Raw genomic sequence first — 56,107 nt, forward strand, 5'->3', positions numbered from 1 at the left:
GCAAGACGGGCGGCCGCGCTGATCGCCGTGGACCCATCGACCAGGACACCTGAAGAACTGTTCATATGTTCAGTGTTGCACAGATCGTCCGGCTCGCCGCTCCTCCGGCTCACGGGCCACCGGACCAGCGGACCACCGGACCACCGGACCACCGGACCACCGGACCACCGGACCACCGACATACTGATCCGATGAAGATCGATCTGGTGCTGGGATCCGGTGCGGCGAGAGGGATCGCCCATGTGGGGGTGCTCCGTGAGCTCGAGGCGCGCGGACACGAGGTGGTACGGCTCCACGGGACATCGATGGGCGCCCTCGTGGGAGCCGCCTACGCGTGCGGGACCCTCGACCTGTTCGAGGAGATCGCCCGCTCGACGGGGCTGCGCAGGGCCCTGTGGCATCTCGACGCGGCGCTCGACGGCAGCGGGATCGTGGCGGGCCGACGTGTGCGGCGGCTCCTGCGCGTGCTGTACGGGGACCGCCGCATCGAGGATCTCCCGATCCCCTTCTCCGCGACCACCGTCGACCTCACGGGATGGGAGGAGGTGGTGCTGACCGACGGCCCCCTCGCCGCCGCCGTGCACGCGTCGATCGCGATCCCCGGGCTGTTCGCGCCCGTTCGTTCCCGGCACCGGGTGCTGGTCGACGGCAGTCTGACCACGCCGCTGCCGATCCCGACCCAACGGGACCCCGCCGCGGATCTCCTGCTCAGCGTGAGCGCCCTGGGAGCTCCGGAGGAGGCGGTGCGGCTCGGACGACGCCCTCCTCGCCTCATACCCGGGATCCTTACCACGACCTTCGACATCCTGCTGCACAGCGTCGAACGGGCGGCGATCGCCAACAGGCCCGAGGGCGTCCACATCGACCTGCCCGCGAAGATCACGAACAACATGGCCTTCCATCGCAGCGGAGACGTGATCGACGCAGGGCGCCGCGTCGCCGTCGCAGCCCTGGACCGCGAGGGGCTCTGAGAGGCAGGGGGCTCTGAGAGGCGAGGGCTCTGAGAGGCAGGGGGCTCTGAGAGGCGAGGGCTCTGAGACGCGAGAACCTCAGACCCCCTGGACCTGCGGGTGGCCGGAGACCTGGAGGTCGCCGGAGACCCTCCCCTTGGACAGCTTCGTCATGACGGCGGCGATCGCGCCGTCACCCGTGACATTGGTGGCCGTGCCGAAGGAGTCGATCGCGATGTACGCCGCGATCATGAGCCCGACGGCGGCTTCACTGAACCCGAGGAGCGAGGCGAGGACCCCCGCCGCAGCCATGATGGCGCCGCCCGGAACGCCCGGAGCCGCGATCATCACCACGCCGAGCATGAACACGAAACCCACCAGGGCGCCCACGTGCAGAGGCATGCCGGTGACGATCATGATCGCCACGGCGAAGGTGGTGATCTTCAGCGTCGACCCGGCGAGGTGGATCGTGGCGCACAGCGGGACCACGAAGTCGGCGATCGCATCGGGGATCCCGTTGCGCTTGGCGCACTCGATGGTCACCGGGATGGTCGCAGCCGACGAACTGGTGCCCAGTGCCGTCATGTACGCCGGGAGCATGGTCCACAGCATCTTCAGCGGATTGCGACCCATCGCCCAGCCGGCCACGCCGTACTGCGCCAGGAGCACGACCACGGTCATGGCGAACACCAGCAGGATCACGGTGAGGAAGGTGCCGATCACGGTCCAGATCTGGCCGTTCATGGTCAGGCCCAGGAACATGCCGAAGATGTAGAGCGGCAGCAGCGGGATGATGATCGCCTCGATGATGCGCACGATGATGGTGCGCAGCTGCTCGAAGGACTCCTGGAGCGCTCCGCGCTTCACCAGGGTCAGGCCGATGCCCAGGCAGAACGAGAGGATCAGCGCGGTCATCACGTCGAACACGGGTGGGATCTCGATCTCGAAGTACGCCGCGATCGCGGAGTCCTCGGGATTGTCGAGCGAGTCGATGCTCGCGCCGCCCAGCATGCGCGGCAGCAGGAGCAGGGACAGCGCCAGGGCGAACAGCCCGCACAGGACCGTGGAGAGATACGCGATCCCGGCGGTCGCCGCCAGCATCTTCCCGGCGCCATGGCCGAGCTCGCCGATGGCGGGCGTCACCAGCCCCACGATGATCAGGGGGATCAGGAAGCCGAGGAATCCCGAGAAGAGTCCGTTGAAGGTGGTGAAGACCCGGGCGACCGCCTCGGGCATCACCAGCCCCAGCACGATGCCCAGCACGATGGCGAGCAGAATGCGCGGCAGCAGGCCGAAACGACGGCGGCGTGCGGTGCGACCGGGAGGAGCATCCGACGACGCGAGGGTGGCAGCGGTGGTGACCGCGGAGTCGGCGGGAGGAGCGGGGGTGGGCTGCTCACCGTCCGAGGAGGGGACGACGTTATCCATGGAACTTCCGGTTCATGTCTGGGGTGGGGACCGGGACAGCGTAGACGTGCGCGGGCTCGGCCAGCGACGGCATCCCGCACAGGCCGTTCCGGCGCCGGAGCGGAGCGGGGTCGGCGCGGGGCTAGCGCGAGGCCGGGGTGGGGGCGGCGCAGGGCCGACGCGAAGCCGGGACGCCGAGGAGCCCGCCACCTCTCCTCCCCACTCAAAGATATCCACAAATGTCCACAAACATCCCGAACACCCTTGCCGAACTCGAACGCACATTTTAAGATGGATGACACACGGGAACGCGCGTTCGATGCATTGCAGCATCCCACCAGATCTGTCGATCTGGTATTCAGGCGCGTTTCGTTGCATTCGACGAGGAAGGAGATGTGGTGGCTCTCGACACCCCAGAAGAACCCCTCCCCCTCGCCACGGAAGCACGAGAGCCCGGCCACGGGCACGAACGGCCGGGCACCTCGAGCACGTGCCGCCCGTCGCGGATGTCGAGCCCCTCGCGGCGAGCGCCTCGCAGGCAGGTTCAAGCACGCGTCCCGCTGACTCATGACTCGCTGGCCGCACGGGGGAAACTCCAGGCAGGCTCGCCCGATGCGGCAGCGGCTGGTCGCCTGCTGGAGATGCAGCGCGCCACCTCCCGGGCCCGAGCCACCCTGCTCTCCCAGGCCGCGGTGTTCTGGGTCGATCGCGACGATCCCGACCAGGCCGACGACCGAGCCGAAGCGGATCTCGCCGTCGCGATCGCTCTGCGCACCACGACGTCCAGGGCGACTCGCCTGCTGCACGATGCCCATCTCGCTGTCGATCACCTTCCGGAAACATTCTCCCTCCTCGCCCGCGGGGACATGCCCTCGGAATGGTTCGACAAAGTCCTTCGAGGCGCGCGAGATCTCACGCCGATCCAATGTGCCGAGTTCGACGAGATCGTGGCCTCGTGGGATATCGCCTCCATTCCCGCCGATCGCTTCGTCGACGAATTACGACTGCTGCGATCGTGGTACGACGCGGAAGGTGCCCGGACCCGCGCCGAGAACCTGCGCGACGTCGTCCTGGAGAGATCCCCCTGCGACGACGGCACCGCCACACTGCGCATCACCGGTCCGGTGCCGGAGATCCACGCGCTCGCCCAGCGTCTCGACACGGCTGCCCGGGCCATCCAGTCGCAGCAGCGTCACACCGTGGAGCGCGACCCTGCGCAGGATCCTGAGGGCGGCGTACCGATCCCGTTCGATCTCGACGGGGCGGTCGCGCGCGACGGATCCGCGATGAGCCTGGCGGAGCTGCGCTACGCGATCATCACCCGCACCGCTCTCGGCACCGACGGCGTGGAGGTCCCGCGTCCCGCGCACCGGATCAACGTGGTCGTCCCGGTCCTGACCCTGATGGGCCTGTCCGATGCTCCTGCCACCTACGACGGAGTCGTCCCCCTCCCCGCCGACATGGCACGCACCCTCGCGGCCGCCGAGCCCACCTGGCATCGCGTGCTGACCGATCCGACCAGCGGCGAGTTCCTGCCTCTCCCGGCCGATCGATACCGACCCACCGCGGAGATGGTCGAACATCTCCGTCTACGGGATCCTGTCTGCGCGGTCCCGAGCTGCACGAGATCTACCAGCAGCGACGCCGAGAACGACCACATCGAGGAATTCGATCACGTGCATCCCGAGCGGGGCGGGCCCACCAGCATCGCGAACCTCCACCGGCTGCACTGGGGACACCACGACGACAAGACCCGACGACGGATCGACCCGGAGAGCACGTCCGACGGCTCCACGACCTGGTCGATCGGCGCGACGCCGCGAGTCCGGATCAGCGTCTCCCCACGACGGGACCTGATCACGCCCATCGTGGCGAGAGCACTCGTCGACTCGTGGGACCGCTACCAGTGGACCCTCGAACTGGATGCCCTCGAGCGCACGGGATTCGCCGACCGGTTCCTGCGCGAGGGTGGGCCCGAGGATCCGTTCCTGGATGACGAAGCCCCTCCGCCACCGGGGCTCGAGGAGTACGGAGACCCGCCCTTCTGAGGGCCCCGTTCGAGCACGTCCCCGAGGACGGATGGCCGCCCCCTCTCCGCCCTCTTGTGCGTCGTCTTCTGCGTCGTCTGCCGACCGATGCTCTGCCGTCCCGCTGCGAGCTGAATTCCCTCGGCTCCACGTCTTGTGACCTGGGCCATCTGACACTAGGCTCGCGCGAGTGCCTACGTACTGGTCGATCGCCTCGGCATCCTTCCGCCAGTACTCGACCTATCGGATGGCGACTGCCGCCGGGGTCTTCACCAACACGATCTTCGGCCTCATCCGCGCCTCGATCCTTTTCGCCGCGATCACCACGGCGGGCGGCGAGCTCAGCGGCTACACGATCGCGCAGGCCGCGACGTACGTGTGGCTCGGTCAGGCACTGCTGGCCCCGATCGAGGCCTTCGGCACCCGCGAGGTGTCCCAGCGTGTCCACCAGGGCGATGTCGCCATCGATCTGCTGCGCCCCACCTCGTTCCTCGGTCTCTACTACGCGCAGAAGCTCGGCCGCTCGGCCTTCCTGCTGCTGGGCCGAGGCATCCCGCCGCTGGTGATCGGAGCGCTCGTCACGGGCCTCGCCCTTCCGGAGGACCCGCTGTCCTACCTCCTGGGCGCCGTCTCCTTGCTGGCGGCCATCACCCTGGCCTTCCTCGCCGACATGATCGTGAACCTCTCGGCCTTCTGGTTGATCGAGACGCGCGGGTTGACCGTCGTGTACACCGCGGTGATGAACCTGCTCTCGGGGTTCCTCATCCCGATCCTCTGGTTCCCGGACTGGCTGCTGGGTATCGCCCGGGCCACGCCGTTCCCCTCGATGATCCAGACCCCGATCGACACCCTGTCCGGCCGGATCACGCCCCTCGAGGCGCTCCCCCTCCTCGGGGTGCAGGCAGGATGGGTGCTGGTGCTCGCCGTGGCCGCGCACCTGATGCTCCGTCTCGGTGTGCGCAGCATGGAGGTGCAGGGTGGCTGAGAACTCCCGTCCGCGCCCGTCGGGCTCGTCGGGCTCGTCGGGCTCGTCGACCTCATCCGACCGTCCCGTCTCCACCGCCCGCATGGTCTGGACGCTGTACGCCTCGCGGATCCGTTCGCAGGCCTCGTTCCGCACCAGCTTTGTCTCCGACGCCCTGGGCCAGGTGCTCATCGTGGGCACCGAGTTCCTCGAGCTGTGGGTGATCCTCTCGCAGGTCAGCACACTGGGCGGGATGACCCTGCCGCAGGTCGCCGTGGTCTACGGTCTCGGGGCGCTCGCCTTCGGGATCGGGGACATGCTCTTCGGCGAGATCGACGGGCTCTCCACATACATCAAGTCCGGCAAGCTCGAGACCCTCCTGATCCGCCCCGTCCCCCTGCTGCTGCAGATCTCCAGCCTGGACCTGTCGCTGCGACGCATCGGCCGCATCGTGGTGGGGCTGGCGATGTATGTGACGGCGCTCGGGATCGCCGGGTTCCAGCCCGCCCCGCTGCTCCTGGTCCTGGCGGTGCTCGCACCGCTCGCCGGCGCGGTCCTGTTCGGAGCGCTGTTCACGATGGCCGGCGCCCTCCAGTTCTGGCTCGTGGACGGCCGGGAGTTCGCCAACGCCTTCACCTACGGCGGCAACTACGTCGCCACCACCCCCGGCGCAGTGTTCGCCCTGCCCCTGCGCGCCTTCTTCACCTTCGTCATCCCGGCGACGCTGATCGCCTACGCCCCCACCCTCGTGCTGCTGGACCTGCCCGGTCCGCCCCTGATCCCCTCGTGGGCCGGCTGGCTGGGACTCCCTGCCGCCGCCCTCGTCTGGATCGTGGCCGGGCTGCTCTGGCGCTCCGGGGTCCGCAGATACACAGGAGCCGGCGGATGAACACGCCCGAGCAGAACCTTCCCGCACAGGCCGTCCCTGAGACCGCCGCTGTGCCCGCCCTCGAGCTCACCGGGCTGCGACGCGACTACGTGGTGCGGGCCCCCGTGCCGGGTTCGCGCCGACGCCGCCGTCAGGTGGTGCGCGCGGTCGACGACATCAGCCTCAGCATCCGTCCCGGTGAAGCCGTCGGCTTCGTCGGCGCGAATGGGGCAGGGAAGTCCACCACGATCAAGATGATGACCGGGATCCTCACCCCGACGGGCGGATCGCTGCGGGTGCTCGGCCGGGAACCGGTCGCCGAGCGCAAGCACCTGGCCCGGGAGATCGGCGTCGTCTTCGGGCAGCGCTCCCAGCTGTGGTGGGACCTTCCGCTGCGCGACAGCTACCGGATCCTCGGCTCGATGCACCGCCTCACCGACCGGCAGCGGGAGGCCCGGCTGGAGCGTCTCGTGGAGGGCCTGGACCTCGCCCCCTTCTTGGACCGGCCCGTGCGTCAGCTGTCGCTGGGGCAGCGCATGCGCGGCGAGGTGGCCGCGGCGCTCCTCCACTCCCCGCAGCTGGTGGTGCTCGATGAGCCGACGATCGGCCTGGACATGGTCTCCAAGGAGGGATTGCGGCGCTTCCTGCGCGAGGACCGCGCCGAGCGCGGCACCACGCTGTTCCTCACCACGCACGACATGAACGACGTGGAGCGCCTGTGCGACCGGATCGTGGTCGTGAACTCCGGCACCGTCGCCTACGACGGACCGCTGGACTCCTTCCGTGCGCATCTCGGTGCGCCGCGCGAGCTGATCGTCGACCTCGCCGAGCCGACCCCTGCTCTCTCCCTGCCCGGCTCCGCCGAGGCCGCCGCGGTCGAGGCCGACGGCATTCGTCATCGGATCCGGTTCTCGGGTGCGGAGCTCACCGTCCCTGCCCTGCTCTCCGCCATCAGCGCCCAGGCCGAGGTGCGCGACCTGTCCCTGACCGAGCCCGCCATCGAGGACCTGGTGCGGGAGATCTACGGGCGCGGCGGGCTCACCTGAGCGTCCCGCCGTCGGATGCGAGAGGATGAGGGCATGGATGAGCGCAGCGACAGCACGGTGAAGCAGGGGCAGTACAAGGTCCGCGGGGGCAAGCTGGTCTCGGTCGACGTGACGGAGCAGGACGACCGGATCGCGACCGCCCATGTCTTCGGGGATTTCTTCCTCGAACCGGACGACGCCCTCGAGGACCTCAACGGCGCCCTGATCGGGATGCCGACGGACTCGAGCGCGAAGGAGCTGGCCGCATCCATCACGGCGCGCCTCGAGGCGCGACCGGATCCCGTGCAGATGATCGGCTTCGACGCCGACGCCGTCGCGATCGCGGCGCGCCGGGCTCTCGGCCACGCCACCAGCTGGGAGGACCTCACCTTCGACGTCATAGGACCGGTGGTCCTCCCTCCGGTCATGCATGTGGCCCTGGACGAAGTGCTGCCGAACGAGGTGATCGCCGGGCGCCGCAACCCCCACTTCCGGATCTGGGACTGGGACTCCCCGCTCGTGGTGATCGGCTCCTACCAGTCGCTGCGCAACGAGATCGATGCCGAGGGCGCGGCGAAGCACGACATCGGGGTGGTGCGGCGCATCACCGGCGGCGGCGCGATGTTCATGGAGCAGGGCAACTGCATCACCTACTCGCTCGTGGTGCCGACGTCGCTCGTGGAGGGCCTCAGCTTCGAGCAGGCATATGCCTATCTCGATGACTGGGTGATGGGCGCCCTCGCCGAGATCGGGGTCAAGGCGCGCTATGTGCCGCTGAACGACATCGCCTCCGAGCAGGGCAAGATCGGCGGTGCCGCCCAGCGCCGCTTCGCCGGGGGCGTGCTGCTGCACCATGTGACCATGAGCTACGACATCGACGCGGACAAGATGAGCGAGGTGCTGCGCGTGGGCAAGGAGAAGCTCTCGGACAAGGGCACCCGCAGCGCGAACAAGCGCGTGGACCCGATGCGCTCGCAGACGGGCCTGGCCCGCGAACAGATCATCGACGGGTTCCTGGACTTCTTCCGTGCCCGGTACGACACCGTCGACTCGGAGTACACGGACGACGAGCTCGCGAAGGCCCGCGCTCTGGTCGCCACGAAGTTCGGGACCGAGGAGTGGACCGCGCGCGTGCCGTGAGAGGCGGAGGAGCCCTGGTGCTCAGACCGCGGTGAGGCCGAGCTCCTCGTGGTCGCCGCGGTAGACCCCGGTCCGCAGCTCGACGGTATAGGCGTCGGTCTCGGCCCGGGGCATGCCCGACGCACGGGCCGCTGCGATCTCGGCCTCGACGTCATAGGGCACCCGCACGAACTGCACCCCGAACGGGACGGCCGCACCGCTGGTGACCTCGCCTCCGCCGCTCGCTCCGCTGCCGGAGTCACCCTCGAGGATCACGTAGGACGGCGTCGGATCATCGAGCTGGTTGCCGACGCTCCCGGCGTTCACGAGCAGCCCGTCGGTCCCTGACCGCAGGTAGGGCTCGTGGATGTCTCCGTAGACGACGACGTCGGCCCGAGGAACGTCCCCGGTGAACGGCGTGGGCTCGAACATCATCGCGAACTCCGCGTCGCTGTGATCCCGGTGCACCCGGGTGAACTCGTCGATCGGTGAGGCATGCAGCAGGCGCACCCGTCGGCCGGAGAGCTCCAGGTCGACGCTGCCGGGGACGGCGATCAGCCACTGCCGGTCCTGCGCGGTCAGCTCCGTGCGCCACCAGGAGTGCGCCTCGCCGCGGATCTCGCCGTCGCCGGCGATGAACACCTCCCAGTTGCCCCGCACCGTCGCCTCGCAGCGCTCCCGGGTCAGGGCCGTGCAGGCCGAGCCGCGAGGGCCCTTGCCCACCACGTCGCCGAGGTTGATGACGCGGGAGATGCCGCGGGCGGCGATGTCGGCCAGCACCGCCTCGTAGGCGGTGAGGTTGCCGTGCACGTCGGAGACCAGGGCGATGCGGTCGAGAGCCATGCCCCCACCGTACGACCGGCCTGCGAGGAGGGGCGACGGGGCCCCGCCCGCACGCGAGGGCGCTCACACTGCCGACGCCTGCGTTGCACTGGTGCGCAGACCTGGAACAATGGCCCCATGACCGATACTGCACCGCGCCCCGACACCGGCACCTCCATCCCCGATCGCCCCTCCCTCGAGGGTCTCGAGGACAAGTGGGACGGCGTATGGAGCGAGCAGCAGCTCTACGCGTTCGACCCCGACACCACCCGTGACCAGGTCTTCAGCGTCGACACCCCGCCGCCGACGGCCTCGGGCTCGCTGCACGTGGGCCACGTGTTCGGCTACTCGCAGGCGGACATGATCGTGCGCTACCAGCGCATGCGCGGCAAGAACGTGTTCTACCCGCTGGGCTGGGACGACAACGGCCTGCCCACCGAGCGCCGGGTGCAGAACTACTTCGGCGTGCGCTGCGACCCCTCGCTGCCCTATGACGCCGACTTCACGCCCCCGCAGGAGGGCGGCGACAACAAGTCGTCCAAGGCCGCGAACCAGCTGCCGGTCTCGCGCCGCAACTTCATCGAGCTGTGCGAGCGCCTCACCGAGATCGACGAGAAGTCCTTCGAGGAGGTCTTCCGCACCCTCGGCCTCTCGGTGGACTGGAACTACAGCTACCAGACCATCAACGCCCACTCGCGGGCCACCTCGCAGCGCGCCTTCCTCGAGAACCTCGAGGCCGGCCAGGCGTACCAGTCCGAGGCCCCCACCATGTGGGACGTCACCTACCGCACCGCGGTGGCGCAGGCCGAGCAGGAGGACCGCGACCGCGACGGCGCCTACCACCGGCTCGGTTTCACGAAGACCGACGGATCCGGCGAGAAGGTCGTCATCGCGACCACCCGCCCCGAGCTGCTCCCGGCCTGCGTGGCCCTCGTGGCCCACCCCGACGACGAGCGCTACCAGGAGCTGTTCGGCAGCACCGTCACCTCTCCCCTGTTCGGGGTCGAGGTGCCCGTGCTGGCGCACCCCCTCGCGCAGCCCGACAAGGGCGCCGGCATCGCGATGATCTGCACCTTCGGTGATGCGAACGACGTCACCTGGTGGCGCGAGCTCGAGCTGCCCACCCGCTCCGTGATCGGGCGCGACGGCCGCTTCCTGCCGGAGGCGCCGTGGATCTCCACGGCCGAGGGCCAGGCCCACTACTCCGAGCTGGCCGGTCTGACCGTGTTCAGCGCGCAGAAGCGCGTGGTGGAGATGGCGACCGAGTCCGGGGACCTCACCGGCGAGATCGAGAAGATCTCCCACCCGGTGAAGTTCTACGAGAACGGCGACAAGCCGCTGGAGTTCGTGACCTCCCGCCAGTGGTACCTCACCAACGGCGGCCGGGATCAGTCCGAGGGCGGCCTGCGCGACGACCTGATCGCCCGCGGCAAAGAGCTGACCTGGCATCCCGCGTACATGGAATCTCGCTACCGCAACTGGGTCGAGGGCCTCGCCGGTGACTGGCTGATCTCCCGCCAGCGCTTCTTCGGCGTGCCCTTCCCGATCTGGTACGCGGTCGGCGCCGACGGCGAGACCGATTACGACACCGTGCTCACCCCGCCGGTGGAGTCCCTGCCGATCGATCCCACGATCGATGTGCCCGCAGGCTACGAGGAGTCCCAGCGCAGTGTGCCGGGAGGATTCGTCGCCGACCCCGACATCCTCGACACCTGGGGCACCTCCTCGCTGACCCCGCAGCTCGCGGGCGGCTGGAACTCCGACCCGGAGCTGTTCTCGAAGGTCTACCCGATGGACCTGCGCCCCCAGGGCCACGACATCATCCGCACCTGGCTGTTCTCCACGATCGTGCGCTCTCACCTGCAGCAGGACTCGCTGCCGTGGACCCACGCCTCGATCAACGGCTGGATCCTCGATCCGGACCGCAAGAAGATGTCGAAGTCCAAGGGCAACGTGGTCACCCCCATCGGCCTGCTCGAGCAGCACGGCTCCGACGGGGTCCGCTACTGGGCCGGCCGTGCCCGCCAGGGCGTGGACACCGCGTTCGACGAGGGCCAGATGAAGATCGGCCGACGCCTCGCGATCAAGATCCTCAACGCCAGCAAGTTCGCCCTCGGCTTCGGGGACGCACCGGCCGATCCTGCCGGCCGCCTGGCCGCGGATCCTGCCGTGGTCACCGATCCTCTGGACCGTGCTCTGCTCGCCCAGCTCGGGAAGGTCGTCGAGCAGGCGACCGTGGCCTTCGACGACATGGACTACGCCCGCGCCCTCGAGGTCACCGAGCCCTTCTTCTGGGCGTTCTGCGACGACTACATCGAGCTGGTCAAGGAGCGCGCCCACGGCAACTCGGTCTCCGGCGAGGCCGGAGCGGCCTCTGCCCGGGCCGCGCTCGCGATCGCGCTGGAGGTGCAGCTGCGGCTGTTCGCACCGGTGGTCGTGTTCTCGACCGAGGAGGTCTGGTCGTGGTGGCGCGGCGGCAGCGTGCACACCCAGGCCTGGCCGGTCGCCGAGCCGCTGTTCGCCGCCGCCGCCGGGCAGGACGCCTCGCTGCTGGACTCCGTGGCCCAGGCCGCGATCTCGGTGCGCCGCATCAAGTCCGACGCGAAGGTCTCGCAGAAGACCCCGGTCCTCCGCGTGCGCCTCGTCGCGTCTCAGACCACCCTGGCGCACCTCGAGGCCGCCTCGGCGGATCTCACCGCGCTCGGTCGGATCGAGTCCCTCGAGCTGGTCGCCGGTGGCACCGACGATATCGTCACCGAGGACATCGAGCTGGGCGAGCCGCCCGTGAAGGCGCCCCGGAACAAGGGCTGAGGCCTCAGCGCACGATCTCCCGATGCCCGGCATCGAGACGGCGGGTCCAGCCGCGGGCGTCGAGGTGCTCGAGCAGCGGGATGACGATGCGTCGTGTGGTCTCGAGCGCCCGGCGGGCCTGGCTCGCGGTGAACGGCTGGGGCAGCCGGGCGAGCTCGCGCATGGCGAGCGCCGGGGCGCTCGGCAGCAGGATCACGTCGTCCGGCAGTCGGAGCAGCCGTCCCTGCCGGGCGGCGGCGGCCAGCTCCCGCGGACCGAGCCCGAGGTCCGTGAGGTCATCGGCCTCCGGGGCCCGGAACGGCATGGTGCGCAGCCGTTCCTCGAGCTGGACCACCGCACGCTCGGCGTCGCCCAGCCCTGCGGCCGCCGCAGCATCACGCACCCGGCCGCCGACCTGCTCGAGCGCGGCCGCGGCCACCACGGCGTCCAGCAGTGCGGGATCGGGCAGGGAGAGCGCGTCGACGGCTGCTTTCCGCGGGAGGCCCGCCGTCAGGGCGTCCGCCCGCCGGTCGGCCTCGACGAGCTCCCGCAGCTGCGTGATCCAGCTGCTCTCGGCGGCGGTGTCGACGAGCCAGTCCCCACGTCGCCGCACCGTCGGCGGAAGCTGCGGGGGCAGCGCGATCCCGAACCGTGCCAGCAGACCCTCACGGACGGCCCGGCGACGTGCGACCTCGACGGCGACGTCCCCGGCCGGCGGCATCGCGGCGAGTGCTGCTCCTCGGCGTGACCCGTCGCCGCGGCGTTCCAGCAGCGGCGGGTCGACGTCGAGCACTTGCACCCCGCCCTGGATCGAGCTGGCGCCGCTCCCTCGCAGCACCAGGCGGTCGCCGACGCCCAGGGGCAGCGGCCGGCTGAGGGTGAGGCGAGCGTGGTCGGGGCCGAACGGCCTGATCCGTGCCGTGACCGCGGCGGTCCCGATATGGGCCTGGAGCTCGGAGGGTGCGTCGGTGAGCTCGGCGCCGGTCAGGCGGCGCACGTCGACCGTGGTGGTGGTCTCCCAGGCGTCGGGTGTGAGCAGGGCGTCGCCGCGTCCGATCTCGTCGGCGCCCAGGCCGCGGACGTTCACGGCGACGCGTGTGAACGGCCCGGTGGTCGGCACCTGACCGCCGTGGCTCTGCAGGCCGCGCACCACCGCCTGGCCACCGCGCTCCTGGCCGCACAGCTCCAGAGAGTCCTCGCAGGTGATCGTCCCGGCGCCGAGCGTTCCGGTCACGACGGTCCCGGCACCGGTGACGCTGAAGGAGCGATCGATCCAGAGCCGCACCCGTTCGCGCGGGGAGGGTTCGCGGGCCGTCGTGGCGAGGTGATCGAGAGCCTCGCGCAGTGCGGGCATCCCCTCCCCGGTGACGGCGGAGACGCTGAGCGCGGGCGCGTCGGCGAGACCGGTACCGCCCAGCTCGCGGCGTGCCTCGGCGATGACCGTGCCGACCCGGTCAGGAGCGAGGTCGCTCCGGGTGACGACGAGGAGCCCCTGGTCGATGCCCAGCGCCGCGAGCGCATCGCGGTGGTCGCTGGACTGCGCGCTCCATCCCGAGTCCGCGGCGACCACGAAGCACACCAGCGGCGCCGGTCCGAGGCCCGCGAGCATGTTGCCGAGGAACCGTTCATGCCCGGGGACGTCGACGAAGGACACCTCCTGGCCCGAGGGCAGGGTGGTCCACGCGAAGCCGAGGTCGATGGTCAGACCACGGCGATGCTCCTCGGCCAGCCGGTCCGGCTCGATCCCGGTGAGGGCGCGCACCAGGGTGGACTTGCCGTGGTCGACATGCCCGGCGGTCGCGACGACCTGCCTCATCGGCGAAGGCCCCGGGCGGCGTGGACGGCGGCGGCGAGGTGTTCGTCCTCGCTCGCGGGGATGCACCGCAGATCCAGCAGGCAGTCGCCGTCGCGCACGGTGGTGACGATCGCCGGGTCCCCCTGGCGCAGCGGAGCGGCGAGGTCGCTCTCGAGCGCGACAGCCCACCCGGGCAGCGGGACCTCGGCGCCTCCCCCGCCCCCGACGCGGCCGTCGTGAGCGACGGTGCGGCCTCCCACGCGCTCGGCCAGACGATCGGTGCGCTCGCGCAGCTCCTCCGGATCCTGCCGCAGCGCCTCGAGCACGGGCGGGACAGGGCCGGTGAGGGTCGCCTCGAGCGCGGCCAGGGCCAGCTTGTCGGCGCGCACGGCGCGCGCCAGCGGGTGACGCGCCAGGCGGGCGATGACGTCGGCCCGGCCCAGCAGGATCCCAGCCTGCGGGCCGCCGAGCAGCTTGTCGCCGCTGGCGATGACCACATCGGCACCGTCCCGCAGTGCGGCGGCGACGTCGGGCTCCTGGGGCAGCAGCGGTTCCGGGCCGAGCAGCCCGCTGCCGAGATCCACGACGAGAGGCACTCCCGCCGCGCGGCACGGGCCGGTCAGCTCGGCGACCTCGACCTCGCTGGTGAATCCGATGACGCGGTAGTTGCTGGTGTGGATGCGCAGCACGCAGCCGGTGGCCGCACCGAGCGCGGAGGTGTAGTCGGCCAGGTGGGTGCGGTTGGTGGTGCCGACCTCATGGAGGCGGGCACCGGTGGAGGCGATGAGGTCCGGGAGGCGGAAGCCGGCCCCGATCTCGATGAGCTCGCCGCGGCTGATGACCACCTCGCCGGTGCCGGCCAGCGCGGTGGTGGCGAGCAGGAGGGCCGCGGCGCCGTTGTTGACCACGAGGGCGTCCTCCGCCTCGGGGCAGGCCGCGAGCAGGGCCGCACGGGCTCCGGCTCCGCGCCGCGCTCGGGCTCCCGTGGCCAGGTCGAACTCGACGTCGGTGTATCCGGACGCGGCCTGCACGGCGTCGCGCGCCGCCTCGGACAGCGGCGCCCGACCGAGGTTGGTGTGCACGATGATCCCGGTGGCGTTGAGCACCGGTCGCAGCGAGGCGGCGGGCCGGTCTCCGATCGCGGAGAGCACCTCCTCGAGCACGTCCTCGGGAGGGATCTCCCCGCGTCGCGCACGGTCCTGCGCAGCCCGGACGATGTCCCCCACCACGCGCTCGCTCAGGCTCGCGCTCGCGCCCTGGACCTTCGCGTGGGCGAGCAGCAGATCGGTGCGCGGGATGCGGCGGCGCGGGTCGGCCGAGGGGACAGGTCGCGCCGGGGGGTCAAGTCGCACCGCGGAGTCAGGTCGCGCCGCGGGGTCAGGTCGCTCCGGGGGCTGGGACACAGGAACCTCCTCGGGCGGTGCCGACGACGGTGCAGGGCCCGCCCGGTACGGGCGGCACGGTGCAGGAACGGCAGAGTGGCGGAGGCGGACGGGAATCGAACCCGCCAGACCGAGATGCTCGGTCTCACTGGTTTTGAAGACCAGGGCGCCCACCAGGACACGGACGCCTCCACGAGCCAAACTATCACCGTCCCGCCCGGTTCCCCGGCCTCACCAGGTGTCCGAGACCTCCCGGCACCCGGCCGCCACGGGTGCGCCGTGGGTAGGCTCCGGGTATGAGCGAGTCACCGATCGTCCCTGTCCAGGCCGCCCCGTCGATCCGGCTGACGACCATGGCCCACGGCGGGGGCTGCGCCTCGAAGATCCCGCCGGGCGAGCTCGAGGAGGTCGTCTCCGCCCTGTCGGGTCAGGAGTACGACTCCGTGATCGTGGGGCTCGAGGACGGGGACGACGCCGCCGCGGTGCGGATCGCCGATGGCACCGCCGTGCTCTCCACCGCCGACTTCTTCACCCCCGTGGTCGACGACCCCTTCGACTGGGGCCGCATCGCCGCCGCGAACGCCCTGTCGGACATCTACGCCATGGGCGGCGCTCCCGTGGTGGCGATCAACCTGGTGGGATGGCCGCGCGGGGTGCTGCCCTACGAGCTGCTGCGCGAGGTCCTCGCCGGGGGCCTCGCCATCGCGAAGGAGGCGGGAGTTCCCGTCATCGGCGGTCATTCGGTGGACGATCCGGAGCCGAAGTACGGCATGGCCGTCACCGGCACCGCCCATCCGGACCGCCTGCTGCGCAACGACGCCGCGACGGCCGGGCTGCCGATCACGCTCACGAAGCCGCTCGGCGTGGGACTGCTGAACAACCGGATGAAGTCCACCGGCGAGGCCTCCGCCGCCGCGATCGCGACCATGACCACCCTGAACCGGGACGCCGCGCAGGCCGCCCTGGCCGCCGGGGCCCGGGCCGCGACCGATGTGACCGGCTTCGGCCTGCTGGGCCACCTGTTCAAGATGGGCCGCGCCTCCGGCGTCGGCGCGATCATCGATCATTCGGCCGTGCCGCTGATCGACGGGGCGGCCGACGCGCTGCGCGACGGCTTCGTCTCCGGCGGCACCCGCCGCAACCTCGACTGGGTGCGGGAGGATGTGCGCGCCGGTGCAGGCATCACCGAGGACGACCTACTGCTGCTGGCTGATGCCCAGACCTCGGGCGGGCTGCTGGTGATCGGCGAGGTCCCCGGCTACCCGATCATCGGGGAGACCGTCGCGGGATCCGGCATCGACGTGCGCTGACGTCGACGCCGCAGTGCAGAGACGCAGAAGAGCAGAGGCGCAGGATCGCGAGGTCAGCCGACGGTCGTGATCGAATCGTCGGTGATGCCGGCGTCCCGCCTCGCGGCGAGCCGCGCCTTCTGCGGCTCGATCACGCGTCGCGGGTCCTTCACGGACTCCAAGCCGGCCTCGAGCACCCCGAAGCGGGTCAGCGCCGAGGCGGCCAGCAGCGCCGCACCGCTCGCCGCGGCGACAGCGCGGTGGCGCCCGCCCAGCACTGTCCCGAGGGCCCCGGCGACGGCGAGCCGTTCCGCCCAGCGCAGCATCGTCCCGGGGCGGCCGGTCTCCAGGGGCTCCGCTTCCAGGGGATGCATCGATGCCTTCATCGCGCGGAGGGAGACGACGTCGCCGGCGACCCCGGCCACGGCGAGCAGGCGCGCCGGCCGGGTCTCGGACACCGGCGCGGTGAGCATCGCAGCCCCGCCCGTGGCGAGCGTGGCCGAGCTGACGAACAGAGCGGAGAGGTGCTTGCGGCCGGCGGCCCAGGTGGGCACCGCGGTGTCCCCGAGCAGCGCACCGGTGTACGAGGCCAGGAGCGGGCCGAGGGCGGCCTGCGCGAGGGCGGCCGGGGTCTCGGTGCCGTGCACGAGGGGGCGCAGCGGTCCCAGGGGGATCCGCTCCCCCGTCATCCGGTCGACCTCGATCGCCCCGAGGACGCCGGAGACCACGCCGAAGCTCCCCAGGATCCAGCTGCCCACGCTCATCGGCGAGCTGATCTTCAGCGTGCGCATCATGTTCAGGAACCGCTCGGGGCGGCCGAGGTCCTCGATCAGCGCGACGGTGCCCGCGCCGAGGGCGCCCAGCGCCGTCAGCCGCGCGGTGCGGCGCAGCACCGGGCGCTGGGTGAGCTGGGCACCCGTGGCCAGGATCCCGGAGCCGCCGGCGAGCCCGCCGAGGAAGAGGTACACCGCGATCGGTGCCCGCCACGGCGGCGCCTTCACGACGGGACGCCCGTAGTACGAGTCGTACGGGTCGACCTCGACATCCTCGACGACGGCCTGCTCGCGGCCGCCGTCGGTGCTGCCGAGCTGGTCGATCGAGCGGCGGCGCCTGCCGGTGCGGCCGGGGCCGGGCCGGCGTCGACGCCGCGGACCCTCGGGAGGGCGGTCGGCATCCAGCGGGGTGATGCTCATCGACGGCCTCCCAGGAAGGCGAGGGCCGTGGCGGCGAGCATGCCGGCGGCGGCGATCCCCACCCGGGCATACATCTGGGGCAGCTCCTTGGTCGGCACCTGCGGGTCCGGCGGGAGTCCATAGACCTCGGGCTCGTCCAGCAGCAGGAACACCGAGCCGGTGCCGCCCACGCCGTCCTTCGGGTTGGCACCGTACAGGCGGGCCTCGGTCATGCCCTGCTCGTGGAGGGCCCGCACCCTGTCCTCGGCGCTGTCCACGAGCTCGTCGTGCTCCCCGAAGCGGATGGACTGGGTGGGGCAGGTCGCGGAGCAGGCGGGCTCCTCCCCCACGACGAGCCGGTCGTAGCAGAGGGTGCACTTGTTGGCGGTCCCGGCGTGGGGCACGTCCCCGTCACGCTCGACCTTCGCGGAGACGGTGCCGTCGTCGCGTCGTTCGATGACCCCGAAGGGGCAGGCCGCCACACAGGTGCCGCAGCCGTTGCAGACGTCGCTCTGGACCACGACGGAGCCGAACTCGGAGCGGAAGATGGCACCGGTGGGGCAGACGTCCAGGCAGCCCGCGTTCGTGCAGTGCTTGCAGACGTCCGAGGACATCAGCCAGCGGAACTCCTGGGTGTTCGGAGGGGTGCGGTCGGTCCCGCTGAGGTCCCCGTCGGGCGCCTGACCGCGGGGCGGCCGCGGGCCGACCGTGGGCATGCCGAGGCCGACGAGCTTGCGCCCGGACTCCCGGGCGGCCTCGATGCGCTCGGTGCCCTGCTCGACGAAGGCGACGTGCCTCCACGTGTTCGCCCCCAGCGCACCGGTGTTGTCATAGCTGGAGCCGAGGATCTCGAGATCGCCGTCGACCGGGTTCCGGTTCCACTCCTTGCACGCGACCTCGCACGCCTTGCAGCCGATGCAGATCGAGGTGTCGGTGAAGAATCCGACCCGTTGCTGGTCCCCGCCCCACCCGGAGGCGGCAGCGGGTCCGGCAGGTCCGGCGAGCAGGCTCATCGGTTCCTCATCTCCTTCATCGACGATTCCCCCGTGGGCACCGCGGTGGCCTCTTCGGGACCACGCATGGAGTGCGGCGAGTACTCGTGGCCGGGCCCTGGTCCGGGGGCTCCGAGCGCCCCGTCGACCTGTGCCTCGTCCTCGGGGATCAGCCCGGCCCGTCGACGATACTCGTCCACGAGCGTCAGCAGCTCCGGGCCGCGCGGACGGCGACCGGGGATGATCGCGCAGTCGTTGTTCTTGCTGTTCTGGATCTGCGTATTGGCGTCGAGCATCATGCCGATCAGGTCGTTCGCCCCGTCGCCCTCGACGATCGCGGCGCTGCCGCGGCCGAAGTGGAACGGCATCCCGATCTGGTGGACCGTGCGGTCCCCGATCTTCAACGGCGTCATCCGCTCGGTGACCAGCACCTTCGCCTCGATGGCGGATCGTGCCGAGATGACCGTCGCCCACCCGTACGGCTCGAGACCGACCTCCTCGGCGAGCTGCGGGGAGACCTCCACATACATCTCCGGCTGGAGCTCGGAGAGGTAGGGCAGGAAGCGGCTCATGCCTCCTGCCGTGTGGTGCTCGGTGATGCGATAGGTGGTGAACACGTACGGGTAGGTCTCGCCCTTGGCCGAGTGCGCCCCCGGGGACTGCATGTTGTTGCGGTCCTGGAAGGTGACCCGGGTGGGGTTGTTCTGCACCGCGTACAGCGGGTTGGGCACAGTGGACTCGGGTGCCTCGTAGTGCGTGGGCAGCGGCCCGTCGACGAGACCGCTGGGGGCGAACAGCCAGCCGCGCCCGTCGGACTGCATGATGAACGCGTCGGTGCCGGACAGCGCGCCGGCCCCACCCTTCGCAGGGTCTCCGGGGTCGTCGGGGCGCTTGGTGGCCGGGAAATCCGGGACGTCATGGCCGGTCCAGCGCCCTGCCTCCTCGTCCCACCACACGAGCTTCTTGCGCTCGCTCCAGGGCTTGCCCTCCGCATCGGCCGAGGCCCGGTTGTACAGGATGCGCCGGTTGGCGGGCCAGGCCCAGCCCCACTCGGCGGCCGTCTCGTCCTGCTGCTGGCCGGGGGTGCGCCGACGGGCCTGGTTCACGCCGTCCGCATACACGCCGGAGTAGATCCAGCAGCCGCCGCTGGTCGAGCCGTCCGCCGCCATCTCCGCGAAGCCCGAGAGCGGCTGGCCGGCCTTCTCCCCGGTGAGATGACGGCCGTTGATCTCGGCGAGCACGGACTCGGCGTCCGGCTCCCCGTGCTCGTCGACGGGGTAGTCCCAGGTGAGGTCGAGGATCGGTCGGTCGCGCGGATCGGTCGAGTCCTTGAGCTTCTCCCGCACCCGGTTGCCCAGCTCGACTGCGAACTGCAGGTCGCTCTGGCAATCGCCCGGCGGTTCCACGGCCTTGTCCCGCCACTGGACCATGCGCTGGGTCTGGGTGAAGGAACCGGCCTTCTCCGTATGGTTCGCCGCGGGCAGGTAGAACATCTCGGTGGCGATGTCCTCGGTGCGCAGCTCCCCGGTCTCGATCTCCGGGCCGTCCTTCCACCAGGTGGCGGACTCGATCATGTAGAAGTCCCGCACGACCATCCACTTCAGGTGCGACATCGCCAGTCGCTGCATGCGTCCGTTGGCCGAGCCCACGGCGGGGTTCTGGCCGAACAGGAAGTAGCCGTCGACGCCGTCCTCGAGCATGCGCATCACGGTCTGGTAGGTGCCGTGGGCACCGGTGAGGCGAGGGAGGTAGTCGAAGGCGAAGTCGTTCTCCGCCGTCGCCGCGTCTCCCCACCAGGCCTTGAGCAGGTTCACGGCATAGACGTCGGCGTTCGCCCAGAAGCCCTTCTGCTCCTTCTTGCCGATCTGGCGGGCGTACTGCGCGAAGTCATCCTGGCCGGCCTTCGGCATCGGCAGGTAGCCGGGGAGGATGTGATAGAGCGTGGGGATGTCCGTGGAGCCCTGGATCGTGGCGTGCCCGCGCAGCGCCATGATGCCGCTGCCCGGTCGCCCGACGTTGCCCAGCAGCAGCTGGAGCACGCCCGCGGTGCGGATCATCTGCGCGCCGCCGACGTGCTGGGTCCAGCCCAGGGCGTAGGCGAAGCAGGTGGTGCGATCTCTGCCCGAGTTCTCGGTGATCGAGCGGGCGAGGTACTCGAAGTCGTCCTCGGAGATGCCGCAGGTGTCGCGCACCATCTCCGGGGTGTACCGCGCGTAGTGCCGCTTGAGGATCTGGAACACCGTGCGGGGATGGCGCAGCGTCTCGTCACGCTCCGGCAGCCCTTGGGCGAGGCGCTCGGGATCGCCGGCATAGGTCCACGTGCTGTTGTCGTACGTGCCCGTCTCCGGGTCGTACCCGGAGAAGAGCCCCTCGAGGTCCTCAGGATCCCCGTACTCCTCGCTCACGAGCGTCGAGGCGTTGGTGAAGAGCTTGAGGTACTCGTCGAACCACAGCTCGTTCTCGAGCACATGGCGGATCACGCCGCCGAGCAGCACGACATCCGTCCCCGCCCGGAGCGGGATGTGCCGATCCACGTTCGCCGAGGTCCGCGTGAACCTCGGGTCCACATGGATCACCCGCGCGCCGCGCTTCCTGGCCTCCATCACCCACTGGAATCCGACCGGATGCGCCTCGGCCATGTTCGAGCCCTCGATGACGATGCAGTCAGCATTCGCCATGTCCTGGAGGGATTGGGTGGCACCGCCACGTCCGAACGAGGCTCCCAGACTGGGAACCGTGGCGGAGTGTCATATGCGGGCCTGGTTCTCCATCTGGATCGCGCCGGCGGCGGTGAAGAACTTCTTGAGGAGGTAGTTCTCCTCGTTGTCGATGGTGGCCCCGCCGAGGCTCGCGATGCCCATGGCCCGACGCAGCGGGCGCCCGTGCTCATCGGTGTCCTGCCAGTGCGCGCGCCGGGCCTCGATGAAGCGGTCGGCGATCATGTCCAGCGCGGTGTCGAGCTCGAGCTCCTCCCAGTCCGTGGCGTGCGGCCGACGGTAGAGGACGGACGTCTGCCTAAGAGGGGAGTTCACGAGCTGCTCGCTGGCCGCGCCCTTGGGGCACAGACGACCACGGGAGACCGGGGAATCCGGGTCGCCCTCGATCTGGGTGACCTTGCCATCCTGATGGAAGACGCGCTGGGCGCAGCCGACGGCGCAGTACGGGCAGACGCTGTGGGCGATCCCGTCGGCCTCCGCGGTGCGCGGCGAGATGCTGCGGGTCGTCGGCGACATCACCGCGGTGCCGCGTCCGGTCGGATCCGCACCGCGCAGCTGCCGGAGGACCGGCCAATCGAGGAACAGTGGGCGAGCCATGGACGCACCCTACCAGCGTTCAGCTCGCGGCGAACACTCCGCAGGGCTCGGCAGATCGTGTCGGCACCAGGCTCTCACCTGCACAGACAGGCCATGAGCTCACGCCTCGGTGGTGCCCTCGTCGCGGATCCGCTCGTGATGACGGATCACCTCGGTGACGATGAAGCGCAGGAAGGCTTCCGCGAAGACCGGGTCCAGGCCCGCATCGTGGGCGAGGGACCGCAGCCGGTCGATCTGCGCACGCTCTCGCGACGGATCGGCGGGCGGCAGGCCGTGGGTCGCCTTCAGCACCCCCACGCGCTGGGTATGGGAGAAGCGTTCCGCGAGCAGGTGCACGAGGGCGGCATCGATGTTGTCGATGCTGCGCCGCTCCTCGACGAGGAGCTCCCGAGCGCGAGCGACCTCGTCGTGGGCAGCATCGGTCGAGGGGTTCTGGGCCATCAGGCGGACCTGTCCTGTCGTTCCTGCGGTGCCGCGTGATCGCTGTCCTTGCCGGTGACCATGAGCGGGGCACGGCCCTGCGTGATCACGCCCTCGGTGATGACCACCTTGGCGACGTCGGCGCGCGAGGGCACCTCGAACATGACCTCCTGGAGGGAGTCCTCGAGGATCGCGCGCAGGCCACGGGCACCGGTTCCGCGCTCGATCGCACGGTCGGCGACGGCCTCCAGGGCGCTGCGCTCGAAGTCCAGCTCCACACCGTCCAGGGCGAACATCTTCTGGAACTGCTTGACCAGCGCGTTGCGCGGTTCGGTGAGGATCTGGATCAGCGCCTCACGATCGAGGTTCGACACGCTCGTGATCACGGGGAGGCGCCCGATGAACTCGGGGATCAGACCGAACTTGAGGAGGTCCTCGGGGACCAGCTTCGCGTAGATCGCCTCCTGCTCGAGGGGCGTGTGCAGCTCAGCGCCGAACCCGATGCCGCGCCGGCCGATCCGCGACCCGATGATGTCCTCGATCCCGGCGAAGGCGCCGGCCACGATGAACAGCACGTTCGTGGTGTCGATCTGGATGAACTCCTGGTGCGGGTGCTTCCGCCCGCCCTGCGGCGGAACCGCGGCCACGGTCCCCTCGAGGATCTTCAGCAGCGCCTGCTGGACACCCTCGCCGGAGACGTCACGGGTGATGGACGCGTTCTCCGACTTGCGACCGATCTTGTCGATCTCATCGATGTAGATGATCCCGCGCTCGGCCTTCTGGACGTCGTAGTCCGCGGCCTGGAGGAGCTTGAGCAGGATGTTCTCGACATCCTCGCCGACATAACCGGCCTCGGTGAGCGCCGTGGCGTCCGCCATCGCGAAGGGCACGTCGAGCATCCGGGCCAGGGTCTGTGCCAGATAGGTCTTGCCACAGCCGGTGGGGCCCACGAGCATCACGTTGGACTTGGCGACCTCGATCTCGTCGCGCTCCCCCACAGCGTCCTCGGCCAGGGCGGCCGCAGCGCTCTTGGCACTGGACGGAGTCGTCTCGGCATCCTGCGCCCGCACCCGCTTGTAGTGGTTGTAGACCGCGACCGAGAGAGCCCGCTTGGCCGGGTCCTGGCCCACGACGTAATCCTGGAGGAAGGTGAAGATCTCCTGCGGGGTGGGCAGGGGCGCCTGCTCCTCGGAGCTGGGCTGCGCGGCCTGGATCTCCTCCGCGATGATCTCGTTGCACAGTTCGATGCACTCTTCACAGATGTACACCCCCGGGCCGGAGATCAGTCTCTCGACCTGCTTCTGCGACTTCCCGCAGAACGAGCATTTGAACACGTCGGCCCCGTCGCCCGTGCGTGCCATGTCCGTGTCCTTCCGTCGGCCACCATCTGTGCATTCATCAGTGCATTCGTGCGGTTCCGCAGGGTGCGGCCCGCGATCTGCAGACCCGTCCACGGTACCCCGAGGACCCGACGCGGCGCGGGAGGCGAGCCGTGCGTGCCGCCGCCGAGCGGCTGCGGTGACGGTGATCGGCCCCTGGATCACGCGAGCGTGCGGATCACGTGCGGATTACGGGATCACGCGGGCGTGCGGATCACGCGGGCTCCTGGATCACATGGACCACTGGATCTCGCGGGCACGCCCGGGGGCCGACGGACGAACAGCGGGCTCCGTGGCCGGGCGGCAGTTCTGCCGTCCGGCCACGGCGGGGATCACGAGGTGATCGCGGCGCGGGGAACCTTCCGGGTCTCCAGGACCTGGTCGACGAGCCCGTACTCGAGGGCATCCTTCGCGGTGAGGATCTTGTCGCGCTCGATGTCCCTGCTGACCTGCTCCTTGGAGCGGCCGGAGTGGTCCGCGAGGGTCTGCTCGAGCCAGTCGCGCATGCGCATGATCTCGTTGGCCTGGATTTCGAGGTCGGAGGCCTGGCCGCCGCCGCCCTCGCCGCCCATGGCCGGCTGGTGGATCAGGATGCGGGCGTTCGGGAGCGCGAGACGCTTGCCCGGGGCACCCGCCGCGAGCAGCACGGCGGCGGCGGAGGCCGCCTGGCCGAGGCACACCGTGGTGACCTCGGGCTTGATGTACTGCATCGTGTCGTAGATGGCGGTCAGCGCGGTGAACGAGCCGCCGGGGCTGTTGATGTACAGCGTGATGTCACGGTCCGGATCCTGGGACTCCAGGACCAGCAGCTGGGCCATGACGTCATCGGCCGAGGCGTCATCGACCTGGACGCCGAGGAAGATGATGCGGTCCTCGAACAGCTTCGTGTACGGGTCCTGGCGCTTCATGCCGTAGGCGGTGCGCTCCTCGTACTGCGGGAGCACGTAGCGGGAGGTCGGCATGCCGCCGGCCTGGGCGACCGGCAGGGCGCCGATGGTGCGGGGATCGAAAGTCACGGGTTCTCCTTGTTCTCAGGGCGTGCGGGGGCGACGGGGCGGAGGTCAGTCGTCGGTGCCGCCGCCACCGGTGACGTCACCCGCTCCGGTGACGATCTTGTCGATGAAGCCGTACTCGAGGGCCTCGGTCGCGGTGAACCAGCGGTCGCGGTCAGAGTCCTCGGTGATCTGCTCGAGGCTCTTGCCGGTCTGCTCGGCGATCAGGCCGGCGAGCGTGCGCTTCATCGACAGGATGAGGTCGGCCTGGATCTTGATGTCGGTCGCCGTGCCGCCGAGCCCACCGAGGGGCTGGTGCATGAGCACGCGGGTGTGGGCGGTGGCGTAGCGCTTGCCCTTCGCGCCCGAGGAGAGCAGGAACTGCCCCATCGAGGCGGCCATCCCCATGCCGATCGTCACGACGTCCGGCTGCACGTACTGCATGGTGTCGTAGATGGCCATGCCCGCCGTGATCGAGCCACCGGGGCTGTTGATGTAGAGGTAGATGTCCTTGTCCGGGTCCTCGGCGGCCAGGAGCAGGATCTTGGCGCAGATCGCATTGGCGTTCTCATCGCGCACCTCGGAACCGAGCCACACGATGCGGTCGCGCAGGAGCCGCTGGTAGACGTTGTCGTCGAGGCCCATCGGGCTGTCGCCGGCCGCGTCGCGGGGCGCGGAGTTCTGAGTGCTCTGGGAGCTCACGGAGGTCACAGGGTCTCCTTCATAGCGGGAATCGTCGATGTGTCGACTCTAGGCGCTGGGTGGGACGGCACGGGTCGCTGTTCGCCGCAGGCGCACTGGGCGGCCGACCCTCCCCGGCACCGGAGAAGCGCTGTGCACGACCCGTCGCGCGTCGACGGATGTGCCGCGGACCTCCCCGGATCGTCAAGTCGCGGCGAGTTCTGGTCACGTTGACCCGAGATCAGGCAAAAACCACGCCAAGTCCCCTGCCGAGCTGTCCCAAAACCCCTTACGGGAGCTGCGGCGCACCCCTACGTTGGTCTCAACGCAGGACAGAGATCGCCCCGCTTGCGGGGGACACATCAGCCAGAAGCACCCCCGGCACCCCCGCCGGCCCGGAAGGAACGATCAGCAGAACATGGCCCAGCACAACACGCACCGCACCGCAGGACGCGCACAGACCCCCGCCTTCACCGCAGCTCGCGGCCTCGGTGGCGCCGCAGTCCTCGGCACCGTCGTCGTCGGCACCGCTTTCGCCGGTTCCGCTGCCCAGGCTGCTCCCGCCGCCCCGGCCGCGCCCGCCGCCCCTGCCGTGCAGACCGCTCCGGCAGCCCCGGTCACCACCGCGCCGTCGACCGCGCTGGACACCAGCGCGAAGCTGCGCTGGGGCTCCCGCGGCAACGCCGTGGAGAAGCTCCAGTCGGCCCTGAACGACAACGGTGCGGGCATCGCCGTGGACGGCTCCTTCGGCCCCCGCACCCACTCCGCGGTCAAGAACTACCAGTCCTCCAAGGGCCTGCAGGTCGACGGCGTCGTCGGCCCGAAGACCTTCGCTGCACTCGGCGGCTCGGCGGCCCCCTCGGGCGGCGGCACCTCCGCTCCGGCGAAGTCCTCCTCGAGCTCGAACAACAACACGATCGTGAACGCCGCGCGCTCGGCCGTCGGCAGCCCGTACAGCTGGGGCGGCTCGTCGCTCAGCGGCATGGACTGCTCCGGACTCGTGAACTACGCCTACAAGGCAGCCGGGATCAACCTTCCCCGCACGAGCGGCCAGATCGCCAACGGCGGCCGCTGGGTCTCCCAGTCCCAGGCCCAGCCCGGCGACATCGTGGCCTACTCCGGCCACGTCGCGATCTACGCCGGAAACGGCCAGATCATCGACGCCTCCGGCTCGAAGCAGCGCGTCGTCGAGCGCGCACTCTGGGGCAACCCGATCGGCTTCGTGACCTACCGCTGATCCACACAGCTCTTCACAGAGGGCCCGGTCTCCACACGGAGACCGGGCCCTCGTGCATTCGCCCTCCGGGTGCCCGGTGCTCGGGCGCCCGGTGTTCGGGCGCCCGGTGTTCGGTTGCCCGCGTACCGGGGTACTCGGGTGCCGGGGTACTCGGGTGCCGGGGTACCCGGGTGCCGGGGTACCTGAGCACCCCTCGCGATGCCGTCGGACCACCCGCGTTCCCCTCCGCGGCGGTGAGTCGGGATGGCCTCTCCGCCCCCGGCCACCCCACACCCACACCCACACCCACACCCACTGCACTGCACTGCACCGCACCGCACCGCACCGCAACGACTGGCGCCAGGTGTGCAGGGAGCCCGTAGAGAGGCGAGGCTGCACACCACACGCCACTGGATACGACGACGGGCCGCCACCCCGGGAGGGGGTGACGGCCCGTCGATGGTTCCTCGAGTGCCTCGGCCGGATCAGCCGGATCGGCTAGACCAGCCGGATCAGCCGGATCAGCCGGATCAGCCGGATCAGCCGGATCAGCCGAAGCGGAGGATCACTTCGAGGAGTCGGCGGCGTCGGTGTCCGCAGCCTTCTTCGGTGCGGCCTTCTTGGCCGGTGCCTTCTTCGCGGGGGCCTTCTTGGCCGGAGCCTTCTTGGCAGCGGCCTTCTCGGTCGTGTCCTCAGCGGCGGCCTCGGTGTCCGCCGCCTCGGTGTCCGCCGCCTCCTTGGCCGGAGCCTTCTTCGCCGGGGCCTTCTTGGCAGCAGCCTTCTTGGCCGACGCCTTCTTCGCGGGAGCCTTCTCGGCTGCCGCGGCGTCGTCGGCGCTGTCCGCGTCGGCCTTCTCCACGTCGTCAGCATCGGCCTCGGCGGCCTGGGCGGTGAGGCCCAGATCCAGCACGTCGCCGGAGGCGTTCTTCACGGTGACGTCCGCCAGGACGACCTCGAGGGCCTTGGAGCGCTGCACCTCGCCGAAGATCTGCTCGAGCTGACCCGACTGGGCGAGCATCTGCAGCAGCTGGTTCTGCTCGATGCCGTACTGCGCCGAGAGCTGGGTCATGTAGGCCATGAGGTCGTCCTGCTCGACGCTGACCTCACGGGTGCCGTTGATCTCGTCCAGCAGGAACTGGGCGCGGACGGCCTTGGCGGTGTCCTCGCGGATCTCCTCGCCATGCGGGTCGCCCGGCTCCTTGCCCTCGTTCTCGAGGTGCGCGTTGATCTCGTCCTCGACGAGCGCGTCGGGAACGGGGATCTCGAGCTCCTCCAGCAGCTTCTCGAGCAGAGCGTTGCGGGCCAGGGCCACGCGGTTGCCCTCGGCGTCGGCGTCGGCCTGCTTGCGCAGGTCGTCCTTCAGCTCGTCGATGGTGTCGAACTCGGAGGCCAGCTCGGCGAACTCGTCGTCGGCCTCGGGCAGCTCGCGGACCTTGACCGACTGCGGGACGACCTTGATCTGCGCCTCTTCGCCGGCGTGATCGCCGCCGGCGAGCTTCGAGGTGAAGGTGGTGGTCTCCTCGGCGGAGAGGCCGATGAGCGCCTCGTCCAGACCCTCGAGCATGTTGCCCTCGCCGATCTGGTAGGACGTGCCCTCGACGGACTCGATCTCCTCGTCGCCGATCGTGGCGACGAGATCGAGGGAGACGAAGTCACCGTTCTGGGCGGGACGGTCGACGCCCACGAGGGTGCCGAAGCGCTCGCGCAGCTCGGTCAGGCGCACCTCGACGGCGTCGTCGTCGACGGTGGGCTCCTCGATCTCGACCTCGTAGGTCGAGAAGTCGGGCAGCTCGATCTCGGGGCGCACGTCCTGCTCGACGACGAACACGAGGTTGCCGTCCTCGGAGCCGTCCAGGCCCGGGATCTCGCTGACCTCGACCTCGGGGCGGCCGACGGGCTTGATCGCCGCTTCGGCAGCCGCCTGCTGGTAGAAGTCGGGAAGCGCGTCGTTGACGGCCTCCTGCATGATCGCGGGGTGGCCGAAGCGCTGCTGAACGAGGCTTGCGGGGACCTTGCCCTTGCGGAAGCCGGGGATCTGCACCTGCTCGGAGATCTTCGTGGTGGCGGCCGCGACGGCCGGCTTGAGCTCGTCGAAAGGCACCTCGACGGTGAGCTTCACCCGGGTGGGGCTGAGCTTCTCGGACTCGGTCTTCACTGGTCAGGTCTCCCTGTGGATCGTCGGTCTAGTGGTCAGTTCTCACGGTGCTCCGGAGCACGCACGCGGCGGCCACCCGAAGCGGAGTCGGGGTGACAGGATTTGAACCTGCGACTTCCCGCTCCCAAAGCGGGTGCTCTACCAAGCTGAGCTACACCCCGGAGGGCAACCCATGGGATATTACCCGGTACTGCTGGGGAGCGCTCGAATCATCCCGGCGCGCTGTGAGGAGATGCATGTCGCGTCCTCGGTCCTCCGATGTGCGACCGCACCGTTCATCTGATTCAATGGTGCAGTCCAGCGGGCGTAGCTCAATGGTAGAGCCTCAGTCTTCCAAACTGATTACGCGGGTTCGATTCCCGTCGCCCGCTCCATCCGCTGCAGAGCCGCGGTCCCCTCGGGGGCCGCGGCTCTGTGCTGTCCGCGGTTCTGTGCTGTCCGCGGCGTCCTCCGCGCTGCCCGCCGCACCCGCACCACGGCCGTCTCCCCGTCGTCCGACACCTGGTGCTCCACGGCATCGAAGCACTCCTGTTCACGCGCCGCTGCGAGAAAGCTCGGCGCCTGGTCCCGATGCATCTCCAGGAGCAGCACGCCACCGGAGGCGAGCCAGTGCGGGGCCTCCCGGAGCAGTTCGCGGGCCTCGTCGAGACCATCCTCCCCCGCGACCAGGGCGGCTTCGGGTTCCTGCTCGCGGGCGTCGCGCGGCATCAGCTCCAGCTGCGCGGCAGGAACATAGGGCGGGACCGCTGCGATGACGTCGATGGTGCCGGCCAGCTGAGCGGGTAGGGCACCGAGGCCGGATCCGCGGTGCACGCCGGCGTCGGCTGGCAGGTTCGTGCGGGCATGGACGAGCGGTCGCTCGTCCCGGTCGGTGGCATGCACCCGGACTCCCGGCACCCGACGATCGACGAGGGCGGCGATGGGAGCGACTCCGCAACAGGCCTCGACCATCACGGGGTTCCTCCGCGATCGGGCCTCCAGGACGGCCGCGTCGATGAGCGCCATGGTGCGCTGGCGGGGGACGAAGCAGCCCGGCCCGACGGCCAGCACCTCGCCGCCGATCTCGACCCTGCCCACCAGGTGCTCGAGGGCTTCGCCCGCCTCCCGACGGGTGCACAGCTGCTCGAGCTCCGCCCCGGCGGACACCTCGAGGAGGATGCGGGCCTCCTGCTCGGCGAACACGCATCCGGCGCGCCGGAGCCGCTCCACCAGGACGTGGACCGGGAGCTCGGCCGCAGGAACGTGCTGGTCGGCTGCGTGGCCCGACGGCGTCGTCGTCATCGTCGCCATTCTTCCCCGTGCAGCCCCGGCGCACCAGGGGTGCGGCCGTGCCGGGCCAGACCAGACCAGACCAGACCAGACCAGACCAGACCAGACCAGACCTATCCCGACCGACCGTCCCGACCCGACCCGACCCGACCCGACCCGACCACGATGTCCGATTCCCGCTGGTGCCGCAGGCCCAGGCGCGGTTCACTGGAGCCATGACACGGACCGCGATGACCGACGACGAGCGCTATGCGGCGATCCGCGCCCGCGACACCCGGTTCGATGGCATGTTCTTCACCTGCGTGCGTTCCACCGGGATCTTCTGCCGGCCCTCGTGCCCGGCCCGCACCCCGCAGCGCGGCGGCGTCGAGTTCGCCCCGTCGGCCGCAGCCGCCGTGGCCGGCGGCTTCCGTGCCTGCAAGCGCTGCGGGCCGACGGCCCCGCCGGGCAGCCCGGACGACGATCCGATGGGGTCGCTGTCCGGGCGGGCGCTGCGACTGATCGACGACGGGGCGCTGGACGAGGAGGGCACGGTCCCCGATCTCGCACGACGGCTCGCCGTCTCCGAGCGCACCCTGCACCGCGCGCTGGTGGCGGTCACGGGGGCGGGCGCGCTCGCCCATGCGCGGATGCGCCGCGCCCGGCGGGCCCATGAGCTCGTGATCGGGTCCGAGCTGCCGCTGGCGCAGGTCGCCCACGCCTCGGGCTTCGGCAGCGAGCGCCAGTTCCACGAGACGTTCACCCAGCTCTTCGGCCACTCCCCCTCGGACATCAGGGAGCGCTCGCGCGGACGCTCGGGAGGTCCCTCCAGGGCGGGAGGTCCCTCCAGGGCGGCCGACGGGGGTTCCGTGGTGACCGCCCAGCTCGCGGTGCGCCGGCCCTTCGACGGCGCAGGCCTCGCCTCCTGGTTCGCGCATCGGGCGGTCCCCGGCGTGGAGGACATCTCGGGCTCGGTCTGGACCCGCGCGGTGCGCCTTCCGCACGGAACAGGGGTGCTGCAGGTCGACCTCGGCGCCGAGGGGTCGCTCCCGGTGCGCATGAGGCTGGCGGATCTCCGTGACCATGCGGCCGCGATCTCCCTGACCCGGCGCCTCCTGGACCTCGACGCGGATCCCGTGGGCATCGATGGTGGGCTCTCCGCGTCGGTGCCCGCTCTCGCCCCGCTGGTCGACGCCCGACCCGGGGTGCGTCTGCCGGGGACCCCGAGCCTCGCCGAGGCCCTGCTGTGGGCGATCACGGGGCAGCAGATCACCACGTCCCAGGCGCGCGATCAGATCACTCGTGCCACGGATCTGCTCACCGAGGAGCTGCCCGCTGATCTCCACCTGTCGGGAGTGCATCGCGCCCCCGTGGATCCCGGTCTCGCGGCCGCACACGCCGAGGAGTGGTTCCGCGGGCCGGCGGCCCGGCGCAGGACCTTGATCTCCGCAGTCGCTGCCGTCACCGCACAGGCCTCCACGGAGGGCGGCGACGGCAGCGACAGCGGCCAGCCGGACAACGGCGGCACAGGGGCGCTCGACGCCTCGCGGCCGGTCCACGAGCTCCGGGCCGCTCTGCTCGCGCTGCACGGCATCGGCCCCTGGACCGCCGACTACGTGCTGCTGCGCGGGGTGCGCGCCATCGACGTGGCCCCGGCGCGCGATGTCGCCCTGCTCGGTGCTGCTCGCGACATCGACCTGGCCTACGACCACGCCTCCCTCCAGCGGGAGCTGGTCGCCGCGGCTCCTTGGCGCTCCTATGCCTCGATGCACCTGTGGCATCACCAGGCCTCACTCCGTCGGGCCACAGCCCCCTCATCCCGCTCCAACTCGGAAGGACTCTCCTGATGACCGAAACCCGCCCCCTGCAGGACTCTCAGGCACCAGCACCAGCACCAGCACCAGCACCAGCACCTCACGCGCCCCGGCACCGCCGGGTGGCCACCCCGCTGGGCACCTACCTGATCGCCGCCGAGGCGGACTCTGTCACCGGGGTCTGGCGCGAGGAGCAGAGCCACTTCCCGCGCCCGGAGCGCCTCGGACCGTCGGCCGAGCGCGACGACATCCTCCTCGCCGGCGCCGAGGAGCAGCTGCTCGCCTACCTCGCCGGCGAGCGCACGAGCTTCGACCTGCCCCTCTCCCCCCGGGGCACCGAGTTCCAGCACGCCGTCTGGGACCGCCTGCAGAAGATCCCCCGGGGCACGACGACGACCTACGGAGCGGTCGCCGCGGAGCTCGGTCGGCCCCGCGCCGCGCAGGCCGTGGGCGCCGCCGTCGGCTCGAACCCGCTCTCGATCGTCGTCCCCTGCCACCGGGTCCTGGCCGGGAACGGCGCCCTCACCGGATACGCCGGCGGGATCGAGACGAAACAGGCATTGCTGGTCCTCGAGGGCGCCCTGCTCGCGTGACACGATAGGGCGATGAGCCTCCCTGCGTCCTCGAGCCGTCCTGCGCCCTCCGAGCCGTATCGCTTCCCCGTAGCCGCGCGCTATGCCGGCATGGAGTCCTCACCGCTGAAGGACATCTTCGCGCTCGCGGCCCGCACGGACGTCGTGTCCTTCGCCGGAGGCATCCCCGACCCGGAGCTGTTCGACCTCGAGGACATCGCCGCGAGCTACGAGTGGGTGCTGGCGAACCAGGGCCACCGTGCGCTGCAGTACGGCGTGAGCGAGGGCGAGGTCGAGCTGCGCGAGCAGGCCGCCCGTCGGCTCTCCCGCGACCTGCCCACGGATGCCTCCCAGATCCGGGTCACCTCGGGCTCGCAGGAGGGGCTGTTCGTCGTCGCACAGGCGATGCTCGAGCCGGGTGACGTCGTCCTCGTGGAATCCCCCACCTATCTCGCGGCCGTGCAGGCCTTCGCCGTGCACGGCGCGCGGATGATCGGGGTGGAGACCGACGACGACGGCGTGGTCCCCGAGGCGCTCGAGGAGGCGATCCGTACGCACCACCCGCGGATGGTCTACCTGATCCCGACGTTCCAGAACCCCACCGGGCGCACCATGCCCGTCGCCCGCCGCCAGGCCGTGGCCGACGTGCTGCTGCGCACGGACGTGCCCCTGATCGAGGACGACCCGTACGGCGCGCTGAGCTTCACCGGGGGCACCTGGGCGCCGATCGCCGCCCTGCCGGGGATGAGCGAGCGCACCCTGCTGCTGAACTCGATGAGCAAGCTCATGAGCCCGGGCGTGCGCATCGGCTGGATGCGCGCAGAGGGCCCGATCTTGAACACCCTCGCCGTCGCGAAGGCCGCGATCTCGATGCAGTCCTCCGTGGTCGATCAGCTCACGGTCGCCCGCTACCTGGACTCGGTCGACCTCGATGCCCACGTGGCCCGGGTCAGCGCCGTCTACCGCGAGCGCCGTGACGCGATGGCCGCCGCGATCGCACCGGTGCTGCCCGCGGGCGCGCACGTGACCCATCCCGACGGCGGCATGTTCCTGTGGGCCGCGCTCGGCGAGGGCTACGACGCCCAGGTGATGCTCGCCGGGGCCGTCGCGGCCGGGGTCGCCTACCTGCCGGGCTGGTCCTTCTTCGCCGACGACCCCGATCGGTCCACGATGCGGCTGAGCTTCGTGACCCATGCGCCTGCCGTCATCGAGGACGCCATCGGCCGCCTCGGCGAGGTCATCGCCCAGCACCCCCGGCGCTGACCTCCGCCGGCTCGCTGCCGGGCTTGCGCCAGCGCAGGGTCACACGGAAGCCTTCCCGCCGACGGATCACCGCACCGGGCAGGATCCTCGCGGCCTCCTGACGCAGCTCGTCGATCGACCACGCGGGATCCTTCACCGGGATCAGCTGCTCCTCCCCGGCCTCGCGCACCGGCCGAGGGTGCTTGACGAGGCCGATCAGCGGATTGCTGAGCGCGCTCAGCACGTCCCAGACCTGGTCGGCGGTGCTGACCGGGTCCGTGAGCGTGACGACGAGGAGCCGCCCGCCGGGGCGGAGCAGGGTCCGTGCGTCGAGGAGCGCCTCGGCGAGATCCATGTGGTGCAGCGAGGCGACCATCGTGATCGCGTCGTAGGTGCCATGGCGGTGCGGCGCAGCGGCATGTTCGGAGAGCGTGCGGCGCCCGATGTGCACGGCAGGTTCCTGCGCGAAGCGCGTCGCGGCGACATAGGCCATCACCTGGTCGGGGTCGATCCCGTCGACCCGGCCCACGACCCCGGCGAGCGTCGCGACGAGGTCCCCGCGGCCGCAGCCGACGTCGAGTGCGCGCCCGGTGCTCGGCGGCAGCGATCGCAGGATCCACGGATGGAAGTGGTGGTTGTGGCTCCACGGGTGACGGTCGTTGACCTGCGTGAGCCGCCGCCCGATCCAGCGGATCAGCGGATTCGGCGTCGTCCGGATGGTCATGGTGACGTCCCTTCTTCGATCAGGAGACGAGCGCTCGCAGCCGCATCCGGGCCATCAGCCCCATCAGCGCCGATGCCGCGGCGCCGGCGCCGATCAGCCAGAGGACTCCGGAGGAGGAGCTCGCCAGCAGGAGGGCCCCCACACCGAGAGCGAGCAGGATCGCGTCGGACAGCCAGGCGAGCATCGGCAGCACGGAGACGTCCCCCTGCGGGGTCGGCATCGGCGTGCTGAGCGAGAGCGGCATGGGTCCCTTCGCGGCATCCCGGGCCCGGCCGATGATCAGCACGGGGGCCAGGACAGCGGGCAGGAGCACCGCCAGGAGGACCGCCCCGGGCACGGCACCGGCGGCGATCCACGCGCCGAGCCCGCCGAGGGCTCCGAGCGCCGTGAGCAGGACCACCGGAGCGGTCAGGTGCAGGAGCACCTGGACGGCGGCGGACTGCCCGAACAGCTGAGGTGCACCCAGCGTGTGCACGCCGTGCCGGATGCCATCCACGAAGGTGCCGCTCGCGAGCCACAGGCCGAGCGTGCCCAGGAGCAGCACGAACCACGCCAGAGGCCCCGTGAAGAGCGTGGAGCCGGCCACCGCCGCGGCGGAGAGCAGGGAGGCGATGACGCCGACAACGGTCCGTTCCGGGCTCCGCAGCCACGCGACGAGATCGCGTCGCGCATAGAGCACGGCGAGCGGACCGGCCCCGATCGCCGGGAGGCGGCGGCCCGCTGCGGGAGCGGGCTGGAAGAAGCCCGCCGCCCCGGACAGGTCCATCGTGGTGGCGCTGATGGTGGCGGATTCCCAGCGCGCGGCCTGCTCCTGGAGCACGGCGCCCCGCAGGCGGTCCAGCAGCAGCATGACCGCACCGACCGCGAGGATCCCGGCGACGCACAGGACGACCGCCGAGAGGCCCGGTCGCTGCCCGCCCACCGGGTACGCCCCGCCGAGCCCGATCCCCCCGGGCAGCATCAGGGCGCCGACCCCGAGGAGGACGAGTGCGACGGCGAGCAGTCGGCGCCCGGCGGAGCCGAGCAGCTGACCCGCGAACCATGCCGCACACAGCAGCGATCCTGCCCCCGCGGCGGCGAGCGCGAACCAGCCCACGGCCCCCAGCTCGACATGGCCCGCAGACTCCAGGGTGGCCGCGATCAGCACCGCGGGGATCACCGCGACCAGCACCGTCACCGCCAGCGACCGCAGGAGCGGCCTCCAGAGCACGGACCGGCGCGGGATCGCGCTGGAGGCGAGGCTCGCGGTGAAGAACGGGGAGAGCAGGGCCGGGCCGCGCACCGCCCCGAGCAGCACCAGGCCAGCACCTCCGACGAGGGTGATCGCCGTGCTGGTCTGCGGCGCCCCGGAGGCGATCAGGAACGGCACGACGTCGGGCCGGGACAGGGCGGTGCCCGCCGCCCGGATGACGGGCGCCCCGAAGATCAGCACGCTCAGCGCCAGGACGTACACCAGGTACAGGACATCGCCGCGGGTGCGGGCCTGCGACCTCTGCGCCCAGACCTCCCGGACCGCCGTGAGGGATCCGGACGCCGCCGCCGGGGCCGCGCTCACCGCTGCTCCTCGAGGTGCAGCCGCACATCGGCGAGCTCCTCGAGGAGTCGGGGGCTGTGGCTCGCCAGGATCACCGCACTGCCTGCCTCTGCCCGGGCCCGGACCGCGTCGATCACCAGTCCCAGCCGGTCGGCGTCCAGACGCTGCTCGGGCTCGTCCAGCAGCAGCACCTCGCTGGGGCGGGCGAGGGTGAGCGCGAGGGCGACCAGCTGGGACTGTCCGCTGGAGAGCTCGTGCGGGAATCGGTGGCCCAGGGTGCCGATCTGCAGCTCGTCCAGCAGCTCCTCTGCCTGGACGCGGGCAGCCTTCGCCCCGGTCCCCCAGGTGGCGGCGATGAATTGGAGGTGCTCGACGATGGTGAGGTCCCGCGCGGTCTGCGGGGGCCCGATGAGGGCGGCGAGCGCGGCGCGGAAGGTCCGGTCCCGGTCATCCGGGCGCCGACCCGCGATGAGCACGGTCCCCGCGGTCGGATCGGTCAGTCCGGCCAGCACGCGCAGAAGGGTGGTCTTCCCGGAGCCGTTGGCGCCGGTGAGGGCGAGGATCTCACCGGCCCGAGCACGGCCCGTGGCGTCCAGCAGCAGCACGTTGTCGTCGGAGACGACGCCGACGCCCTCGAACCGGACCATTTCGTCGGGTCGATCACCCTGATCGGTGTGCTGCGTCGCGTCTCGTCCCATGGACTCCATGAAACAGCATCGGTCCCGGGGACCGCGTCCGACTTCGGTCTGCACTCGGGCCCGCAGCCCTCGCGGTGTGACACAACCGGAAACGTCAACCTCTGGATATCGTGTCAGATCCATGAGACCATGGGGGTGCGCTGCCGTAGGCGCCGCCACCCTGTTCCTGCAGGTCGAGCGGCGCTCGAGCTGCCTCGATGTCCCCCGTCGCACTGCCCTGACCAGGCTCTGCGCGATGACCGAGCGCGGCCGCCCGGACCTTGGCCGGTCTTCGGTACCGACGGCGCACAGGCCCACCGAGGAGGTATCCCCTTGTCCGTTGCCACTCCGCCCGTCGACACCGCTGCTCCGAAGCCCGGCGACGTGCTCACCCACCCGGTCCATGGACCGGTGCGCATCGTCTCCACCTGCACCCGCAGCGTCCGCGGGACCGACCGCGAATACGTCGACATGGAGGTCATCGGCGACGAGATGCGGATCTCCGTGCCGTCCGACGGCAAGGACGTCATCGGACTGCGCGCGCTTCTCGAGGAGAAGGAGATCGCCGAGCTCATCGATCAGCTCTCGCAGCCGATCGAGCCGCCGGAGAAGAAGGCCTCCTGGGCCCACCGGATCAAGTCGCTCACGATGCAGCTGCAGTCCGGCCGCCTCACCGACCGCATCGACGTCATCCGTGGCATCCTCGGCGATTCCGGCGGCGCCCCGTCGAGCCTCGCGGAGCGCAACCTGCTCAAGCAGGCGATCGCACCGCTCGCCGCCGAGATCGCCATCGCCCGGGAGATCCCGCGCGACGATGCGGATCAGCTGCTGCAGGAGACCGCCGCGAGCGCGGTCGCAGCAGGTGCTGACACCGCCGCCTGACACCGGCTGACTCTCCGCCGCAGTCCCACCCCCGCGCGGACAGCGCGGATCCACTGCCCCGCCTCACCTCCTCCGGGTACTCCCGGAGGGCGTGACGCGGGGCAGTGTGCGTGCCAGCCACGCTCCCCCGACCAGGCACAGCCCCCCGGTGGCCGCACCGGCGAGGGCGATCGGTGCCACCAGGGCGATGGCCGTGACCACCAGGGGCGCCGCCAGACGACCCGAACCGAGCATCGTGTTCCACCAGGCCAGGTACCGGGTGCGGTCGTGCACCGGGGACACGTCGATGCCCAGCGTCATGACGATCCCGGCCCCCATCCCGTTCCCCAGACCGATGAGCAGACTGGGCACCAGCAGAGCGACCACGGCGAGCGTGGTCCCCTGCCCGGCCAGGGTGGCCCCCAGGACCGCCAGCAGGATGAATCCGGCCCCCATGAGGAGAGCGCAGGGGACGGCGACGGCGGCGCGCCCGTAGCGGTCCATCAGCGTTCCGGCCGGGATCACCAACAGGATCTCGAGGGCCGCGCAGACCCCGAAGACGAGGGATATCCAGACCGAGTCGAGGCCGAGCGATGCGCCGAGGAGCGGCACGATCACCGGACGGTTCACACGGGCCATCATCACCGGGGCGATCCCGAGGCCGACCATCGCCATCCTGCTCAGCACGGCGCGGTCCAGCCGGGAGCGGGCGGTGCTGCGGGGGATCCGTTCACCGCGCGGACGCTTCGGGGAGGGCCGGACCTCCCCCGGCGGCAGGAAGATCGCGATCATCACGGTGCCGGCGGCAGCGGTCACCGCGAACAGGATGAACACCCCGGTGTCGGATCCCAGGGTCATCACGAGAGCGCCCAGCAGCGGGCCGATCACCTCTCCCAGACGGATCACGCCGCCGAACATGGTCATGCCGCGCGCCCGCATCGCGGGCGGCAGGGCAGTGCCCAGGTAGGCCTGCCTCCCCAGCTGCCAGACCTGTGTGCTGATCGCCATCACGAGCAGCAGCCCCAGGAAGGTGACCTGATGGCGCGGCCCGGGGTTCCCGTGGACTCCCGGGGTGAGCACCATGAAGGCGACGAGGTTGGAGAGCACCAGCAGGACCCCGGTGCTCACGAGCGCGCGGCGTGCCCCCACGCGGGAGATGAATCGACCGGCGGGGATGGGCCCGAGGAACGAGGTGAGCCCGAAGATGGTGGTGAGCGCGGCCGCCTGCCAGGCGGCGAACCCGAGGTCCAGAGCCAGCAGCGGGATCACCGGCATCAGTGCCGCGAGGCCGGAGAACTCCAGCAGGGTCGGGGCGTACACCGACGGGGCCAGCGACCACAGGACCTGCTTGGACGACTGCGCCCTGCTTCCCGAGGGGCTTCCCGGGGGGAGGCGCGCAGGGGTGGTCACCGAGGTAAGTCTGTCACCCGATCGTGAGCCTGGGCAAACAGTTCCAGAGGGCGGACGCCCGAGTCGACGCCGTCCGCTCAGGTGCCGTAGGCGGCGTTCGTCTCGATCTCGGCGCGCCGCGCCGCGTCCTCGTCGACCCCTGCCGCGATCGCCTCCGCGGCCCAGCGCACGGACCACGCCCGGATGTAGGCGGCGCCTTCCTCGCCGGCGAGCCATGCCGAGGAGGGCCGTGGGACATCGTGCAGGCAGCTCGTGCGCCAGCCATCGGTCACCGCGGCGAGCGCGAGCAGGGCGATCTCCCAGTCCACGGCGCCGAGACCGGGCCCCACCAGGTCGAACTCGTCCTGGGGGATCAAGCGGGTATGGCGCAGGCGCAGCAGGGTGGTGCCGTCGTCCTCCGGGTCCAGACGGATCGACAGCGGATCCTCGGACCCGTCGTCCTCCCAGGTCAAGGAGATCTTGTGGGGTGCCTCCACCTGGAGGACGTGTCCGCGCGCCCCGCGGGGCGCCTCGAACCGTCCGCCCTCGCGGAGGTCACCGCAGATCGGTCCGAACCAGCGGGCCAGCTGATCCGGGCGCGTCAGCAGGGGCCAGAGCTGGGCCGGCGATCGGTCGATGTTGGTGGTGAGCGTCGCCGTGGTGCGCACCTGGGTGCGTCCATCATGGATCTGCTCGTCGATCTCGAGTTCGCGTCGCACCGCGTCGACCACGGGCAGCGACTCCGTGACAGCCATCTTCTCCTCGAAAAGGGTCGGAACCGCTCCGTGCCGGCGCGATTGCGCGGGCACGGACCCTCGCAGAGTATCCGACCCTCGTGCGGCGCGCCACGGCACATCACGGCACGCCGTCCGCTTTGAGCCGATGCTCCACGAGCATGCCCCCTCAGGGCACTGCCCGTAGCATGTGCCGCGTGACTGCCGAGACTCCTTTCCGACCGTCTGATTTCACGGTCCACCTCTTCGACCTCGACGGCGTGATCACGCCGACGGCCGAGGTCCACATGAGGGCCTGGGCCCGCATGTTCAGCGACTTCCTCGCGGGGCGGGGCATCGCCGAGCCCTATACCGACGAGGACTACTTCGCCCATGTCGACGGGCGCCCCCGCTATGACGGCGTGCGGGCCTTCCTCACCGCGCGCGGCATCTCGCTGCCGGAGTGCGAGGATGCGGACCCCGTCGACCAGTCCGCGGGGGCCGAGACCGTCCGCGGGCTCGGGAACCGGAAGAACCAACTCGTCCTGAGGATGATCCGTGAGGAGGGCGTCGTCCCGTACCCGGGGACGGTCACCTATCTGGACACGCTGCCCGCAGGAGCACGCCCGGCCATCGTCTCCTCCTCGCGCAACGCCGAGGAGGTGCTGCGCGGTGCCGGTCTGCTCGAGCGCTTCGAGCACATCGTCGACGGCAACGTCGCGGCGCGCGAGGGGCTCCCGGGCAAGCCCGCCCCGGACACCTTTCTCCACGCCGCCCGCCTGATGGGCGTCGACCCTTCCGACGCCGTGGTCTACGAGGACGCCGTCTCGGGCGTCCGGGCCGGGGCCGACGGCGCCTTCGGCGCGGTCATCGGCGTGGATCGTGGAGCGGGCGCGGAGGCCCTCGCGGCCGCCGGCGCCACCCTCGTCGTCCAGGATCTGGAGGAGCTCGCATGACCCGCCTGCGCTCCGTGCCCGAGGATCCCGTCGACCGCACCCATCTGCCCCTGGACGAATGGCGGCTCGTCGAGTCCCGTCCCGGCGGGGATCTGGGGCACCTCGAGACCCTGTTCGCGACCGCCAACGGTTACCTGGGGATGCGGGGGACGCCCTCCGAGGGCCGGGACGTGGACAGTCACGGGACCTTCCTCAACGGCTTCCACGAGACCTGGCGGATCAACCACGCCGAATCGGCCTTCGGCTTCGCCCGGACCGGCCAGACCATGATCTCGGTGCCCGATTCCACCGTCATGAAGCTGTACGTGGACGACGAGCCCCTGCTCCTGTCGATCGCGGACCTCCTGGAGTACGAGCGCTGGATCGACTTCCGCGAGGGCGTGCTGCGGCGCGAGCTGATCTGGCGCACGCCGTCGGGCAAGCGGGTGAAGGTGGCCACCTCCCGCATGGTGTCCTTCACGCAGCGCCATCTCGCCCTGATGACGCTCGAGGTCACGATGCTCGACGGGGCCGCACCCGTCGCCGTGTCCTCCCAGATCATCAACCGGCAGGACATCGCCGACGACTACGGCAAGGGGGTCGACGGCGGTCCGATCACGGACAAGGACGACCCCCGGCAGACCACCGCCTTCACGCATCGCGTGCTCGAGCCGCAGCAGGACTGGCACAGCGAGCGGCGCATGCTCCTGGGATACCGCGTGGCGAGCTCGGGCATGACCCTGGCCGTCGGTGCCGATCACACCGTCGAGTGCGACGCGGAGGTCGAGCAGCTGGTCGACACCAGTGCGGATCGCGGTCGCCAGGTGGTGCGCGCCCACCTCGAGGAGGGCAACACGCTGACCGTGCGCAAGGCGGTGGCGTACCACTCCTCCCGCTCGGTCCCCCACCGGGAGCTGTTCGACCGCTGCCGCCGCACGCTGGACCGGGTCCGGGCCGAGGGCTTCGAGGCGCAGCACCAGGACCAGCGCGACTACCTCGACGACTTCTGGACGCGCTCCGATGTCGAGCTGCCGGGGCAGCCCGCCGCCCAGCAGGCCACCCGCTGGTGCCTGTTCCAGCTCGCCCAGGCCGCGGCACGCTCGGACCAGTGGGGCATCCCGGCCAAGGGCCTGACCGGGTCCGGCTACGAGGGCCATTACTTCTGGGACACCGAGGTGTACGTCGTCCCCTTCCTGACGTTCACCGAGCCCCGCTGGGCCCGCAACGCCCTGCGATTCCGCAGCAACCTGCTGCCCAAGGCCCGCGAGCGCGCCCGCGAGCTGAATCAGCGGGGGGCGCTGTTCCCCTGGCGCACCATCAACGGCGACGAGGCCTCGGCCTATTACGCCGCCGGGACCGCGCAGTACCACATCAATGCCGACGTGGCCTATGCGTTCGCGCAGTACGTGGACGTCACGGGCGACCTGGACTTCCAGCACCGCGATGGCGTGCGGGTGCTGGTCGAGACCGCCCGTATGTGGGCCGATCTCGGTTTCTGGCGCACCACCGCCGACGGGACGGCGAGCTTCCACGTCCACGGCGTGACCGGCCCCGATGAGTACACGACGGTGGTCAACAACAACATGTTCACCAACGTCATGGCCCGCTTCAACCTGCGTCGCGCCGCCCGCGCCGTGCGGGAGCTGCACGACGCCGACGACGCCGCCTACCGGACCCTGCTGGTCGAGCTCGACCTGGATGAGCTGGAGCTCGAGCAGTGGGACGAATGCGCCGACGGGATGTACGTCGCCAAGGACGAGGCCCTGGGGATCCATCTGCAGGAGGATCGCTTCCTCGAGCGCGAGGTCTGGGATCTCGCGAGCACGCCGGCCGACGCCTTCCCCCTGCTGCTGAACTTCCACCCGCTGGTGATCTATCGCTTCCAGGTGCTCAAGCAGGCCGACGTGGTGCTCGCGCTGTTCCTGCGCGGCAGCGAGTTCACCGCCGCCGAGAAGCGCGCCGATTTCGAGTACTACGACCCGATCACCACCGGCGACTCCTCGCTGTCCGCCGTCGTCCAGTCGATCATGGCGGCCGAGGTCGGGCATCAGAAGGCCGCCCTGGACTACTTCCGGGCCGGGCTGTTCGTGGATCTGGGCAACCTGCACCACAACACCGCTGACGGCGCGCACATCGCCTCCGCCGGCGGCGTCTGGAACGCTCTGGTCCACGGCTTCGGGGGGATGCGCCATGACGACGGGCGTCTCTCCTTCGATCCGCGCCTCCCGGTCGACTGGCCGGAGCTGGTCTTCCCCCTGACGATGCGGGGCTCCCGGATCCGGGTGCGGCTGCGGCGCGAGGAGATCTCCTTCACGCTCGAGACCGGCCCCGAGATCGACGTCACCGTGCGCGGGACCACCGTGACGGTGACGGCGCTCGGTACCGTCGTGCCCCTCCCCGATCAGGGCCCCGTCCTCGATGACGCCGTGCTGGCCACGCCCGTCGGCCTCGGGGACCCCCGTGCGGACGGATCGATCGTGACCTCGCACGTTCCCAAGGATCCGGACGATCCGTGGGAATACCCGATCACGACGGATCCCGACGACCTCATCGAGGAGGGCTGACCTGCCCTGAGACGGCCGAGCCGGCTCCGGTGGCATAGGCTCCAGCCGCGCCCTCCTGGGCGTCCTCCCCCTGTCCCCTCCCCCGGAGCACGAGCACACGGTGTCCGCATCCCGCCCCCGTCGGCCGAAGCCGATGGTCGAGTACGCCCGACCACGGCTGAGCGTCCTGCATGTCCTGAACCGGGTGCGGATGCGCCTGCTGGACATCCAGGTCTGGGACGTCGCGGGCACCATGACGTTCTATCTGCTGCTCTCGGTGTTCCCGGGCGCGGTCGCCGCCGTCTCGATGCTGTCCCTGATCGGGGTCGAGGCCACGACCCTCAAGGCGTTCACCTCGATGACCGCCGAGATCTTCCCGACGCTGGATCCCCGCCCCTTCCTCTCGGCGATCCGCGCGGTCTCCTCCACGAGCGGCGGGCTGCTGGGGCTGACGCTGGGCACGATCGGTTCGCTGGTCTCCGCCTCCAACGGGGTCGCGGCCTTCCATCGGGCCATGCACCGCGTCTACGACACCCGCGAGGGCCGCCCCTTCCTGTGGTTCCGCACGATCGTCTTCGGCGAGACCGTGCTGATCGTCGCCGTGGTGCTGCTCGCGATCGGCATGATCGTCGTCGGCGGCGAGGCCTCGCAGCGGATCGGCGAGTTCATCGGCATCCCGCGGATCGCCTTCCTCGCCTGGAACCTCGTGAAGTGGCCGATTCTCCTGGTCATCCTGATCATCGGGGTGTCCCTGGCCTATTACTCGTTCCCGAACGTGCGCCTCCCCCGCTACCGGCTGATGACCCTCGGCTCGACGGTCACGGTGCTGGTGCTCTTCAGTGCCGCGCTCCTCACCGGCCGCCTGCTGGTGTACGCGACGCGCTTCGCCGAGGTGCTCACGGTGCTCAACGGACTGATCGCGATCCTGCTGCTGCTGTGGCTGGCCAACATCGTGGTCGTCTCCGGTGCCGCTCTCGATGCCGAGTTCCTGCGCGCGCGGCAGATCGCGAGCGGCCTCGACGCCTGGGACAGCATCGTGCTGGATCCCCACGCCACCCACACCCTGAACTTCCTCGCTGATGACGCCGCCGGAGCCGAGGAGATCGGGCGCGCTGTCGCGGGCTCCGCTCGCACCGGGGAGCCGCTGCGCCGCGCGCGCGGGCCCTGGATCGTCGATGCCGGCAACCTGCTCGCGGTGAACCCGCCGACGAAGTACAGCGTCGTCACCCGCTCCGACAACACCGATCACACCGGTCCCGCCGAGCCATCCGACCCCGCCGAGAACACCGACCCGCCCCACTCAGGAGATACCCCCGCATGAGCGTCCGCCCGATCACGATCGTCGGCCATCGCGCACTCGAGCAGCGCACCCGTCGGGTCCGCGAGATCACCGACGACATCCGCACCCTGGTCGCGGACATGTTCGAGACGAACGACGCCGCCGACGGTGCCGGGCTCGCCGCGCCACAGGTCGGTTCGCGCTGGCGCCTGTTCGTCTATTCCTGCGCCGACGCAGACGGCACCGTGCAGCGCGGCGTGGTCCTCAACCCGCGCCTGGAACGCTTCGGCGGGATCGAGCTCGACGAGGAGACCATCGAAGGCTGCCTCTCGGTGCCCGGCGAGGGATTCCCGACCGCCCGCCACCGTGGTGCCCGCGTCACCGGCATCGACCTCGAGGGAGAGCCCGTCGTCGTCGAGGACGAGGGCGGGGTGCTGGCCCGCGCCCTGCAGCACGAGGTCGACCATCTCGACGGCTCCCTGTACCTCGACCGCCTCTCCCCCGCCCGCAAGCGCGAGGCGCTGGACGCCGTGACCGACCGCGGCTGGCGCGCCCAGGGGATCCGCACCTGGGATCCCCGGGAGCTCGAGCCCGCCGACGTCTGACCCGCTGCCCGGCCCGGCCGCGGTCCTCCGGTGGTCCGGCGCGTCACAGCGGCGGTCCCCGCATCGCCCACGCCCAGCAACGCTGGCTATCCTGAGGCCATGGAACGCCCGTGCCTCTCCCGCCGTCATGCCCTCCTGCTGCCCGCCTCCGCCGCCGCGCTCGGCGGCCTCGCCGCCTGCGGCCCCCAGGACGAAGGCTTCGGCACGGCGGCACCGGTGCGGGCCGACGACGGCGCGATCTCCCTGGACGACGTCCCGGAGAACGAGAGCACGCTGGTGAACTTCGGCGGTGAGCAGCCCTTCGTGCTGCTGGTCCGCGGTGCCGGCGACGACCTCGCCGCCTACTCGGGGTACTGCACCCACAACGGCTGCGCCCTCGCCCAGAAGGAGGCCGAGCTCGACTGCCCGTGCCACGGCTCCAAGTTCGATGCGGCCACCGGTGAGGTCCTCGTGGGCCCTGCGACCCGGCAGCTCCCCGAGGTGTCCGTGGTCGTCGAGGACGGCCTCGTCCGTCGTGCGGGCTGAGCGCGCCATGGCGTCCGAGCCGTCCGAGCCCGAGCAGCCCGAGCAGATCGATCCGGAGGAGAAGTCCCCGCGCGAGATCGTCTCCTTCGTGCGTCGTGGCGAGCGGCTGACCGCGAGCCGTCAGAGCGCCTGGGATCGCCTCTCGGACGACTACGTCCTGGATCCCTCCCGCGGCGATCGCGACACCGTCCCGGGCCCCGATGCGAACCTCGACCTCCTCGAGGTCTTCGGCCGGCGCGCCGAGCTCGTCGTCGAGGTGGGCAGCGGTCTGGGCGAGAACATCGTCGCCGCCGCCGCTGCGGATCCGGACCGTGATTTCCTCGCGGTCGAGGTGTACCGCCCCGGCCTCGCCCAGACCCTGAACCGGATCGACCGGGCGGGGCGTCCCCGGAACCTCCGTCTCCTGCCGCTCGATGCGCAGCGCAGTCTTCCCGTGCTGCTGTCCGAGGCGTCGATCCAGGAGCTCTGGGTCTATTTCGCCGATCCGTGGCCCAAGGCCCGCCACCACAAGCGCCGCCTCATCAACCCGCCGTTCCTGGACGCCGTGCTGCCGCTGCTCGCCGACGGCGCCGCGTTCCGACTGGCCACCGACTGGGCGCAGTACGCCCATCACATGCGTCACCATCTCGATGCTCGTCCCGAGCTCGAGAACCTCCATCCCGACGGTGCCCGGCCCGGGGAGGAGAGCAGCGACGCCATCTCCGAGAGCATGGCGCGCACAGGATGGGCACCTCGATTCGAGGGTCGTGTGAAGACCAGCTTCGAGAACAAGGGACGGGCCGCCGGACGCTTAGTATGGGATCTCGCGTACGTCAGGGTGCCTCGGCATTCGGGCGATGCCCCCGCCTAGACCCTCAGGACCTCCGTCGCGACCAGTGACGCCTGTTTGAGAGCGAGCCCCTATGAACGCCCCTGACGACGTCGAACTGCCCTCCGACTGGGAGGACGACGACCAGCCAGACCCTCGCCAGCGGCGCGGGCGCCGCATGGCCCTGATCGCTCTCGGACTCGTCGCCGTCCTGGTGCTCGGCGTCGGCCTCGTGGTCGCGAACTACCTGCGTGGCATCAATGACTCCTACGAGAAGCGCACGGTCGTGCAGATCACCCGCGGCGCCTCCGACGGCGAGCGCCCCGAGGCCGGAGCAGGCCGCAACTTCCTGCTGCTCGGCTCGGACAAGCGATCGGCCGAGGACGCGAAGGCGCAGGGCGTCAGCGGTCAGCGCTCGGACGTCATGATGCTGGTCCACGTCTCCGATGACAACAAGGAGGTCTACGTCACCTCCTTCCCGCGCGACCTCTACGTCGAGATCCCCGGCTACGGCAAGGACCGCATCAATGCCGCCCTCGCCTTCGGTGGGGTGGGCCTCGCGGTGACGACGGTCGAGAACTACGTCGGCGTCCCCATCGACCATGTCGCCCTCATCGACTTCGAGGGCATCCAAGGGCTGGTCGACACGCTCGGCGGCATCGACGTGAAGATCCCGCAGGACTTCGAGGCCGGCGGCCACCAGTTCACCGAGGGCGTCCAGACCCTGAACGGCGAGGAGGCGCTCACCTTCGTGCGCGAGCGCAAGCAGTTCTCCGACGGCGACTTCCAGCGCAACCGGAACCAGCAGGCCGTGCTGGGCGGGATCGCGGCCAAGCTGATCAGCGCGGACACCCTCAGCGATCCGGGGAAGCTCGCGAGCACGGTCGAGTCGATCTCCCCGTTCCTCACCACCGACGAGGGCCTCAGCGGCACCGCGATGGTCCAGCTCGGGCTGTCGATGCGCTCGGTGCGCAGCAGCGACATCTACTACCTCTCGGTCCCCCATTCCGGACCCACCACCACCAGCGGTGGCGCGAGCGTCGTGGGCACCGACGAGGACGGGATGGACATCCTGCGCGATGCCCTGCGCACGGACGGCATGGGGACCTATTACGCTCAGTACGCAGGGGCCTACTGACCCGGGGCCCCGCCCAGTCCGCCGCATCACCCATCGCCTGGAGGAACCTCGTGGCCAATCCACTCGTCAAGATCGCCGTGCCGCTCGCCGGAATCGTCGCCTCCATCCTCGGCAACAAGGCTGCCTCCGCCGGCTGGGGCGCCGTGTTCGGGGAGGAAGCCCCGACCGTCAAGGCGACCAAGGCCGCGCAGAAGGACGCCCAGAAGCGCCGCAAGCAGGCCAAGAAGGAGGGGCAGTCGAAGGCGGAGATCGAGGCGATCAAGGACCCCGCCGACGATCAGCCGATCTGGAAGATGCTGCTGTGGGCAACAGTCTCCGGTGTGCTCCTGCAGGGCCTGAAGATGATGGCCAGGCGAGGAGCTCAGACGGGCGCCGAGCGCGTGGTCTCACGTCGGCCCCGCAGCAACCGCGGCTGATCCGGCCACCGCGCACAGCTCGCAGCACGCAGAGAAGGCCTCTCACGGAGTTCCGTGAGAGGCCTTCTCCGCATCGTCCGTGCCCCGGGACGCCGGGGCGGCGGCATGTCGGGACGGCGGCACGCCGGGGCTGCGGGATATCAGTACGGCAGGAGCGCGCTCAGAACTCGCTGACGTCGACGCGCTCGTTGAGCGTGTCCAGCGAGTCCCCGGTGACCAGGAACCCGACCCGGCGCACGAGGGACACGGCGTGGTCGCCGATCCGCTCGTAGAAGCGGATCAGCAGGGTGAGGTCGACGACCTGGCCGTTGGAGTAGCCCTCGCCGCGGGAGATCTCGCGGGAGACCTCGAGCATCAGGTCGTCGAGCTCCTCGTCGTCCTTCTCCACCTGGGCGGCCAGGGCGAGATCGCGATCGGCGATGACCTGGGCGGCCTCCTGCAGCGCGGCCCGACCCAGCTCGGACATCCGCGCGATCTGCTCGCGATGCCGCGCAGGGACGGCGAGCTCGGGATGGGAGCGGCGGGCGATCAGCGCCACGTGGGCGCACAGGTCGCCCATGCGCTCGAGCGAGGAGCTCATGCGCAGAGCCGCGACGAGCAGCCGCAGATCGCCCGCGACGGGTGCCTGGCGGGCGAGCAGCTCGACGGCCTTGGAATCGAGCTCGACCTGCCGCTCGTCGATGTGCGGGTCCGCCGCGATGACACGCTCGGCGAGGCCGAGATCGCCCTCGAGGAGAGAGCGCGTCGCCGCCTCCAGGGCGGTCCCGACAAGTTCTGCCATGTCCAGCAGGTCGTCGACGATATGACGCAGGTCGCTCTGGTACGCCTCGCGCATGGGTGTGCTCCTCAATCCGACGTGGGTGTTCTCCTCGAGTGTCGCAATCCCGGATGAACTTCGCCCGTCGGACGGTGAACTCCCGGAGACGTCGGCATGAACTCCTGCCTGCCCGGGTGCTCCACACCCTGGCCGCGGGCAGGACCGCAGAGCCCGGAGGCCTAGGCTGTCCCCGTGCCCCTGACTGTCCTCCTCCTGCTCGCCGGCGCGATCGGACTCGTGATCGGATGCGCCGCGACGCTGGCGTTCCTCCGCTCCGACCGTCGCCGCACGGCCGCGCCCGTGGCGACGCAGCAGGGCATCCCCGAGGCCACCGCCGAGGTGCTGGCGATCCTGTCGTCGGCGTACGTCGTGCTCGACGGCAGCGGCGACGTGCTGCGTGCCTCCCCTCTCGCCTACTCCTACGGCATCGTGCGAGCCGCCGAGGGCGACTACCCGCGCCTGGCCAACACCGAGCTCCTGGATCTCGCGGCGGACGTCGGCCGCAACGGCGGCTTCCGCGACGAGCGGCTTTCCCTGAAGCGCTCGAGCCAGGCCGCCACCGACACCGACGCCGTGATCGACGTGCGCATCGGTGCCCTCGGCGAGCACGGCGCCCTGCTCCTGGCCGACGACCTCACCCGCGCGGTGCGGGTCGAGGAGACCCGCCGGGACTTCGTCGCCAACGTGTCCCACGAGCTCAAGACTCCGGTCGGGGCGATCATCCTGCTGGCGGAGACCATGGAGGACGCGGCCGAGGACCCCGACGCGGTGCGTCGCTTCGCGGGGCGCATGCAGAGCGAATCACAGCGGCTCTCGCACTTGGTGCAGGAGATCATCGAGCTCTCCCGCGTGCAGGGGAACTCCTCGCTGCCCGACGCCGAACCCGTGGAGATCGACGATGTGGTCGACGACGCCGTGGCCCTGAACCACAACGTCGCGCTCGGCTCCCAGATCGAGGTCGCCGTGGGCGGGGCGAGCGGGCTGCGGGTCTACGGCTCCTCCTCGATGCTGACCACGGCGCTGTCGAACCTGATCTCCAACGCGATCTCCTACTCCGATCCGCAGACCCGCATCGGCATCTCGGTGCGGCGCGAGGGAGGCATGGTCGAGCTGTCCGTCAAGGACCAGGGCATCGGGATCTCGAAGGAGAACCTGGAACGGGTCTTCGAGCGGTTCTTCCGGGTGGACCGGGCGAGGTCTCGCAGCACCGGCGGCTCCGGCCTGGGGCTCGCGATCGTGAAGCACATCGCCACCGATCACGGCGGCGAGGTCACGGCCTGGTCGATGCGGGGCCAGGGCTCGACCTTCACGCTCCGTCTGCCGGAGATGGGCGAGACCGAGACGATATCCGCGCCATCGCCCCGTGCCCCGGAGCGCACGGGCTCGACGACTTCTGCCGGGGAGGGCCGCATCTCGTCGGCCGCCGGCACGACAGGGCCCACCGGGCCCGGAACCATCTCACGGACCGTGGCGAACGACCACCGGTCGGGAAAGGGAACCTGATATGACGCGCATCCTGATCGTGGAGGACGAGGAATCGTTCTCCGACCCGCTGTCCTACTCGCTCCGCAAGGAGGGCTACGAGGTCGCCGTGGCGGACAACGGCACGGACGGTCTGCGGATCTTCGCCACCCATGGCGCGGACCTGGTGCTCCTGGATCTCATGCTGCCCGGGATGAGCGGCACCGAGGTGTGCCGGGAGATCCGACGCACCTCGAGCGTCCCGGTCATCATGCTCACCGCGAAGGACGACGAGTTCGACAAGGTGCTGGGCCTCGAGCTCGGTGCCGACGACTACGTCACCAAGCCCTACTCCTCCCGCGAGCTGCTCGCCCGCATCAAGGCCGTGCTCCGGCGCGGGCAGGATTCGGCCGACGCCGACGAGGACGCGACCCTGCAGGCCGGCCACATCGTGATGGATGTGGAGCGCCATGTCGTGCAGGTCCGCGGCCAGGACGTCGCCCTGCCGCTCAAGGAGTTCGAGCTGCTGGAGATCCTGCTGCGCAACGTCGACCGGGTGCTCACCCGCGGCCAGCTCATCGATCGGGTGTGGGGGGCGAACTACGTGGGCGACACCAAGACCCTCGACGTCCACGTCAAGCGCCTGCGCGCCAAGATCGAGGACGACCCGAAGAACCCCGTGCAGCTGGTGACCGTGCGCGGCCTCGGCTACAAGTTCGAATCCGCGGGCGGATCCGGCAGCTGACCTGCCCGTGGTCATCGCCCGACGACGAACGCCCCGCAGCCTGGCTGCGGGGCGTTCGTCATGATGCGCTCGTGCGGAGCGGTCAGCCCTGGGCGGACGTGCTCAGGTGCCCGACGGATCCTTCGAGAACGGGGAGCGTGATCGTCGTGCTCTCGCCGCTGACGGAGACGTCGAGATCGATGAGGGCGCCGGGCTTGACCGGGACCTCCTCGAGGGGGACCTGCTGCTGCCCTTCATCGGGGCCGAGCGCCACCGTCTCGTGCGCGGGGACGGAGACGCTGGTCGAGAAGACGGCGGTGCCGTCGGCGGTTCCTTCGAGGTCGATCGAGATGGTCTCGTCGGAGTAGTTCACGGCCGTTCCGTAGAAGGTCGCAGACCCGTCCTCGCCCACCACGATGAGAGTGTTGCGCATGCCTGCATAGAGGGCGCCGGACTGCTCGAGGTTCGCGTTGGTGCCATCAGCGGCCTCATAGAAGTCGTGCGTCTGCACCGGACTGAGGTACGAGCAGCCGGATGCGGCGAGGGCGAGGCCCACGGCGGCTGCGGAGAGCACAAGACGGCGAGGACGGCGCACGGAGGACTCCTGTTCGATGCCGCTGAGGACGGCGGAAAGTTCTGGGACAGCCCTGACAGGTTACCTCATCGCGAGCACGGATCCGCTCCGCCCGGCGCGGGCTCGGGGCGAGCGTGCCGAACCATGGCCGGACGTCGCGCTCCTCACGTGCGCCACCCCGTCACCGACCCGGGTCATCCGGCCGCACACAACGGTGCGCACGGCACCCGGATTCTCGTCCCCGCACTCGGTGAACCGCCCGTGAACTGCACATTCGCAGAGGATCGCGGATCCTATCACGGCTCAGCGATGCTAGACTGGTCGGCGGAAAGGGGACCCACCACATGAATTTTGCCGTCGGCGAGACAGTCGTCTACCCGCACCATGGGGCCGCACTCATCGAAGAGGTCAAGACCCGCACCATCAAGGGCGAGGACCGCACCTACCTCAAGCTCAAGGTCGCTCAAGGCGATCTGACCATCGAGGTCCCCGCCGACAACGTCGACCTCGTCGGCGTGCGGGACGTGGTGGACAAGGAGGGCCTCGAGGAGGTCTTCGAGGTGCTTCGACTGCCCTACACCGAAGAGCCCACCAACTGGTCGCGCCGCTACAAGGCGAACGTCGAGAAGCTCGCGTCCGGTGACGTCAAGAAAGTCGCCGAGGTCGTCCGCGACCTGTGGCGGCGGGACCAGGACCGCGGCCTCTCGGCCGGGGAGAAGCGCATGCTCGCGAAGGCGCGCCAGATCCTGGTCTCCGAGCTCGCACTCGCGGAGAAGACCGACGAGGCCAACGCCGAGTCGATCCTCGACGAGGTCCTCGCGTCCTGACGCACGGACGAGACGTGACAGCTCTCCCGGCCCGGCCGTCCGTCGCCTCCGTGCGACCGGTCGTCCTCGCCCTCGCGCCGCCCGCACCGGGCGTCTCCCACGGGACCACCCTTCCGTGCCTGGAGACGCTCGGCGGTTCGCGGCTCATCGAACGCCTCCTCGGCACGCTGGCCGAGGTCGGCCTGCCGAGCACGGTCGTCGTCGCCCCTCATGACGCCGTCACGGCGCTGCGCCTCCTCCTGGGCGATCGGTGCCGGGTGATCGGCAGCTCAGGCGATCGTCGCGAGGCGCTGACCGCCGCCCTGGGCGCCGCCGATGACGACCTCCTGCTCCTCCACGACGCCGAGCGTGCCCTCACCCCGGCCTCCACCGTCTCCGAGGTCCTCGCCGCCCTCGATGCGCAGACCGATGCCGTGCTCCCGGTCGTGGCGATGACCGATTCCGTGAAGGATGCCCGTCCGGACGGGCTGCGCAACATCGATCGCTCCACCGTGGTCGGTATGCAGAGCCCCCGGCTCCTGCGGCGCGAGGTGCTCGAGAGTGCTCTGGCCCGGCCGATGCCCGATCCCGGCTCCGACGCTCCGGGGACTCCGGGAGCTCCGCGTCCCACGGACACGGTCGCGGACTCACCCGGTATCAGTGGCGGTGTCGGTGGAGGTGGCGGCCAGCGCTTCGACGAGATCCTGGCGGCCCTCGGCAACGGAGCCGCCGTGCGCACGGTGCACGGATCGCACTCGGGTTTCGCCGTGGTGGATCGGCTCAGCCTCTGGCAGGCGCAGATCTCCCTCGGGCTGGCCCGGGACACCTCGCACTGTTACGGCCTCGCCCGCCGGGCCTGAGCCCCGCAGGCCGCGCGCCGGACCTCGCTCGCCTCAGCCCTCCCGGCCTCAGTCCTCCCGGTCTCAGTCCTCCCGGTCTCAGTCCTCCCGGCCTCAGTCCTCCCGGCGGCTGCGCCAGACCGTCCGGAACTCCTCGACCATCCGCAGAGGCTTCGACAGCGTCCGCTGCGGAAGACTGGTGGCGAGCTCGCCAGGGTCACGACGGAACCTGCGCATCAGCCGACCGGGCTTGCTGGAGATCCGCTGGCGGAGATCCGGGAGGTACTCGTCGGAGACGTCCAGACGGGTCACCGCCCCACAGCCGGTGCACTGGATCTCCGAGACGAACCGCCCCGCATACACGACCACGTGCTCCGCCTCCTGATCACAGGCGGTGCATCGCAGGAAGCTCTCCTCGACAGCCATCAGTTCCTCCTCACCCTGTCCTCAAACCTAGCGCGGTCACCACGTCCTGGGCCAGGAGCAGATCCTGCGCATAGGTGATCTTGAAGTTGGTCTCCTCTCCGCGCACCCAGGTCACCGGGATCGTCGTGTACTCCTCGGCGCACGAGGCGGTGTCGGTGCCGACGAATCCGTCGCGGGCCGCGGCCTCGTAGGCGTCCAGGATCGTCGCGGCGTCGAACCCCTGCGGGGTCTGCACCCTGACCAGCGTGTCCAGCGTGCTCGCCCCCTCCGCGGCGAGCTCGCCCGTCCCGGCGACCGGAGCGATCTCGGTGGCCGGGATCCCCGGCACCGCTCCCCCGGTCTCGCGGGCGGCATGCAGCACGGCGGCCGCCAGCCCATGGGAGACCAGGGGCCGCGCGGCATCGTGGATGAGCACGGTGTCGATCACCCCGGCATCGATGCGGTCGGCCAGGTGCCGCAGGGCGAGCAGCTCCGACTCCTGCCGGGTGTCGCCGCCGGTGATGATCTCGAGGCGGAGGTCCGTCTCGCGGCCGGCGAGGAAGCGCGCATGCTCGAGATCCTCAGGGCGCACGACGAAGACGAGGATGCCCACCCCTTCGACGGTGCCGAGGGTGTTGATCCCCCAGCTGGCGATGCTGCGTCCCGCCAGAGGCAGGAAAGCCTTGTTGATCCCGGCCCCTACACGGGTCCCCGATCCACCGGCCAGCACCACACCTGCGGCGCGGCCGCGGCGGCGGGAGGCACGGAGTCGACGGGTCTGGGTCACGCAGGCATCGTAGACGGCTGGGAGTCCCCCGTGCGCCGCCCGCCCTACTCGTGACAGAATCGACTGTTGCCGAGTGCGCTCACGCTCCCTTGCTCCCGTCCGTCACGGAGCCGGTGACCGCCTCCCACCATCGACCTTCCAGGAGTCCGAATGCTGACCATCGCCATCGTGTGCGGCGCGGGGATCGCGACCTCCGCGCTGGTCGCGGAGCATGTGCGCGATCACATCGCCTCCCGCAGCCGCGAAGCCCATGTCGTGCAGGCCACCGTGATGGACCTGCTCTCGCCCGATTTCCACGCCGACCTCGTCGTCAGCACCGTCGACCTCCCCGCCGCCCTCGGCATCCCGCAGATCTCCGGGATGCCCCTGCTGCTGGGGACCAACCCCCAGGTGACCTACGACGACATCGATCGTCTGCTGGCACGGATCGACGAGCAGGGTACCGCTTGATGACGGCCCGATCCGGGCTGCCGCGCGTCGGTCTCGGAGTGGATGTCCACGCCTTCGCCGCCGAGGACGCCCCCCGCGAGCTCTGGGTCGCGGGGCTGCGATGGGAGGGCGAGCGCGGTCTGGCCGGGCACTCCGATGCGGACGTCGCCTGCCATGCGGCCTGCGATGCCCTGTTCTCGGCTGCGGGCCTCGGCGACCTCGGCACGCACTTCGGGGTCGACCGTCCGGAATGGGCCGGCGCCTCGGGGACGAGACTCCTGGAAGAGGCCGCACGGTCCGTCCGTGAGGCCGGATTCACCATCGGCAACATCTCGGTCCAGGTGATCGGCAACCGCCCCCGGCTGTCCGCCCGCCGCGACGAGGCCTGCGCCGCGATGTCCGCGGCCGTCGGCGCCCCGGTGTCGGTCTCCGGCAGCACGACGGACGCGCTCGGCCTGACCGGACGCGGCGAAGGTGTCGCCGCGATGGCGACCGCCCTGATCATCGCCGAGGAGGAGTGATGTCGATGCCCCTGGCCGATCTGTCGCTGCCCGACCTGCCCGTGACCGCCGCCGAGGTGGAGGCCGCTGCCGAGCGCCTCGCCCCGGTGCTCCGGCGCACCCCGTTGGAGTACAGCGAGCGGCTGAGCGCGCGTGCCGGGGTCCCCGTCTGGCTCAAGCGCGAGGATCTGCAATCGGTGCGCTCCTACAAGCTGCGCGGCGCGCACCTTTTCCTCGATTCCCTCGACGCGCAGGCCAGGGAGGCCGGTGTGGTCGCCGCGAGCGCCGGCAACCATGCCCAGGGTGTCGCCCGGGCCTGCCGAGCCCTCGGGATCCAGGGCCGCATCTACGTGCCGAGCACCACGCCGCGCCAGAAGCGCGAGCGGATCACCGCGATCGGCGCAGACCTCGTGCAGCTGATCCTCGTCGGGGACACCTTCGACGACGCGGCCGAGGCCGCGGCCGAGGATGCGGAGCGCACCGGGGCCACCCTGGTGCCGCCCTTCGATCATCCTCTGATCATGGCCGGTCAGGGCACCGTGGCGCTGGAGGCGGTGGACCAGCTGCGCAGCGAGCACGGCCGGGAGCCCGGCACGATGGTGCTCCCGATCGGTGGCGGCGGCCTGATCGGCGGCTGCGGTGCCTGGCTGCGGGAGCGCCTCCCGTCGGTGCGGATCGTCGGGGTCGAGCCCGCCGGCGCCGCGTCCATGGCTGCTGCCGTGCGCGTCGGACATCCGGTGACGCTGCAGGAGATGGATCGTTTCGTGGACGGCGCCGCCGTGCGTCGGGTCGGGTCGGAGCCGCTGCGCGTGGTCACGGCGATCCAGCCGGAGCTGGTGGGCGTCGACGAGGGTGCCGTGTGCACGGAGATGCTCTCGCTCTACCAGGTCGACGGGATCATCGCGGAGCCGGCGGGGGCGCTGGCCGCGACGGCCGTCGCCACCGGGACGATCCAGCATCTCGGATACCAGGACCAGGAGTCC

51 protein-coding genes and 3 tRNA genes (2 of these 54 running past the window's edge) are annotated in these 56,107 nt (G+C 70.6%); 29 read left to right on the forward strand and 25 right to left on the reverse strand.

The genetic code is table 11. From position 1 onward, the window contains the following. A protein-coding gene (locus tag ACT3T5_RS00270) for an ArsR/SmtB family transcription factor (protein ID WP_444576102.1) crosses the window boundary here: on the reverse strand, positions 1 to 65 show its start. It extends 370 nt beyond the left edge of the window; only the first 65 of its 435 coding nucleotides appear in the window; it begins with the start codon at positions 63 to 65; the stop codon falls past the left edge of the window. Between the two features lie 126 nt (positions 66 to 191). Here ACT3T5_RS00270 and ACT3T5_RS00275 point away from each other — a divergent pair, with 126 nt between their 5' ends. Next, a complete protein-coding gene (locus tag ACT3T5_RS00275; RefSeq protein ID WP_444593258.1) occupies positions 192 to 971 on the forward strand; it encodes a patatin-like phospholipase family protein in 780 nt (259 codons plus the stop codon). Positions 972 to 1,049: 78 nt separating this feature from the next. Here the strand turns inward: ACT3T5_RS00275 and ACT3T5_RS00280 are convergent, their stop codons facing one another. Then, positions 1,050 to 2,378 carry a dicarboxylate/amino acid:cation symporter gene (locus ACT3T5_RS00280; protein WP_444576105.1) on the reverse strand — a complete coding sequence of 443 codons (1,329 nt, stop codon included), beginning with the start codon at positions 2,376 to 2,378 and terminating at the stop codon, positions 1,050 to 1,052. 620 nt (positions 2,379 to 2,998) lie between these two features. Here ACT3T5_RS00280 and ACT3T5_RS00285 point away from each other — a divergent pair. The 5 genes from ACT3T5_RS00285 (at position 2,999) to ACT3T5_RS00305 (ending at position 8,381) form a co-directional block, all read left to right on the forward strand. After that, on the forward strand, positions 2,999 to 4,405 hold the full coding sequence (locus tag ACT3T5_RS00285; protein ID WP_444576107.1) for a DUF222 domain-containing protein: 1,407 nt from the start codon (positions 2,999 to 3,001) through the stop codon (positions 4,403 to 4,405). Positions 4,406 to 4,574: 169 nt separating this feature from the next. Then, positions 4,575 to 5,369: an ABC transporter permease gene (locus tag ACT3T5_RS00290; RefSeq protein ID WP_444576108.1), complete on the forward strand. Its 795-nt coding sequence runs from the start codon at positions 4,575 to 4,577 to the stop codon at positions 5,367 to 5,369. Then, the gene (locus ACT3T5_RS00295; protein ID WP_444576110.1) at positions 5,362 to 6,237 is read left to right on the forward strand and encodes an ABC transporter permease; all 876 of its coding nucleotides are present in this window, start codon (positions 5,362 to 5,364) and stop codon (positions 6,235 to 6,237) included. Before ACT3T5_RS00290 ends, ACT3T5_RS00295 begins: the two co-directional genes overlap by 8 nt. Continuing rightward, on the forward strand, positions 6,234 to 7,262 hold the full coding sequence (locus tag ACT3T5_RS00300; RefSeq protein ID WP_444576112.1) for an ABC transporter ATP-binding protein: 1,029 nt from the start codon (positions 6,234 to 6,236) through the stop codon (positions 7,260 to 7,262). The genes ACT3T5_RS00295 and ACT3T5_RS00300 overlap by 4 nt, the downstream gene beginning before the upstream one ends. Positions 7,263 to 7,295: 33 nt before the next feature. Continuing rightward, positions 7,296 to 8,381 (forward strand): lipoate--protein ligase family protein, encoded by a 1,086-nt coding sequence (locus ACT3T5_RS00305; protein WP_444576114.1) that lies wholly within the window; start codon positions 7,296 to 7,298, stop codon positions 8,379 to 8,381. Positions 8,382 to 8,402: 21 nt separating this feature from the next. Here ACT3T5_RS00305 and ACT3T5_RS00310 read toward each other — a convergent pair whose 3' ends face one another. Further along, positions 8,403 to 9,203: a metallophosphoesterase family protein gene (locus ACT3T5_RS00310; RefSeq protein ID WP_444576115.1), complete on the reverse strand. Its 801-nt coding sequence runs from the start codon at positions 9,201 to 9,203 to the stop codon at positions 8,403 to 8,405. A 117-nt stretch (positions 9,204 to 9,320) separates the two neighbouring features. Between ACT3T5_RS00310 and valS the strand changes: the two genes are divergently transcribed. Further along, positions 9,321 to 11,993: a valine--tRNA ligase gene (valS, locus tag ACT3T5_RS00315; protein ID WP_444593259.1), complete on the forward strand. Its 2,673-nt coding sequence runs from the start codon at positions 9,321 to 9,323 to the stop codon at positions 11,991 to 11,993. A gap of 4 nt (positions 11,994 to 11,997) precedes the next feature. On the opposite strand, the gene selB is transcribed toward valS, so the two are convergent. From selB to ACT3T5_RS00330, 3 genes are all read right to left on the reverse strand, one after another. Beyond that, the gene (gene selB / locus ACT3T5_RS00320; RefSeq protein WP_444593260.1) at positions 11,998 to 13,788 is read right to left on the reverse strand and encodes a selenocysteine-specific translation elongation factor; all 1,791 of its coding nucleotides are present in this window, start codon (positions 13,786 to 13,788) and stop codon (positions 11,998 to 12,000) included. Then, positions 13,785 to 15,119 (reverse strand): L-seryl-tRNA(Sec) selenium transferase, encoded by a 1,335-nt coding sequence (gene selA, locus ACT3T5_RS00325; protein ID WP_444576548.1) that lies wholly within the window; start codon positions 15,117 to 15,119, stop codon positions 13,785 to 13,787. Before selA ends, selB begins: the two co-directional genes overlap by 4 nt. Before the next feature lie 127 nt (positions 15,120 to 15,246). Next, a tRNA-Sec gene (locus ACT3T5_RS00330) sits at positions 15,247 to 15,341 on the reverse strand. 104 nt (positions 15,342 to 15,445) lie between these two features. Between ACT3T5_RS00330 and selD the strand changes: the two genes are divergently transcribed. Beyond that, entirely contained in the window at positions 15,446 to 16,459 is a 1,014-nt protein-coding gene (gene selD, locus ACT3T5_RS00335) for a selenide, water dikinase SelD (protein ID WP_444576120.1), read from the forward strand. A gap of 53 nt (positions 16,460 to 16,512) precedes the next feature. Here selD and nrfD read toward each other — a convergent pair whose 3' ends face one another. The 7 genes from nrfD to ACT3T5_RS00370 all read right to left on the reverse strand — a co-directional run bounded on the left by nrfD (position 16,513) and on the right by ACT3T5_RS00370 (position 25,409). After that, positions 16,513 to 17,631 carry an NrfD/PsrC family molybdoenzyme membrane anchor subunit gene (gene nrfD, locus ACT3T5_RS00340; RefSeq protein WP_444593261.1) on the reverse strand — a complete coding sequence of 373 codons (1,119 nt, stop codon included), beginning with the start codon at positions 17,629 to 17,631 and terminating at the stop codon, positions 16,513 to 16,515. Beyond that, entirely contained in the window at positions 17,628 to 18,623 is a 996-nt protein-coding gene (locus ACT3T5_RS00345) for a 4Fe-4S dicluster domain-containing protein (RefSeq protein WP_444576123.1), read from the reverse strand. Before ACT3T5_RS00345 ends, nrfD begins: the two co-directional genes overlap by 4 nt. Continuing rightward, positions 18,620 to 21,916 carry a formate dehydrogenase-N subunit alpha gene (fdnG, locus tag ACT3T5_RS00350; RefSeq protein ID WP_444593262.1) on the reverse strand — a complete coding sequence of 1,099 codons (3,297 nt, stop codon included), beginning with the start codon at positions 21,914 to 21,916 and terminating at the stop codon, positions 18,620 to 18,622. The genes ACT3T5_RS00345 and fdnG overlap by 4 nt, the downstream gene beginning before the upstream one ends. Before the next feature lie 99 nt (positions 21,917 to 22,015). Beyond that, positions 22,016 to 22,357: a chorismate mutase gene (locus tag ACT3T5_RS00355; RefSeq protein WP_444576127.1), complete on the reverse strand. Its 342-nt coding sequence runs from the start codon at positions 22,355 to 22,357 to the stop codon at positions 22,016 to 22,018. Continuing rightward, positions 22,357 to 23,697: an ATP-dependent Clp protease ATP-binding subunit ClpX gene (gene clpX, locus ACT3T5_RS00360; protein WP_444576128.1), complete on the reverse strand. Its 1,341-nt coding sequence runs from the start codon at positions 23,695 to 23,697 to the stop codon at positions 22,357 to 22,359. The genes ACT3T5_RS00355 and clpX overlap by 1 nt, the downstream gene beginning before the upstream one ends. A 350-nt stretch (positions 23,698 to 24,047) precedes the next feature. Next, positions 24,048 to 24,677: an ATP-dependent Clp protease proteolytic subunit gene (locus ACT3T5_RS00365; RefSeq protein ID WP_444576549.1), complete on the reverse strand. Its 630-nt coding sequence runs from the start codon at positions 24,675 to 24,677 to the stop codon at positions 24,048 to 24,050. Positions 24,678 to 24,776: 99 nt separating this feature from the next. Beyond that, positions 24,777 to 25,409, reverse strand: a complete 633-nt coding sequence (locus ACT3T5_RS00370) for an ATP-dependent Clp protease proteolytic subunit (RefSeq protein ID WP_444576550.1) — start codon at positions 25,407 to 25,409, stop codon at positions 24,777 to 24,779. Between the two features lie 397 nt (positions 25,410 to 25,806). On the opposite strand from ACT3T5_RS00370, the gene ACT3T5_RS00375 reads away from it, so the two are divergent. Continuing rightward, positions 25,807 to 26,625, forward strand: coding sequence for a C40 family peptidase (locus ACT3T5_RS00375; RefSeq protein ID WP_444576129.1), 819 nt, complete (start codon positions 25,807 to 25,809; stop codon positions 26,623 to 26,625). A 544-nt stretch (positions 26,626 to 27,169) separates the two neighbouring features. On the opposite strand, the gene tig is transcribed toward ACT3T5_RS00375, so the two are convergent. Together tig and ACT3T5_RS00385 are read right to left on the reverse strand one after the other, a co-directional pair. Next, on the reverse strand, positions 27,170 to 28,759 hold the full coding sequence (gene tig / locus ACT3T5_RS00380; RefSeq protein WP_444593263.1) for a trigger factor: 1,590 nt from the start codon (positions 28,757 to 28,759) through the stop codon (positions 27,170 to 27,172). An 87-nt stretch (positions 28,760 to 28,846) separates the two neighbouring features. Beyond that, positions 28,847 to 28,920: transfer RNA gene (locus ACT3T5_RS00385), tRNA-Pro, on the reverse strand. A 139-nt stretch (positions 28,921 to 29,059) separates the two neighbouring features. Between ACT3T5_RS00385 and ACT3T5_RS00390 the strand changes: the two genes are divergently transcribed. Next, positions 29,060 to 29,133, forward strand: a tRNA-Gly gene (locus ACT3T5_RS00390). Here the strand turns inward: ACT3T5_RS00390 and ACT3T5_RS00395 are convergent. Continuing rightward, entirely contained in the window at positions 29,102 to 30,040 is a 939-nt protein-coding gene (locus ACT3T5_RS00395; protein ID WP_444593264.1) for a N5-glutamine methyltransferase family protein, read from the reverse strand. The two genes, ACT3T5_RS00390 and ACT3T5_RS00395, sit on opposite strands and share 32 nt — an antisense overlap. Before the next feature lie 203 nt (positions 30,041 to 30,243). On the opposite strand from ACT3T5_RS00395, the gene ACT3T5_RS00400 reads away from it, so the two are divergent. Genes ACT3T5_RS00400 through ACT3T5_RS00410 form a run of 3 tightly spaced genes read left to right on the forward strand, consistent with a single transcriptional unit; the run spans position 30,244 to position 33,656 of the window. Beyond that, positions 30,244 to 31,854, forward strand: coding sequence for an Ada metal-binding domain-containing protein (locus tag ACT3T5_RS00400; protein WP_444593265.1), 1,611 nt, complete (start codon positions 30,244 to 30,246; stop codon positions 31,852 to 31,854). Next, complete coding sequence (locus ACT3T5_RS00405; protein WP_444593266.1) at positions 31,854 to 32,414, forward strand: methylated-DNA--[protein]-cysteine S-methyltransferase; 561 nt, start codon at positions 31,854 to 31,856, stop codon at positions 32,412 to 32,414. Before ACT3T5_RS00400 ends, ACT3T5_RS00405 begins: the two co-directional genes overlap by 1 nt. Positions 32,415 to 32,426: 12 nt before the next feature. Next, positions 32,427 to 33,656, forward strand: coding sequence for an aminotransferase-like domain-containing protein (locus ACT3T5_RS00410; RefSeq protein WP_444593267.1), 1,230 nt, complete (start codon positions 32,427 to 32,429; stop codon positions 33,654 to 33,656). On the opposite strand, the gene ACT3T5_RS00415 is transcribed toward ACT3T5_RS00410, so the two are convergent. From ACT3T5_RS00415 to ACT3T5_RS00425, 3 genes are read right to left on the reverse strand one after another with little or no spacing between them, the layout of a single operon-like run. Beyond that, positions 33,631 to 34,359, reverse strand: a complete 729-nt coding sequence (locus ACT3T5_RS00415; protein ID WP_444593268.1) for a class I SAM-dependent methyltransferase — start codon at positions 34,357 to 34,359, stop codon at positions 33,631 to 33,633. The two genes, ACT3T5_RS00410 and ACT3T5_RS00415, sit on opposite strands and share 26 nt — an antisense overlap. Before the next feature lie 19 nt (positions 34,360 to 34,378). Beyond that, positions 34,379 to 35,914 carry a hypothetical protein gene (locus ACT3T5_RS00420; protein ID WP_444593269.1) on the reverse strand — a complete coding sequence of 512 codons (1,536 nt, stop codon included), beginning with the start codon at positions 35,912 to 35,914 and terminating at the stop codon, positions 34,379 to 34,381. Further along, entirely contained in the window at positions 35,911 to 36,591 is a 681-nt protein-coding gene (locus ACT3T5_RS00425) for an ABC transporter ATP-binding protein (RefSeq protein ID WP_444576143.1), read from the reverse strand. Before ACT3T5_RS00425 ends, ACT3T5_RS00420 begins: the two co-directional genes overlap by 4 nt. A 312-nt stretch (positions 36,592 to 36,903) precedes the next feature. Between ACT3T5_RS00425 and ACT3T5_RS00430 the strand changes: the two genes are divergently transcribed. Beyond that, a complete protein-coding gene (locus ACT3T5_RS00430) occupies positions 36,904 to 37,452 on the forward strand; it encodes a CarD family transcriptional regulator (RefSeq protein WP_444576144.1) in 549 nt (182 codons plus the stop codon). A gap of 63 nt (positions 37,453 to 37,515) precedes the next feature. Here the strand turns inward: ACT3T5_RS00430 and ACT3T5_RS00435 are convergent, their stop codons facing one another. Together ACT3T5_RS00435 and ACT3T5_RS00440 are read right to left on the reverse strand one after the other, a co-directional pair. Continuing rightward, on the reverse strand, positions 37,516 to 38,841 hold the full coding sequence (locus ACT3T5_RS00435) for an MFS transporter (RefSeq protein WP_444593270.1): 1,326 nt from the start codon (positions 38,839 to 38,841) through the stop codon (positions 37,516 to 37,518). 77 nt (positions 38,842 to 38,918) lie between these two features. After that, on the reverse strand, positions 38,919 to 39,575 hold the full coding sequence (locus ACT3T5_RS00440) for an SRPBCC domain-containing protein (protein WP_444576148.1): 657 nt from the start codon (positions 39,573 to 39,575) through the stop codon (positions 38,919 to 38,921). A 167-nt stretch (positions 39,576 to 39,742) separates the two neighbouring features. On the opposite strand from ACT3T5_RS00440, the gene ACT3T5_RS00445 reads away from it, so the two are divergent. The 8 genes from ACT3T5_RS00445 to ACT3T5_RS00480 all read left to right on the forward strand — a co-directional run bounded on the left by ACT3T5_RS00445 (position 39,743) and on the right by ACT3T5_RS00480 (position 47,782). Next, the gene (locus ACT3T5_RS00445; RefSeq protein WP_444593271.1) at positions 39,743 to 40,489 is read left to right on the forward strand and encodes an HAD family hydrolase; all 747 of its coding nucleotides are present in this window, start codon (positions 39,743 to 39,745) and stop codon (positions 40,487 to 40,489) included. Next, positions 40,486 to 43,032, forward strand: coding sequence for a glycoside hydrolase family 65 protein (locus ACT3T5_RS00450; RefSeq protein WP_444593272.1), 2,547 nt, complete (start codon positions 40,486 to 40,488; stop codon positions 43,030 to 43,032). The genes ACT3T5_RS00445 and ACT3T5_RS00450 overlap by 4 nt, the downstream gene beginning before the upstream one ends. Positions 43,033 to 43,132: 100 nt before the next feature. Further along, complete coding sequence (locus ACT3T5_RS00455) at positions 43,133 to 44,332, forward strand: YihY/virulence factor BrkB family protein (RefSeq protein WP_444576154.1); 1,200 nt, start codon at positions 43,133 to 43,135, stop codon at positions 44,330 to 44,332. Then, entirely contained in the window at positions 44,329 to 44,895 is a 567-nt protein-coding gene (gene def / locus ACT3T5_RS00460; RefSeq protein WP_444593273.1) for a peptide deformylase, read from the forward strand. Before ACT3T5_RS00455 ends, def begins: the two co-directional genes overlap by 4 nt. A 99-nt stretch (positions 44,896 to 44,994) precedes the next feature. Beyond that, complete coding sequence (locus tag ACT3T5_RS00465) at positions 44,995 to 45,420, forward strand: Rieske (2Fe-2S) protein (RefSeq protein WP_444576158.1); 426 nt, start codon at positions 44,995 to 44,997, stop codon at positions 45,418 to 45,420. 7 nt (positions 45,421 to 45,427) lie between these two features. Continuing rightward, a complete protein-coding gene (trmB, locus tag ACT3T5_RS00470) occupies positions 45,428 to 46,270 on the forward strand; it encodes a tRNA (guanosine(46)-N7)-methyltransferase TrmB (protein WP_444593274.1) in 843 nt (280 codons plus the stop codon). 52 nt (positions 46,271 to 46,322) lie between these two features. Beyond that, positions 46,323 to 47,366: an LCP family protein gene (locus ACT3T5_RS00475; protein ID WP_444576162.1), complete on the forward strand. Its 1,044-nt coding sequence runs from the start codon at positions 46,323 to 46,325 to the stop codon at positions 47,364 to 47,366. A gap of 50 nt (positions 47,367 to 47,416) precedes the next feature. Continuing rightward, positions 47,417 to 47,782, forward strand: coding sequence for a DUF4235 domain-containing protein (locus tag ACT3T5_RS00480; protein ID WP_444576163.1), 366 nt, complete (start codon positions 47,417 to 47,419; stop codon positions 47,780 to 47,782). Positions 47,783 to 47,942: 160 nt separating this feature from the next. On the opposite strand, the gene phoU is transcribed toward ACT3T5_RS00480, so the two are convergent. Continuing rightward, positions 47,943 to 48,617, reverse strand: a complete 675-nt coding sequence (gene phoU, locus ACT3T5_RS00485) for a phosphate signaling complex protein PhoU (RefSeq protein ID WP_444576164.1) — start codon at positions 48,615 to 48,617, stop codon at positions 47,943 to 47,945. Between the two features lie 174 nt (positions 48,618 to 48,791). Between phoU and ACT3T5_RS00490 the strand changes: the two genes are divergently transcribed. Together ACT3T5_RS00490 and ACT3T5_RS00495 are read left to right on the forward strand one after the other, a co-directional pair. Continuing rightward, a complete protein-coding gene (locus ACT3T5_RS00490; RefSeq protein ID WP_444576165.1) occupies positions 48,792 to 50,102 on the forward strand; it encodes a sensor histidine kinase in 1,311 nt (436 codons plus the stop codon). 1 nt (position 50,103) lies between these two features. Continuing rightward, entirely contained in the window at positions 50,104 to 50,805 is a 702-nt protein-coding gene (locus ACT3T5_RS00495; RefSeq protein WP_444576166.1) for a response regulator, read from the forward strand. Between the two features lie 82 nt (positions 50,806 to 50,887). On the opposite strand, the gene ACT3T5_RS00500 is transcribed toward ACT3T5_RS00495, so the two are convergent. Beyond that, positions 50,888 to 51,379, reverse strand: a complete 492-nt coding sequence (locus ACT3T5_RS00500; RefSeq protein WP_444576168.1) for a hypothetical protein — start codon at positions 51,377 to 51,379, stop codon at positions 50,888 to 50,890. Positions 51,380 to 51,702: 323 nt separating this feature from the next. Here ACT3T5_RS00500 and ACT3T5_RS00505 point away from each other — a divergent pair, with 323 nt between their 5' ends. After that, positions 51,703 to 52,185, forward strand: coding sequence for a CarD family transcriptional regulator (locus tag ACT3T5_RS00505; protein WP_444576170.1), 483 nt, complete (start codon positions 51,703 to 51,705; stop codon positions 52,183 to 52,185). 14 nt (positions 52,186 to 52,199) lie between these two features. After that, positions 52,200 to 53,024, forward strand: coding sequence for a 2-C-methyl-D-erythritol 4-phosphate cytidylyltransferase (locus ACT3T5_RS00510; protein ID WP_444593275.1), 825 nt, complete (start codon positions 52,200 to 52,202; stop codon positions 53,022 to 53,024). Positions 53,025 to 53,117: 93 nt separating this feature from the next. Here ACT3T5_RS00510 and ACT3T5_RS00515 read toward each other — a convergent pair whose 3' ends face one another. Both ACT3T5_RS00515 and ACT3T5_RS00520 read right to left on the reverse strand, forming a co-directional pair. After that, positions 53,118 to 53,429, reverse strand: coding sequence for a hypothetical protein (locus ACT3T5_RS00515; protein WP_193117880.1), 312 nt, complete (start codon positions 53,427 to 53,429; stop codon positions 53,118 to 53,120). A gap of 10 nt (positions 53,430 to 53,439) precedes the next feature. Continuing rightward, the gene (locus ACT3T5_RS00520; RefSeq protein ID WP_444576173.1) at positions 53,440 to 54,195 is read right to left on the reverse strand and encodes an IspD/TarI family cytidylyltransferase; all 756 of its coding nucleotides are present in this window, start codon (positions 54,193 to 54,195) and stop codon (positions 53,440 to 53,442) included. Between the two features lie 150 nt (positions 54,196 to 54,345). On the opposite strand from ACT3T5_RS00520, the gene ACT3T5_RS00525 reads away from it, so the two are divergent. The 3 genes in view from ACT3T5_RS00525 to ACT3T5_RS00535 are tightly spaced (each overlapping or abutting the next) and all read left to right on the forward strand, a layout consistent with a single transcriptional unit that may run on beyond the window. After that, positions 54,346 to 54,645, forward strand: coding sequence for a PTS sugar transporter subunit IIB (locus ACT3T5_RS00525; protein WP_444576175.1), 300 nt, complete (start codon positions 54,346 to 54,348; stop codon positions 54,643 to 54,645). Continuing rightward, complete coding sequence (ispF, locus tag ACT3T5_RS00530; RefSeq protein ID WP_444576176.1) at positions 54,645 to 55,145, forward strand: 2-C-methyl-D-erythritol 2,4-cyclodiphosphate synthase; 501 nt, start codon at positions 54,645 to 54,647, stop codon at positions 55,143 to 55,145. The genes ACT3T5_RS00525 and ispF overlap by 1 nt, the downstream gene beginning before the upstream one ends. Next, positions 55,145 to 56,107, forward strand: the 5' portion of a protein-coding gene (locus tag ACT3T5_RS00535) for a pyridoxal-phosphate dependent enzyme (protein WP_444593276.1). Its footprint extends 522 nt past the window's final position; 963 of the gene's 1,485 nt are visible here — the first part of the coding sequence; its start codon is at positions 55,145 to 55,147; the stop codon falls past the right edge of the window. Before ispF ends, ACT3T5_RS00535 begins: the two co-directional genes overlap by 1 nt.

Origin of the sequence: Brachybacterium sp. AOP3-A1-3 (assembly GCF_052378285.1) — a bacterium.
Classification (GTDB): Bacteria; Actinomycetota; Actinomycetes; order Actinomycetales; family Dermabacteraceae; genus Brachybacterium.

Bases quoted from the DNA above. Each gene is read 5' to 3' on its own strand.
- ACT3T5_RS00275 (WP_444593258.1), top strand. From the start codon at position 192: ATGAAGATCGATCTGGTGCTGGGATCCGGTGCGGCGAGAGGGATCGCC.
- ACT3T5_RS00280 (WP_444576105.1), bottom strand. From the start codon at position 2,378: ATGGATAACGTCGTCCCCTCCTCGGACGGTGAGCAGCCCACCCCCGCT.
- ACT3T5_RS00285 (WP_444576107.1), top strand. From the start codon at position 2,999: ATGCAGCGCGCCACCTCCCGGGCCCGAGCCACCCTGCTCTCCCAGGCC.
- ACT3T5_RS00300 (WP_444576112.1), top strand. From the start codon at position 6,234: ATGAACACGCCCGAGCAGAACCTTCCCGCACAGGCCGTCCCTGAGACC.
- ACT3T5_RS00305 (WP_444576114.1), top strand. From the start codon at position 7,296: ATGGATGAGCGCAGCGACAGCACGGTGAAGCAGGGGCAGTACAAGGTC.
- ACT3T5_RS00310 (WP_444576115.1), bottom strand. From the start codon at position 9,203: ATGGCTCTCGACCGCATCGCCCTGGTCTCCGACGTGCACGGCAACCTC.
- valS (WP_444593259.1), top strand. From the start codon at position 9,321: ATGACCGATACTGCACCGCGCCCCGACACCGGCACCTCCATCCCCGAT.
- selB (WP_444593260.1), bottom strand. From the start codon at position 13,788: ATGAGGCAGGTCGTCGCGACCGCCGGGCATGTCGACCACGGCAAGTCC.
- selD (WP_444576120.1), top strand. From the start codon at position 15,446: ATGAGCGAGTCACCGATCGTCCCTGTCCAGGCCGCCCCGTCGATCCGG.
- nrfD (WP_444593261.1), bottom strand. From the start codon at position 17,631: ATGAGCATCACCCCGCTGGATGCCGACCGCCCTCCCGAGGGTCCGCGG.
- ACT3T5_RS00345 (WP_444576123.1), bottom strand. From the start codon at position 18,623: ATGAGCCTGCTCGCCGGACCTGCCGGACCCGCTGCCGCCTCCGGGTGG.
- ACT3T5_RS00355 (WP_444576127.1), bottom strand. From the start codon at position 22,357: ATGGCCCAGAACCCCTCGACCGATGCTGCCCACGACGAGGTCGCTCGC.
- clpX (WP_444576128.1), bottom strand. From the start codon at position 23,697: ATGGCACGCACGGGCGACGGGGCCGACGTGTTCAAATGCTCGTTCTGC.
- ACT3T5_RS00365 (WP_444576549.1), bottom strand. From the start codon at position 24,677: ATGCCGACCTCCCGCTACGTGCTCCCGCAGTACGAGGAGCGCACCGCC.
- ACT3T5_RS00375 (WP_444576129.1), top strand. From the start codon at position 25,807: ATGGCCCAGCACAACACGCACCGCACCGCAGGACGCGCACAGACCCCC.
- ACT3T5_RS00395 (WP_444593264.1), bottom strand. From the start codon at position 30,040: ATGACGACGACGCCGTCGGGCCACGCAGCCGACCAGCACGTTCCTGCG.
- ACT3T5_RS00400 (WP_444593265.1), top strand. From the start codon at position 30,244: ATGACACGGACCGCGATGACCGACGACGAGCGCTATGCGGCGATCCGC.
- ACT3T5_RS00405 (WP_444593266.1), top strand. From the start codon at position 31,854: ATGACCGAAACCCGCCCCCTGCAGGACTCTCAGGCACCAGCACCAGCA.
- ACT3T5_RS00410 (WP_444593267.1), top strand. From the start codon at position 32,427: ATGAGCCTCCCTGCGTCCTCGAGCCGTCCTGCGCCCTCCGAGCCGTAT.
- ACT3T5_RS00415 (WP_444593268.1), bottom strand. From the start codon at position 34,359: ATGACCATCCGGACGACGCCGAATCCGCTGATCCGCTGGATCGGGCGG.
- ACT3T5_RS00425 (WP_444576143.1), bottom strand. From the start codon at position 36,591: ATGGGACGAGACGCGACGCAGCACACCGATCAGGGTGATCGACCCGAC.
- ACT3T5_RS00440 (WP_444576148.1), bottom strand. From the start codon at position 39,575: ATGGCTGTCACGGAGTCGCTGCCCGTGGTCGACGCGGTGCGACGCGAA.
- ACT3T5_RS00445 (WP_444593271.1), top strand. From the start codon at position 39,743: ATGTGCCGCGTGACTGCCGAGACTCCTTTCCGACCGTCTGATTTCACG.
- ACT3T5_RS00450 (WP_444593272.1), top strand. From the start codon at position 40,486: ATGACCCGCCTGCGCTCCGTGCCCGAGGATCCCGTCGACCGCACCCAT.
- def (WP_444593273.1), top strand. From the start codon at position 44,329: ATGAGCGTCCGCCCGATCACGATCGTCGGCCATCGCGCACTCGAGCAG.
- ACT3T5_RS00465 (WP_444576158.1), top strand. From the start codon at position 44,995: ATGGAACGCCCGTGCCTCTCCCGCCGTCATGCCCTCCTGCTGCCCGCC.
- trmB (WP_444593274.1), top strand. From the start codon at position 45,428: ATGGCGTCCGAGCCGTCCGAGCCCGAGCAGCCCGAGCAGATCGATCCG.
- ACT3T5_RS00475 (WP_444576162.1), top strand. From the start codon at position 46,323: ATGAACGCCCCTGACGACGTCGAACTGCCCTCCGACTGGGAGGACGAC.
- phoU (WP_444576164.1), bottom strand. From the start codon at position 48,617: ATGCGCGAGGCGTACCAGAGCGACCTGCGTCATATCGTCGACGACCTG.
- ACT3T5_RS00495 (WP_444576166.1), top strand. From the start codon at position 50,104: ATGACGCGCATCCTGATCGTGGAGGACGAGGAATCGTTCTCCGACCCG.
- ACT3T5_RS00505 (WP_444576170.1), top strand. From the start codon at position 51,703: ATGAATTTTGCCGTCGGCGAGACAGTCGTCTACCCGCACCATGGGGCC.
- ACT3T5_RS00515 (WP_193117880.1), bottom strand. From the start codon at position 53,429: ATGGCTGTCGAGGAGAGCTTCCTGCGATGCACCGCCTGTGATCAGGAG.
- ACT3T5_RS00525 (WP_444576175.1), top strand. From the start codon at position 54,346: ATGCTGACCATCGCCATCGTGTGCGGCGCGGGGATCGCGACCTCCGCG.
- ispF (WP_444576176.1), top strand. From the start codon at position 54,645: ATGACGGCCCGATCCGGGCTGCCGCGCGTCGGTCTCGGAGTGGATGTC.